Origin of the sequence: Streptomyces sp. NPDC051320, assembly GCF_040682175.1 — a bacterium.
In the GTDB taxonomy this organism is placed as follows: domain Bacteria; phylum Actinomycetota; class Actinomycetes; order Streptomycetales; family Streptomycetaceae; genus Streptomyces.
Genome location: NZ_JBFBAL010000010.1, coordinates 1 through 57,536, shown reverse-complemented (window position 1 = coordinate 57,536; position 57,536 = coordinate 1). Strand labels below are relative to the sequence as shown.

The following is a 57,536-nucleotide window of genomic DNA, read 5'->3' as shown; positions in this document are numbered from 1 at the left end:
CTTGCCGGTCTGGATGCAGAGCAGGGCGTCGTGCGCGGCCGCCTCGTGCGCGTAGGTGTAATGCGAGTCGTTGGTGACCAGCGGAGGGATGGCAAGCTTCCTGCCGATTTCCAGGAGGCCTTCGCGGACCCGGCGCTCGATCTCGATGCCGTGGTCCATCAGCTCCAGGAAGTACCTGCCCTCGCCGAATATGTCCTTGTAGTCCGATGCTGCCTGCACCGCCTCGTCGAACTGGCCGAGTCGCAGCCTGGTCTGCACCTCGCCGGAGGGGCAGCCGGTGGAGGCGATGAGGCCCTCGGACCACTGGGCGATGGTCTCCTTGTCCATCCGCGGCCACTTCGTGAGCCAGCCCTCGGCGTACGCGTCGGAGGAGAGCCGGAAGAGGTTGTGCAGACCGGTGTTGTCGGCGGCCCAGATCGTCTTGTGCGTGTAGGCGCCGGAACCGGACACGTCGTCGCGCTTCTGGTGCGGCTGGCCCCACTGAATCCTGCGCTTGTCGCGCCGGGACTCCGGGGCGACGTACGCCTCGATGCCGATGATCGGCGTCACGCCCGCCTTCTTCGCCTGATGGAAGAAGTCGTAAGCGCCGTGGAGATTGCCGTGGTCGGAGATCGCGAGGTGCGACATGCCCATCTCGTTGCAGGCCTCGAACATGTCCTTGAGCCGCGCGGCACCGTCCAGCAGCGAGTACTGGGTGTGGACGTGCAGGTGCGTGAACGGCGGCTCGGCCACGGTGGACCTCCGGACGATCTGCGTGGCGGGACGGGTCGGCGGGACAAATGCGATCAGTCTGGAATTCTACGTCGGTGGACCGACAGCCCAAGGGGCGTACGGGCACTCAGCGCCTTTCCCGTGCGTTGAGCAGTTCGGAACACCTGTCCCATTTGTCATGTACCAGGAGGCACCCCGCGATGTCGGTCCCGCAGCCCAGCGTCGAGCAGCGTGGCGAACAGATACTCGCCGTTTTCGGTACCGCCTTCGGCGAGCTGCTGGCCGCCGATCCGGCCGCTTTCCGGGTCAAGTTCCGGAAGATGGCCGCCTCGGCTTTCGCCTTCTACCGGGGCACGGCCTGTCTCTTCTACGAGGACCTGCGGGACACCGCGGACGGCGGTCCGTATCTGGACGAGCGCACCAGCAGGGTCTGGGTGCACGGGGATCTGCATGCCGAGAACTTCGGCACCTACATGGACGCCAACGGCCGGCTGATCTTCAACGTGAACGACTTCGACGAAGCTTTCGTGGGTCCCTTCACCTGGGACGTGCAGCGCTTCGCCGCCTCCTTGGCACTGATCGGCCACGCCAAGGCGCTGAGCGACTACCAGATCACCGAGCTGGTGGGCATCTACGCGGCCGCCTACCGCGAGCGCATCCACGTACTGGCCACCGGAGCCAAGGACGACGACGTACCACCGTTCATGCTGGGCACCGCCGACGGCGCGCTGCTCGGCGCGCTGCGCTCGGCCCGGTCCCGCACCCGCTTCTCGCTGCTCGACTCGATGACCGAGATACGGGACCACGAGCGGCGCTTCAGCTCCGACGGGGGCGCCGTCGAACTGGACGCCGCCACCCGCTACAAGATCCTCGCCGCCTTCGACGGCTACCTGGAGACGCTGCCCGAGTCCAGTCTGGGGCGCCCCGACTCCTACCGCGTCAAGGACGTCGTCGGCCGCCGGGGCATCGGCATCGGCTCGGCCGGGCTGCCGTCGTACAACATCCTGCTGGAAGGGCACAGCGACGCCCTTGAGAACGATGTGATCATCTACATGAAGCAGGCGCAGACACCGGCCGTCGCCCGGCACATCACCGACCCCGTGGTCCGGCAGTACTTCCAGCACGAGGGACACCGCACGGTGATCTCGCAGCGGGCGCTGCAGGCGGCCGCCGACCCGTGGCTGGGCTGGACGGAACTGGACGGGACCGGCCAGCTGGTGGCCGAGGTCTCGCCGTACGCGGTGGACCTGGACTGGGGGGACATCGACGACCCGGAGGACATCGCCGCGGTCGTGGCCGATCTCGGAAGGGCCACCGCGACCATGCACGCGGCGGCGGACGACGAGAGCGGGCACTCGCTGGTGCCGTTCTCCACCGAGCGGGCCATCGACGCTGCGATCGCGGCCGACGAGGCGGGATTCGCCAAACTGCTGGTCGATTTCGCGCACACCTACGGCGCGCGGGCCCGGGCCGACCATCAGATCTTCGTCGACTTGTTCCGCAATGGACGGATCCCCGGCCTGTGATCTCACCGGATCTCATGGGTCTTTAAGAGGCGTTTACCAAGACCCGTGGCACACTCGGGCGCGATGGACATATCCGGGACGCAGCTCAGAGCGGTTCGCGCGGCGCTTTTCACAGCGCTCGTCGTGACCCTCTCCGCTGCGTCCCATGTGCTGCTCTCCCAGGCCCCCCTGCCGCTGACCACGGTGGCCCTGCTGTCGGCCGGCGTCTTCGGTGTCGCCTTCGCGCTGGCCGGCCGGGAGCGCGGTTTCGGGGCGATAGCGACCGTACTGATTCCGCTGGAGCTCGCCGCCGACACGGTCTTCACGGCCGGCCAGCAGGTCTGTTACGGCCCGTCGGGCGGCCCGATCACCGGGGCGCTGCGCTCGGTCGGGGTGAACGTGCTCTGCGGCGGCGGCCACGACGTCGGTACCCCGCTGGCCTCCGTCGCCGGCCCCAGCAGGGCCGCGGCGACCGCCCTGTTCGACACCCCCGACCCGGCCCTGCCGTGGCTGCTGCTCGGCGCCCATATGACGGTCGGGCTGCTGGCCGCCTGCTGGCTGCGCAACGGCGAACGCGCACTGGCCGCGCTGCTGCGCTCGGTGGGTGCCTTCGCCTTCCGGCCGCTGCTGGTCGCCGTCGCGGTGGTCACCGCCCAGCCCGGCGCCGTACGCTGCGCGGCCCTTCCCGCACCCCGGCCGCGCACCTCGCGTGACCGGCTCCTGGTGCACTCCGTGGGACTGCGCGGACCGCCCCGCCCGGCTCTCTCCCTCGCCTGAGCAGGACAGTCCCGTACACCACACGTCTCCAACGGAGCGCATCACCATGAGTACACGCAACAGCCAGGCCAACAAGGCTGCCGCCCGCGAGCGGCTGCGCGCCGAGCGCGAGCGCCAGGCGAAGAAGGACAAGGTCCGCCGGCAGTTCATCGTCGCCGGATCGGTCGTCGTCGTGCTGGCGATAGCCGCCGGCGCCGGGTACGGCATCATGCAGGCGAACAAGCCGGGTCACTGGGACGCGGCGAAGGACGCCAAGGTCGTCGCCCCGAGGAACACCTCGGGCAGCGACGGAACCACGGTCACCATCGGCAAGGCGTCCGCCAAGAAGACCCTGCAGACGTACGAGGACCCGCGCTGCCCGATCTGCGCCAGCTTCGAGCAGGCGGTCGGGCCGACGGTCAAGAAGGACCTCGACGCCGGCAAATTCAAGATCCAGTACATCGGCGCCACGTTCATCGACGGCGACCAATTCTCGAAGGGCACCGTCGGCAGCCGCGGCGAGGGCTCCAAGAACGCGCTGAGCGCGCTGGGCGCCGCGCTGAACGTGAGCCCCGATGCCTTCATGGCCTACAAGACCGCGCTGTACTCCGCGAAGTGGCACCCGGACGAGACCACCGACAAGTTCAAGGACGACGCGTACCTCATCAAGGTCGCGCAGACCGTGCCGGCGCTGAAGGACAACGCGGCCTTCCAGAAGGCCGTGAAGAACGGCACCTACGACGCGTGGGCGGTGAAGATGTCCACGAAGTTCGACAAGAGCGGGGTGACCGGCACGCCGACCCTCAAGTTGGACGGCAAGAAGCTCACCCAGGCGGGCAGCGACAACGCTCCCCTGACGGTCACGGACTTCAACACCGCACTCGACGAGGCGCTCAAGGGCTGAGGGTCCGCAACCGAAAGGCTTCCGGGAACCTAAAGGCTGTCGAGGAAGCCGAGCGCGGTCTGCCAGGTCCGCTCGGCGGCCTCGGCGTCGTAGTCGGCCAGCTCGGGGTCGGTGTAGAGGTGGCCCGCGCCCGGATAGCGGTGCACTTCCACATCGGCCCCGATCCGCTGCATCCGCAGGTACCAGGCGGTCAGCCAGTCGTGCGACTCGAACGGATCGGGGTCGGCGACATGCAGCTGTACGGGCAGCTCGTCCACCGACGCCTCGTCGGCGATGTCCGAGGTGCCGTGCAGGAGCAGCAGCCCGCGGGCCTTCTCGTCGGCCAGGGCCACATTCTGCGCGAGTGAACCACCGAGCGAGAATCCCGCGTACACCAGCCCCTGGTCCGAGTGCGGGGCCGAGGCGGTGACGGCGCGCTTGAGCAGTTCCTCGGAACCGAGCTCCTCCTTAAACGCCATTCCCTCCTCGATGGTGGCGAAGGTCTTGCCGTCGAAAAGATCGGGCACACGCACCTGGTGGCCGGCTGCGCGGAGCCTCTCGGCTGCCGCGCCGACCGCGGGTCGCAATCCGTACGTCGAATGGAAAAGGATGATGTTCACGTGGCCATGCTGCCAGATACGTTCGGGGGCACGGAGAACGTACTGCGCCCCTTGATCGTTCTCGGTGGCTCGGTAGGGTTCACCCTGCTGGTGGGGTGGCTGGTCGACCGGATGCTCAGGCGGGCCGACGCGCGCCACCGTGAGACCCCGCTGTGGGGGATGCTGCGCCGCTGCGGGTTCCCGTTGCAGGTCATGCTCTGCGTGGCGCTGCTCCGCGGCTCGTACGATCAGCTGAGAATAGGGTGGCTGCAGGACCACCGGGTGGGGATCGGACGGCTGCTGACGCTGATCCTGATCGGTTCCGCCGCGTGGCTTTTGGTGCATATCGCCGCCGCCATCGTCAATTCGTCGTATGCCCGCTATGCCGCCTCCACCCGCGATCCGGCCCGGGTGCGCCGGGTGCGTACCCAGGTCACGCTCATCCAGCGGGTGGTGAGCGCGATCGTCGGCACGGTGGCTGTGGGCGCCATGCTGCTGACGTTCCCCGCGATGCGGACCGCGGGCACCTCGCTGCTCGCCTCCGCCGGGCTTCTCGGCATCGTCGCCGGTGTCGCCGCCCAGTCGACCCTCGGCAACCTGTTCGCCGGGCTGCAGATCGCCTTCGGCGACATGGTGCGGATCGGGGACACCGTGGTGGTGGACGGGGAGTGGGGCACGGTCGAGGAGATCACTCTGACCTTCCTCGCCGTCCGGACCTGGGACGAGCGCCGGATCACCATGCCGGTCTCCTACTTCACCAGCAAGCCCTTCGAGAACTGGTCGCGCGGTGGCGCGGAGATGACCGGGACCGTCTACCTCCAGCTGGACCACTCGGCGCCGGTTCCGCAGATGCGCGACAAGCTCCGCGACATTCTGCGTGAGTGCCCGGCCTGGGACGGCCGGAACTGGTCGCTGGCGGTCACAGACAGCACACCGAGCACCGTGGAGGTCCGTGCCGTGGTCACCGCGAAGAACGCGGACGACATCTGGACGGTGCGCTGCGCGGTGCGGGAGCAGTTGATCGCCTGGCTGTGCGACCGGCACCCCTACGCGCTGCCGCGGATCTCCACCGGACCCGCCGCCGAGCGGGTCGACCCCGGTCCGGACCTGTCCAAGCACAACGGCTCCATACGCACCGGCCGGGGCTGACGACAGCTTCCGATCGCCGCAAGGGGCGCAGTGCAGCCCTGATCAGCGCAGGCTGCGCACGTCCAGGTGGCGCAGCACCCGGTCGACGATCTCAGGATCGGAACCGGGCTCGTTCCGCGCGGAGAGCACCTCGTGGCGGGCGGCGGACATCATCTCGCGCTGGATCCGCTGTACGGACTTGAGCCGCTCGGCGCGCTTCAGGTACGCCTGGTGCCGTTCCTCGTCGACCATGTCGGGACTGATCCTGACGCCGATCTCGAACGCGCTGCGGGACATCCGTTCCAGGATGTCCTCGGGCAGTTCCTCGACCTCCTGGATGTCCTTGAGCCGGCGTCTGGCCGCCTTGGACGCCCGGATCGCCAGGCGCCGCTCGAGTTCGCGTTCGGCATCAGTGTCGGAGCGGACTCCGAGCCGCTTCACCAGCCAGGGCAGCGTGAGTCCCTGGAAGACCAGAGTGACCATAATCACGGCGAACGCGATGAAGATCATCTCACTGCGACCGGGAAACGGATCTCCGTTGTCCTTGGTCGTCGGAATGGCCAGTGCCAGTGCCACGGACGCCACCCCGCGCATTCCGGACCACCACATCACGACGGTCTCGCGCCAGCTGGTGGGGATGTCCTCCTGAAGGTTCAGCCGGTGCAGTCGCTTCGCCAGCCAGGTGGCGGGCAGCAGATAGAGCAGGCGTACACCGACGACCACCGCCACGATCACCCCGCCCCAGCCGATCATCCGGCCGAGATGGGCGGTGGCCGATCCGAAGATCACATGCAGTTCGAGGCCGATGAGTCCGAAGGCCACCCCGGTGACCAGGGTGTCGACAATGCTCCAGAACGCGTTGCCCTCGAGCCGGCCCCGCACGTCGTCGGCGTCGGCGGTGTGTTCGGCCAGGGACAGCGCCGTAACCAGGACGGCGAGCACACCCGAACCCAGCAGCTCCTCGGCGAGCACATAGGCGACGAACGGCACCATCAGCGTCAGCCCGATCTGCAGGGTGGTGTCGTCGAGCAGTCCCAGCAGTTTGTTGGTGAGCCAGCCGAGCACCAGACCGACCCCGACCGCCACCACCCCGGACAGCACCAGTTGGCCGGCCGCGACCGGCCAGGAGAACGTCCCGGTGACGGCTGCCGCGATCGCCACGTGGTAAAGCACAATGGCGGTCACGTCGTTGAACAGCCCTTCGCCCTCCAGAATGGAGACCAGACGCCTGGGCAGGCCGATGGAGCCCGCGACGGCGGTGGCCGCCACCGGGTCGGGCGGGGCCACCAGCGCGCCGAGCGCGACGGCCGCGGCGATCGGCAGCCCCGGCACGATCGCGCTCGCCACGGTGGCCACCGCCGCGGTCGTCACGAAGACCAGCGCCACGGCGAGCAGCAGGATCGGCCGGAAGTTCGCGGTGAACTGCCGCCAGGAGGTGCGCTGCACCGCGGCGTACAGCAGCGGCGGCAGCACCAGCGGAAGGATGAAATCCGAGGGGACCTGCACGTTCGGCACGAAGGGCAGCAGCGCCAGACCGATCCCGGCAATCGTCATCAGAACCGGCGCGGGCAGCCCGAGCCGCTCCCCGATCGGCACCGAGATCACCGCGCCGATCAACAGCGCGAGCAGCAGCGCCAGTTGGTCCACGGGACACCCTCCGAGCCGATCGAACACCTGGTGATCAGGGCCCAAGGGTGCCATGGCAGCGGCCGCGAATCGTTCAACGGGGCCCCCGGGCCGTGGTGCCGTCTCAGATGGTGCGGCGCATCGCCCGGTGCGGAATTCCGGCGTCCGGGAACTCGGGTCCGTACGCCTCGTACCCCAGACGTTCGTAGAAACCCAGTGCGTGGGTCTGCGCGTGCAGGTCCACCATGGTCAGCCCGCGTGTCCGCGCGGCGTCCTCGATCGCCCGGACCAGCGCGGCGCCGACGCCCCGGCCGCGGCCCGCGGCGGTGACGGCCAGTCTGCCGAGCGAGCCGACGGTTCCGGCACCGGGGTCCGCCGATACGTGCGTGGCGGGGGCCGGCAGGAGCAGCCGACCAGTGCCCATCGGTCCTTCCGGACCTTCGGCCAGCACGTGGACCGCGTCCGCGTCATGGGCGTCGTACTCGATGTCGGCGGGCACTCCCTGCTCGTCGACGAAGACCGCCTTGCGTACCGCGAAGCAGGCGGCGAGGCCGGCCGGGTCGGAAACGACCCGCACCTGCCGATCCGTGACCGGCATCACTCGCTTTCCGCTCTGATCGCGTCCAGCGCGTGCTGCAGATCGTCCGGGTACGCGCTCTCGAACTCCACCCAGCGGCCGTCCGACGGGTGCTCGAAGCTCAGCCGCATCGCGTGCAGCCACTGCCGTGTCAGCCCCAGCCGCTTGGCCATGGTGGGGTCGGCGCCGTAGGTGAGGTCGCCGACACAGGGGTGCCGGTGGGCGGACATGTGCACCCGGATCTGGTGGGTGCGCCCGGTCTCCAGCTTGATGTCGAGCAGCGAGGCCGCCCGGAACGCCTCGATCAGGTCGTAGTGGGTCACGGACGGCTTGCCGTCGGCCGTCACGGCCCACTTGTAGTCGTGTTGGGGGTGGCGCCCGATGGGGGCGTCGATCGTGCCGCTCATCGGGTCCGGGTGGCCCTGCACCAGGGCGTGATAGCGCTTGTCCACCGTGCGCTCCCGGAACTGCTGCTTGAGCAGGGTGTACGCACGCTCGGACTTGGCGACGACCATCAGCCCGGAAGTACCGACGTCCAGCCGGTGCACGATTCCCTGGCGCTCCGCCGCGCCCGAGGTGGAGATCCGGTATCCGGCGGCGGCGAGACCACCGATGACGGTGGTGCCGGTCCAGCCGGGGCTGGGGTGGGCGGCGACACCGACAGGTTTCACGATCACCACGATGTCGTCGTCGTCATGGACTATCTCCATGCCCTCCACGGGCTCGGCGACGATCTGCACCGGAGCGGCCGCCTGCGGCATCACGACCTCCAGCCAGGCACCGCCGTGCACCCGCTCCGACTTGCCGACCACCGACCCGTCGACCTGCACTTTTCCCGTAGCGGCAAGCTCGGCCGCCTTCGTACGGGAAAATCCGAACATGCGGGAGATGGCGGCGTCGACGCGCTCGCCCTCCAGGCCGTCGGGAACGGGCAGGGTGCGGATATCGGGAACTGTGCTCACTCGTCGAGTATGCCTTGCCCCCGGCGCCCGCCGGTCCGCGAGAGGCCGGACGCGTGCGTTCAGTCCCGGTGCAGCGTGCCGTCGGGGTCCAGTCCCCTGAAGGAGAGCAGCACGATCAGGACCCCGCCACAGCAGATCGCGGAGTCGGCGAGATTGAAGACGGAGAAGTGCGCGACGGAGATGAAGTCGACGACCGCGCCCTGGAAGGGGCTGGGTGAACGGAAGATCCGGTCCGTGAGATTGCCCAGTGCCCCGCCGAGCAGCAACCCGAGGGCGATGGCCCAGGGCACGCTGTAGAGCTTGCGGGCCAGCCGGGCGATCACGAAGATCACCACCGCTGCGATGCAGGTGAAGATCACCGTGAAGGCCGCGCCCACCCCGAAGGCGGCGCCCGGGTTACGGATCGCCTCGAACTTCAGGGCATCACCGATCACGCTGACCGGGGCGTGGTGCTCCAGTTTGGCGACCACGATGGTCTTGCTGACCAGGTCGAGCAGGTAGGCGAAGACCGCCACGGCGAAGAGCACTGGCAGCTTGCGCCTGCCCCGGGGCCGCTCCGCGTCCGCCGTACCGTCCGTGGCGGGCAGCTCCTCACTGGACGGCTGAGTCCCGGCCTGCCGAGTCCCGGCCGGCCGCTCCTCGGGGAACCGTTCCGGCCCCGTTCCGGCGGCCTCGGGGATGTCCGGCGTACCGATGATGCGCTCCGCCTCTGCCACGTGAGTCCCTCGCCCTAGTACCTGACTGAGAACGAGGGTACGACACACCGGTGCCGGAAACCCCTCAGCACCTGCCCGGGCATCTGCTCAGTACCTGCGCTCCTGCTTCTGCTTGCACTCCACACAGAGCGTGGCGCGCGGGAAGGCCTGCATGCGGGCCTTGCCGATGGGATTGCCGCAGTTCTCGCAGAGTCCGTAGGTGCCCGCGTCCAGTCGCTCCAGGGCACGCTCGGTCTGCTCGAGCATCTCGCGGGCGTTGGCGGCCAGCGCCAGCTCGCTCTCCCTGGTGATGTTCTTGGTGCCGGTGTCGGCCTGGTCGTCGCCCGCGCCGTCCCCGGGATCCCGCATCAGCCCGGCGAGCGCCGTCTCGGCCGAGGCGATCTCGGCTTCCAGCCGGGCATCCTCGCTCTGCAACCCGGCGCGCGCCTCGGCGACCTCCTCCGGGGTCCAGGGGTCCTCGCCGGGACGTACCGGCAGCTCACCCGGTGCCACCGGCACAGCAACCCCGGCTTTGGGGGGTGCCGGCGCGGCAGCACGCTTCCTGGCCGCCGTAGTACGGCCAGCAGTCTTCTTCGCAACCACCGTCTTGGCTCCCGTCTGTTCCGCGGCCTGAGCCGCCCCCTGGGCCGCGGCTGCGGCCTTCTTCGCCGACGCGCTGTGCGCCGGCGTCTTCTTCGCTGCCGCCTTCTTCGCCACCATGGCCGCGGCCCCTTCACATTGTGTGATCTTGCGCGCAAACCGTTCTGGGACGATAAGTCGACATGTGCTCGGCGGCAACCGGGCACGCCGCCCGTTCAGCCCCCTCACCGCCGCGACAAGGAAAGCCTCCATCCGTTGTGCCCAGCTCCCCGCCCGGTAATCCGCCACCACGAAGCGGCCCGGACCCGGGCAGAATCCGAGTGGCCATTCGGACCAAGGACCGGACCGGCGCGCCCGCGCGAAAAGCGGTGGGATGCCCAGCGCACCGGCCCGTACACTGGGCCCAGCGAAAGGCATGGATGGGACGAGTAGCGTCGCAGGCGGCCATGAGCGATCCGGGGACGGTGCGAGCCCGGAGGCAGGCACGACGTGAAGATCACCCCGGAGCTGTCGGAAGAAAGCCCAGCCGAACCAGCGGGCGAGTAGAACCGGCGTCGCGACCCCAATGAGGGGGCCACGGGTGCACGCCCGAGGCCAAGGAGGGTGGTACCGCGGGAGCGACTGGGCTCTCGTCCCTCCGACGGAGAGAGAAACGTCCGTTGGAGGAGTTCGCCCATGACACGGCCGCAGTACAGCCAAGTGCCCGCCCAGGTCGACCTGCCCGCGCTCGAGCACGCCGTGCTCGATTTCTGGCGCGAGGCGCAGGTCTTCTCGAAGAGTCTCGAGCAGTCCGAGGGGCGCCCCGAGTGGGTGTTCTACGAAGGTCCGCCCACGGCGAACGGCATGCCCGGCGCACACCACATCGAGGCCCGGGTCTTCAAGGACGTCTTCCCCCGTTTCCGCACGATGCAGGGCTACCACGTGCCCCGCAAGGCCGGCTGGGACTGCCACGGGCTGCCCGTCGAGCTCGCGGTGGAAAAGGAACTGGGCTTCAGCGGCAAACCGGAGATCGAGGCGTACGGCATCGCCGCGTTCAACGAAAAGTGCCGGGAGTCGGTGACCCGGCACACCGACGCCTTCGCCGAGCTGACGACCCGCATGGGTTACTGGATCGACCTCGACAACGCGTACCGCACGATGGACCCCGGCTACATGGAGAGCGTCTGGTGGTCGCTGAAGGAGATCTTCAACAAGGGCCTGCTGGTCCAGGACCACCGGGTCGCCCCCTGGTGCCCGCGCTGCGGCACCGGTCTGTCGGACCACGAGCTGGCCCAGGGCTACGAAACGGTCGTCGACCCGTCCGTCTTCGTACGCTTCCCGCTGACCAGTGGCCCGCTCGCGGGCGAGGCCGCGCTGCTGGTCTGGACGACCACCCCCTGGACCCTGGTCTCCAACACGGCGGTCGCCGCGCACCCCGACGTCACGTACGTGGTCGCGACCGACGGCCAGGAGAAGCTGGTCGTCGCCCAGCCGCTGGTCGAGAAGGCGCTGGGCGAGGGCTGGGAGCTCACGGGGCAGAGCTTCACCGGGGCGGAGATGGAGCGCTGGGCTTATCAGCGGCCGTTCACGCTGATCCCCTTTCCGAGCGTCAGCGAGGGAAACAACGAGCACAGCCCGGCCGAGGCGCACTACATCGTCAACGCCGACTACGTCACGACCGAGGACGGCACCGGTCTCGTCCACCAGTCCCCCGCCTTCGGTGAGGACGACCTCAAGGTGTGCCGCGCCTACGGGCTGCCCGTCGTCAATCCGGTACGGCCCGACGGCACGTTCGAGGAGGACGTGCCGCTGGTCGGCGGTCTCTTCTTCAAGAAGGCCGACGAAACCCTGGTCGCCGACCTCCAGGCGCGCGGCCTGCTCTTCCGCCACGTCCCCTACGAGCACAGCTACCCGCACTGCTGGCGCTGTCACACCGCGCTGCTCTACTACGCGCAGCCTTCCTGGTACATCAGGACCACCGCGGTCAAGGACGCGATGCTGCGGGAGAACGAGAAGACCAACTGGTTCCCGGACTCCGTCAAGCAGGGCCGGTTCGGCGACTGGCTGCACAACAACGTCGACTGGGCGCTCTCCCGCAACCGCTACTGGGGCACCCCCCTGCCGATCTGGCGCTGCGAACAGGACCACCTCACCGTGGTCGGGTCACGCGCCGAGCTGTCCGACCTCACCGGCACCGACCTGTCGGGGCTCGACCCGCACCGCCCGTACATCGACGAGGTCACCTTCGGCTGCCCGCAGTGCGCGCAGACCGCGACCCGGGTCCCCGAGGTCATCGACGCCTGGTACGACTCGGGCTCGATGCCTTTCGCCCAGTACGGCTACCCGTATCAGAACAAGGAGCTCTTCGAGCGGCGCTACCCGGCGCAGTTCATCTCGGAGGCGATCGACCAGACGCGTGGATGGTTCTACACCCTGATGGCGATCGGCACCCTGGTGTTCGACAAGTCGAGTTACGAGAACGTCGTCTGCCTCGGTCACATCCTCGCCGAGGACGGCCGGAAGATGTCCAAGCACCTGGGCAACACCCTCCAGCCGATCCCGCTCATGGACCAGCACGGCGCGGACGCGGTGCGCTGGTTCATGGCAGCCGGGGGTTCCCCGTGGGCGGCCCGCCGGGTCGGTCACGGCACGATCCAGGAGGTGGTCCGCAAGACCCTCCTGACCTACTGGAACACGGTGGCCTTCCAGGCCCTCTACGCCCGCACCTCCGGCTGGGCCCCGTCCACCGCCGACCCGGCGCCCGCCGACCGCACGGTGCTCGACCGCTGGCTGCTGAGCGAACTCAACGCCCTGGTGGACCAGGTCACGCAGGCGCTGGACGGGTTCGACACCCAGCGGGCGGGCAAGCTGCTCTCCGCCTTCGTCGACGATCTCTCCAACTGGTACGTGCGCCGCTCCCGCCGCCGCTTCTGGCACGGTGACGCCGCGGCGCTGCGCACGCTGCACGAGGTCATCGAGACGGTGACCCGGCTGATGGCGCCGATCACCCCGTTCATCACCGAGCGGGTCTGGCAGGACATGGTGGTACCGGTCACCGAGGACGCCCCGGAGTCGGTGCACCTCTCCAGCTGGCCGAAGGCCGACCTGACCATGATCGACCCGTCGCTCTCCCAGCAGATGGCGCTGGTGCGGCGATTGGTGGAGCTGGGCCGCGCCACCCGCGCCGAGTCCGGTGTGAAGACCCGCCAGCCGCTCTCCCGAGCGCTGGTGGCGGCGGCCGGCTTCGAAGCGCTGTCCCCGGAGCTACGGGCGCAGATCGCCGAGGAGCTGAACGTCTCCTCGCTGGCCTCGCTCTCGGAGGTGGGTGGCTCACTGGTCGACACCACGGCCAAGGCCAACTTCCGGGCGCTGGGCAGGCGTTTCGGCAAGGGCGTCCAAGCGGTGGCGAAGGCGGTGGCCGAGGCCGACGCGGCGGCCCTCTCGCTGGCCCTGCGCGAGGGCACCGCCACGGTGACGGTCGACGGCGAGTCCGTCACCCTCAGCCCCGAAGAGGTCATCATCACCGAAACCCCCCGCGAGGGCTGGTCGGTGGCGTCCGACTCGGGCGCCACGGTCGCCCTGGACCTGGAGATCACCGCGGAGCTGCGCCGGGCGGGGCTGGCCCGCGACGTGATCCGCCTCATCCAGGAGGCCCGGAAGAACAGCGGCCTGGACGTCGCGGACCGTATCGCGGTCCGCTGGTCCGCCAAGGACGCGACGGTCGCGGAAGCGCTCGGCGAGCACGCGGGGTTGATCGCGGACGAGGTGCTCGCGGTGGACTACGCGGAGGGCGAGGGCGACGCCACGTACGGGGCGGCCTTCGAGGACGAGGGCTTGTCCCTCGCGTTCCGGCTCCGCCGCACGAACGCCTAACCCGCACCGGGCGGGGCCCCCGGGGGCTCCGCCCCGGACCCCGCTCCTCAATCCCCCCGGACTCCGTCCGGGGGCCCCAGGAGGGGCTTGGTTTCGCCGGATCATGAGGGAATGGGCCGGCCCCTCGCCACCGGCTACGGCAAAAGGGCCGGGCCCCGGGGAAACCCCGGGGCCCGGCCCTCAGTCTGCCGACCGCGGTGCGCGCACGGCGCCCGCCGTCAGTTGTCGTCCTCGTCGATCAGGAAGCCCCGCATCGGCGAAGGTGCCTGCTGCATCGGCTGCGGCGCCTGCGGCCGCACCGGTGCCATCGGCTGCGTCATGGCCGGCGACATCTGCTGCTGACCACCGTATGACGGGGAGCCCATGGACGGCTGGCTGCCCATCGACGGGCTGCCCCCCATCGTGTGCTGGGTGTGGCCCATCGCGCCCGCTCCGGCCTGAGCCATCGAGGGCGACGGCGGCAGCGAAGCAGTCGCCGGGGTCCGCGGCGGGGCCAGCGAGTCGTCGGCCTGGGTCTCCAGCTGGCGCAGCTGGCTCTCCAGGTAGGACTTCAGACGCGTCCGGTACTCACGCTCGAAGCCACGCAGATCCTCGACCTTGCGCTCCAGTGTCGCGCGGGCGGACTCCAGCGAGCCCATCGCGACACGGTGCTTCTCCTGTGCGTCCCGCTCCAGCGCATCGGCCTTGGCTCGGGCATCGCGCTCCAGGCCTTCGGCGCGGCTGCGTGCCTCGCCGACGATCTTGTTGGCCTCGGAACGGGCCTCCGCGATCGCCTGGTCGGCGGTCTGCTGGGCGAGCGAGAGCACCCGGGCCGCACTGTCGCCGCCAGGACCCTGCTGCTGCATCTGCGGGGGACCGCCGTGGCCACCCATCGGACCGCCCATGGGGCCCTGGCCGAGCTGGCCCTGACCTCCCATGGGGCCCTGGAGCTGACCCTGGCCGCCCATGGGGCCCTGGCCCATCGGACCCTGGCCCATCGGACCCTGACCCATGGGGCCCTGGCCGAGCTGGCCCTGGCCGCCCATCGGCGCCTGGCCCATCGGGCCGGGACCGTGCTGGCCCTGCGGGCCGGGGCCGTGCTGTCCCTGGGGCCCCGGGCCGTGCTGGCCCTGGGGACCGTGACCGCCAGGTCCTGCCGGCAACTGCGGCTGGCCGCCCGGAAGCTGGGGCGGGCCCATCTGCGGCTGCTGCTGGACCTGCGGTGGACCGGATATGGCGGCGGGTACCGGGGCGTTCGGACCGCCACGGCCGTCCTGCTGCTCCGGCTTGCGCATGCCCTGCTGCTGATTCTGCGCGGCGGCACGGGTGGCAGCTGCCAGCTTGGCGCGCAGGTCCTCGTTCTCACGGAGCAGCCGGGTCAGTTCGGCTTCGACCTCGTCGAGGAAGGCGTCAACCTCGTCCTCGTCATAGCCTTCTCGCAGCCGGACAGTCGTGAACTGCTTGTTCCGCACGTCCTCGGGGGTCAGCGGCATCTCTTCTTCACCTCTACGTAGTCGTCGGCAGTCGGCAGGACCGAATCGTTCACACCCGGCTCACAATGGTGATCAGGATGTAGACGATGATCATCAGAACGAAGAAGGACAGGTCGAGTGCCACGCCCCCGAGACGCAGCGGCGGAATGAACCGCCGCAGAAGCTTGAGCGGTGGATCGGTGACAGTGTAGGTGGCCTCCAGAACGACCACCATCGCCTTACCAGGTTGCCATGAACGGGCGAACTGGAAGACGTAGTCCATGACAAGCCGGAAGATCAACACGATGAGGAAACACATCAGCGCGATGTAGATCACCTGCAATGCGATGCCCATCCAGCGCTTCCCTCTCCCCTGATGCTTTCGTCTTCCGGCCTCCCGGCCGGGGTAGTCCCGGTGTCTCGTCTCAGCTCTGGTTGAAGAAACCGCCCTCTGCGATACGGGCCTTGTCCTCCGCCGTGACATCGACGTTAGCAGGCGACAACAGGAACACCTTCTGCGTCACCCGTTCAATGCTGCCATGCAAACCGAAGACAAGTCCTGCCGCAAAGTCGACAAGTCGCTTCGCGTCCGTGTCGTCCATCTCCGTGAGGTTCATGATCACCGGAGTGCCCTCGCGGAAGTGTTCCCCGATGGTACGGGCCTCGTTGTAGGTCCGGGGGTGCAGTGTGGTGATGCGGTAGGGCTCCCGCTCGGACACAACCTTGGGCATGATCACCGGGGCGTTCTTCTCCATACTCGGGCGTTCAGGTGTGATAGACGCCACGGGGGCGATTCGGGCGGGACGTCCGCTTTCTGCCGGTAGCGCAACTGGCTCGCGCTGGGCGGGCGGTTGCACCACTCGTACCGGTTCGTCCTGCTGTGACTGATGTGAAGGCTGGTGCCGCCGCCGGTCCCGTTCGGGTTCCGGCTCGGGTTCGAACTCGTCGTCGGGGTCGAACCCCGGGCCGTCGTATCCATCGTCCTCCACGAGGCCGAGGTAGACCGCCATCTTGCGCATCGCGCCGGCCATTCTCTGAGTCCTCCGCTCTGTGGTGGATCGCCCTTGTGCCAATGTCGCAGCGTCACCAAGTGCCCACGATCCACTGGGTCTGCCCGCCAATCGGCGGAAATGACCATATTTTCTGCTGTGGTCCGACTTGCTTCGCGACGTTACCCGAGCCGGGGGCGCACGCCGAGTACCGCAGTGCCGACGCGGACATGTGTCGCACCCGCCGCCACCGCCTCTTCGAGGTCCGCACTCATCCCTGCTGACACCATGTTCGCAGCCGGATGGGCCACGCGCAGGCCGGATGAGATTTCCATCAGCCGCTCGAATGCCGCCTGTTGCCGTCCCGCGTACGGTCCGGCCAGCGGCGCGACGGTCATCAGTCCGTCGAGCCGCAGTCCTGGTGCGCCGGCCACCCGGTCGGCCAACTCCTCGACCCCGTCCGGCCCGACGCCGCCGCGCGCACCGCGCTCACCGGACTCCGCGTCGAGCGCTACCTGGATCAGGCAGCCGAGTTCGCGGTCCGCTCCGACCGCCGCTCCGGAGAGCGCTGTGACCAGTCGCGCTCGGTCGACCGACTGCACCGTATGCGCATAACCCGCCACGGAACGGGCTTTGTTCGTCTGCAACTGACCGACGAAATGCCAGTGAAGCGAAAGGTCCGCACAGGCCGCGGCCTTGGGGGCAGCATCCTGGTCCCGGTTCTCCGCGACATGACGCACCCCGAGATCGGACAGCAGCCGTACATCGCTCGCGGGGTAGGTCTTGGTGACCACGATCAGCGTCACGTCTGCCCGCTTGCGACCGGCCGCCGCACACGCGGATGCGATCCGTTCCTCCACCCGTGCCAGGTTTGCGGCGAGTTCGTGCTTACGGTCCGTCATGTCCTATCAGTCCAGCCAGACATATCCGGCGAGCCGCCCGGTGGTGCGGTCGCGACGATACGAGAAGTGGTCGAGCGATTCCAGCGTGCAGACCGGCGACTGCTGCCGGTCGGTGACTCCGAGCGTTTCGAGCTGCGCCATCACCCCGGCGGTGACGTCCACCGCAGGGGTGTGCCAGCTGGTCTCCGACCAGGCGCCGGGAACGCGCGCCGCCACCTCGGCCCGCATCGCCGCCGGGACTTCGTAGCAGCGCCCGCAGACCGCGGGTCCGGTCCGGGCGATGATCGCAGCCGGGTCGGCACCGAGACGCGTCATGGCGGCGATGGCTGCCGGGACGACACCGGCCACCAGTCCGGGGCGGCCGGCATGGACCGCGGCCGCCACCCCCGCTACGGGGTCGGCGAGCAGCACCGGGGTGCAGTCCGCGGTGAGTACGGCCAGCGGCACGCCCCGACGGGCGGTCACGATCGCGTCCACAGCGGGGACCGGCTGCTCACCGCCGGAACCGGTCGCGTCCCAGGGACCTTCGACCACTGCCACCTCGCGCCCGTGCACCTGGTTCATCCAGACGACCTGCGCGTGATCCAGACCGAGCGACCCAGCCGCGAGCGCCCTGTTGTCCCGCACGGAAGCGGGGTCATCGCCGACCGCGCCGCCGAGGTTGAGCTCTTCGTACGGAACGGCGCTCACCCCGCCCCACCTGTCGGTGAAGGCGAAGTGCGCGCCGCTCACTGCATCGTGCTGCGTTATCACTTCAGGAAGTCCGGATCACTTCAAGAAGTCCGGGACGTCCAGCTCTTCGGCCTGAGTGTCCTGGTACGGCCGGGCCGGCGGGATCTGCGGCGGGCCGGCCGGCGTCGCCGGGGCCTCGTCCCTCCGCTCCGCATCGGCCTGGATCGGGAGCTCGTCGCGCTGGGTCACCGCACCGAGGCCGCCGAGTGAACGCTGCGGCTCGCTCGACCTCACCGGGGTCGCTTCCTCGCGCTTGGCGGTGTTGCCGCCAATGACGTTCTCCCTGCGGGTCGGCGGCTGTCCGCCGTCGAAGCCCGCCGCGATGACCGTGACCCGCACCTCGTCACCGAGGGCGTCGTCGATGACGGCGCCGAAGATGATGTTGGCTTCGGGGTGAGCAGCCTCGCTCACGAGTTGCGCGGCCTCGTTGATCTCGAAGAGACCGAGGTCCGAACCACCCGAGATGGAGAGCAGCACACCGCGGGCGCCGTCGATGGACGCCTCGAGCAGCGGTGAGGAGATCGCCATTTCGGCGGCGGCCACCGCCCGGTCGTCGCCGCGGGCGGAGCCGATGCCCATGAGCGCCGATCCGGCCTCGGACATCACGGACTTGACGTCGGCGAAGTCGAGGTTGATCAGGCCGGGCGTGGTGATCAGGTCGGTGATGCCCTGGACACCGGACAGCAGTACCTGGTCCGCGGACTTGAACGCGTCCAGCACGCTGACCTGGCGGTCCGAGATGGACAGCAGCCGGTCGTTGGGGATGACGATGAGGGTGTCGACCTCTTCGCGGAGTTCGGCGATGCCGTCCTCCGCCTGGTTGGCGCGGCGCCTGCCCTCGAAGGTGAAGGGCCGGGTCACCACGCCGATGGTGAGTGCGCCCAGTGAACGGGCGATGTTGGCGACGACGGGTGCGCCACCGGTGCCGGTGCCGCCGCCTTCTCCTGCGGTGACGAAGACCATGTCGGCCCCCTTGAGGACCTCCTCGATCTCCTCACGGTGGTCCTCTGCCGCCTTGCGACCGACTACCGGGTTGGCTCCGGCCCCGAGGCCGCGGGTCAGTTCACGGCCGACGTCGAGCTTGACGTCGGCGTCGCTCATCAACAGGGCTTGTGCGTCAGTGTTGATCGCGATGAACTCGACGCCCTTGAGGCCGACCTCGATCATTCGGTTGATGGCATTGACACCACCGCCGCCGACACCGATGACCTTGATGACTGCGAGGTAGTTCTGCGGTGCTGCCACGTCGAAGGCCTCTCGCCTCGAGTTACGTGTCGCCGCTTCGCGGTTTGTCGCGTCGCGACGACGGATGCCGATGGGACGGTCCGAACGCCGACCCGAACCCTAACGGTGAAGTTCAGGGTTACCAGTGTGTCTGCTCCTTGGACTCTCCGAACAGGACACTAAGTCGACAAGCGGCGCACGTTCAACGAACACGCCGAACCTCCCGTTTTTCTTTTCACCCTATGTGATCAGCCGTTGCGCTGCCCAACCAGGGTGCTGGCCAGCGAGTATGTGCGTCAACTCCCTGACACGGCAGGGGCGGTGGGAGCGCTCACGTCGAAGTGCTCGGCCCGGGGAGCGGCTTTCATCAGCGCGCTGAGCGCGCGGGCCTTCGCCGCGCCGAACTCACTGCTTCCCCAAACCACCGTGCGACCGCCCGTCAGCCGCAGGGAGATTGAGTCATATGAACGGACTTGGACGAGGAGGGTGTCATCGGCCACCGCGGACGGAAGCTCCCCGGCCACCTTCACCGCTTCCAGACGTAGCCCGTCTACGCCGAAACGACGCAGGCTCGGCGACTGTTCAGGGGTCAATTCCAGTACCGGAACCCGTTGGGGAGCACTCTCCACGGTGGCGAAACGGACTCCCTTCGCGTCCACTTCGGTGAACTTACCGCCCGACTTCATGAGCAGCACCGGCTTTCGCTCGGTCACTTTCAGGTTGATGCCGTGCGGCCATGAACGGGTGACATCCACCGAGTCGATACGCGGCAATTTCTTCCGAAGACGGTCAGCGATCGCCGCCGTATCGACAGAAATCAGCGGTGCGCCGACCGGTACGGCCGCAACCGACTCCACCTGGTCCCGGGTCAGCACATGCTCCCCCGAGGTCCGCACCCGCTCCAGGCGCAGCCAGGAGGAGCCGTAGAGCAGCCAGACGCCGCCGCCGGTCAGAGCGAGCAGCACGGCGACCACCAGGATCAGCAGCCGCCCTCTGCGGGTCGACCGGCCCGGGCGCCGGGGTTGCGAGGAGCGAGCACGGCCGGAGCCGGCCGATGGCTTGCGTTCGCCGCGCTGGGCGGTCGTCGGTCCGGCCACACTCGCTCCTTAGGGGTCACGCCCGGGTCCTGTCCTAGCGGCGCGCGGCAATCGCCTCGTACACCATGCCGACGAGCAGGTCGTCGGCGTCCCTGCGGCCGAACTCGGCTGCTGCGCGGGACATCTCGAAGAGCCGGTGCGGATCGGCGAGTACCGGCAGGACGTTGCCCTGGACCCACTCGGGGGTCAGCTGGGCGTCGTCCACCAGCAGGCCACCGCCCGCGTTCACCACCGGCTGGGCGTTGAGCCGCTGTTCGCCGTTGCCGATGGGCAACGGGACGTAAGCGGCGGGCAGCCCGACGGCGGAGAGTTCGGCGACGGTCATCGCGCCGGCCCGGCAGAGCATCATGTCGGCCGCGGCGTACGCGAGGTCCATCCGGTCCACATACGGTACCGGGATGTACGGCGGCATTCCGGGCATGTTGTCGACACGCGGCAGTTCGTTCTTGGGTCCGACCACGTGCAGGACCTGGATCCCCGAGCGCTGGAGCACCGGAGCGGCCTGCTGGACCACTTCGTTGAGCCTGCGGGCGCCCTGCGAGCCACCGGAGACCAGCAGGGTCGGCAGATTGGGGTCGAGGCCGAACGCGGCACGCGCCTCGGGACGGACCCTGGCCCGGTCGAGGGTGGCGATGGTGCGGCGCAGCGGAATGCCGATGTAGCGGGCGCCGCGGAGTTTGCTGTCCGGCGTGGAGACCGCCACGGCGGCCGCGTACCGCGAGCCGATCTTGTTGGCAAGGCCGGGACGTGCGTTGGCCTCGTGCACGATGATCGGCACTCCGAGGCGCTTGGCCGCCAGGTAGCCGGGCAGCGCCACGTAGCCGCCGAAGCCGACCACGCAGTCTGCCTTGGTCCGCTCCAGGATCTGTTCGGCCGCCTTGATGGTTCCGCGCAGCCGCCCGGGAACGGTGATCAGCTCCGGGGTGGGCCTGCGGGGCAGAGGGACGGCGGGGATGAGCCCCAACTCGTAACCCCGCTCGGGCACCAGACGCGTCTCAAGGCCGCGTTCCGTGCCGAGGGCCGTGATACCCACGGTCGGGTCCTGCCTGCGCAGGGCATCCGCGAGGGCGAGCGCAGGCTCGATATGGCCGGCGGTCCCCCCACCGGCGAGTACGACATGCACCGAAATTCACCGCTCTCCGGACGGACGCTTCTTGACGCGCCGTCTCATCGACTTCCATCTCACCCGGGGCCTCCGCAGGGCCAGAGCCGTCTTCGCTGCGGGGTCCTGCCGCGCGAAGGCGATCAGCAGCCCCACCGCGAACATGGTCGGCAGCAGCGCCGAACCCCCGTAGGAGAACAGCGGGAGCGGGACACCGGCGATCGGCAGCAGACCGAGCACCGCACCGATATTGATCACGGCTTGCGCCGTGATCCAGGTGGTCACACCTCCCGCTGCGTACCTCACGAAGGGGTCCTCCGTGCGTCCGGCCACGCGGATACCCGCATAGCCTAGAGCCGCGAAGAGGGCGAGTACCGACAGCGTCCCGGCGAGACCCAGTTCCTCACCGGTGACGGCGAAGATGAAGTCGGTGTGCGGCTCCGGTAGTTGGCCCCATTTTTCCACACTTGCGCCGAGGCCGGATCCGAACCATCCACCGGAGGCCAGGGCGTAGATTCCGTGCACCGCCTGCCAGCACTGGTCCTGCGGTCCGGGGTCACTGGCTCCGATGCAGGCCAGTCGGCCCATCCGGTTCGGGCTGGTCTTGATGAGCAGGAAAATCATCACTGCCGCGATACCGAGCACACCGGCGAACATCCGGGTGGGCGCTCCCGCCAGCCACAGCAGTCCGAACAGGATCGCGGTCAGAATGATCGCGGTGCCCATGTCGCCACCGAGCATGATCAGGCCGAGCAGGATGAAAGTCACAGGAACGAGCGGGACCAGCATGTGTTTCCACTGGGTCAGCAGCTTCTTGTCCTGTTTACGCGCGAGCAGGTCGGCGCCCCAGAGGATCAGGGCGAGTTTGCCGAACTCGCTCGGCTGGAGCATGAAGGGACCGCCCAGCGAGATCCAGTTCTGGTTGCCGTTGACCGCCTGCCCTATCCCCGGCACCTGGACCAGCACCATCAGGAAGATGGTCCCGGCGAGGAGCGGGTAGGCGAAGGCCCGGTGCAGCTTCACCGGCATCCGGGTGGCGACGAACAGCAGAATCCCGCCGAGGAACGCGGCGAACAGCTGTTTGCGGAAGAAGTACGACCCCGGCTCGGAGATTTCCAGCGCCTTGATCATCGATGCGGAGTAGACCATGACGAGGCCGAGCACGGTGATCAGGACGCCGGAGCCGGTGATGAGGTAGTAGGCGGTCAGCGGCCGGTCCCAGGCGCTGCGCGCCTGCTCGAACGTCCTGCGCAGTCCGGCGATGCCACGCCCGGCGCGTTGGGGCGCCGGGCTGCGTCCCGAGGCGGCGGGACGACGTGCCGTCCCGGTGCCACCACGCCCGTTGCTGTCCCTGACCGGCATGTCCCTGTCCCCTCCACTCGTGCCCGGCTCTGCCGGGTCCCGGCGCGGGGCCTCGCAGCCGCTCAGTCGGTCTCGGCAGCCAACTCGCGTACCGCGTCGGCGAATGCCTCGCCGCGCTTGTTGTAGTTGGCGAACATGTCCATCGAGGCACAGGCCGGGGCCAGCAGGACGGTGTCCCCGGGCCGGGCGAGACGTGCCGCTTCCCGGACCGCCGCCGACATCGCCCCAGTGTCGGTCCGGTCGAGGTCGACCACCGGGACTTCCGGCGCGTGTCGCGCGAGGGCTTCGGCGATCAGGGCCCGCTCGGCGCCGATCAGTACGACTCCCCGCAGCCGCTTCGCCGCACCGATAACGAGATCATCGAACCGCGCACCCTTGGCAAGGCCTCCCGCAATCCAGACAATCGGATCGTATGCGGCCAGCGAGGCTTCGGCAGCATGGGTGTTGGTGGCCTTGGAGTCGTCGATGAACGTGACGCCCGCTACCTCGTCGACGTGCTCGATCCGGTGCGCGTCGGGACGGAAATCACGCAGTCCGTCGCGGACCGCGGCGGGCTCGACGCCGAAGCCGCGCGCCAGGGCGGCAGCGGCCAGGGCGTTGGCGATGTTGTGCGGAGCGGCCACAGGGGGGCGCGAAGCGCCGGCCGGGGAAGGGTGGCGGGCGGGGGGCCGGCCGATGTCGGTGACCTCGGCCAGTTCCTGGGCCTGCTTGTGGCGGTCCGCCACGAACGCACGGTCCACCAGGATGCCGTCCACGACACCGAGCTGGGACGGCCCGGGGGCGCCGAGGGTGAAGCCGATGGCACGGCAGCCCTCCTCGACGTCGGCTGCACGGACCAGTTCCTCGGTGGCCGGGTCGGCCACGTTGTAGACGCACGCGACGCTGTTGCCTTCGTACACACGGCCCTTGTCGGCCGCGTACGCCGCCAGGGAGCCGTGCCAGTCGAGGTGGTCGGGCGCGATGTTGAGCACCGCCGCGGAGTGCACCCGCAGGCTGGGCGCCCAGTGCAGTTGGTAGCTCGAGAGCTCCACCGCCAGTACGTCGTACGGCTCGTCACCGAGTACCGCGTCGAGCAGTGAGACGCCGATGTTGCCGACCGCCGCGGTACGCAGACCGGCCGCCCGCAGGATCGACGCGAGCATCCGGACCGTGGTGGTCTTGCCGTTGGTGCCGGTGACCGCGAGCCAGGGGGCCGGCTTCCTGCCGTTCAGGTCGCGCAGCTGCCAGGCCAGTTCGACATCGCCCCACACCGGGACGCCCGCGGCGGCCGCGGCACGGAAGAGTGGTTTGTCGGGCCGCCAGCCCGGTGCGGTGACGACCAGTTCGGTGCCCTCCGGCAGCAGAGTGGCGTCGCCGAGGCGCACCGTGACGCCCAGCGCCTCGAGTTCGGCGGCCTGTGCCCGGGAGCGTGCGTCGTCGCCCTCGTTGACGACGGTGACCACCGCGCCGAGCCCGTGCAGGACCCGCGCCGCCGGCAGCCCGGAGACGCCCAGCCCCGCGACGGTGACCCGCTTGTCCTGCCACGTCACTTGTCGGCCGCCCAGCCCGCGTAGAAGAGGCCGAGGCCGACGATCACACACATGCCCTGGATGATCCAGAAGCGGACCACCACAAGGACTTCGGACCACCCCTTGAGTTCGAAGTGGTGTTGCAGCGGTGCCATCTTGAAGACCCGCTTGCGCGTCATCTTGAAGGAGCCGACCTGGATCACCACGGACAGGGTGATCAGCACGAAGAGGCCGCCGAGGATGGCCATCAGGAACTCCGTACGGGAGCAGATGGCCAGACCCGCGAGGGCGCCGCCGAGGGCGAGCGATCCGGTGTCGCCCATGAAGATCTTGGCCGGTGAGGTGTTCCACCACAGGAAGCCGAAGCAGGCGCCCATCAGGGCCGAGGCGACGACCGCCAGGTCCAGCGGGTCTCTCACCTCGAAGCAGGCACTGGGGTTGGTCAGGGTCGCCGCGTTCGCGCAGGACTCCTGGAACTGCCAGACGCCGATGAAGGTGTAGGCGCCGAAGACCATCACCGAGGCGCCGGTGGCCAGACCGTCGAGGCCGTCGGTGAGGTTCACGCCGTTCGACATCGCCAGGATCATGAAAAGAGCCCAGACGACGAAGATCACCGGGCCGAGCGTCCAGCCGAAGTCCGTGACGAACGACAGCTTGGTGGAGGCCGGAGCGTTGCCGTGGATGTCCTTGAACTGCATGGCCAGCACGGCGAAGGCGATGCCGACGATCAGCTGGCCGGCCATCTTCGCCTTCGCCCGCAGACCCAGCGAACGCTGTTTTACGATCTTGATGTAGTCGTCGAGGAACCCGACCAGACCCATCCCCGTCATCAGGAACAGCACCAGCACCCCGGAGAACGTCAGCGGGGCGCCGGTGATCGCCTTGGTGGCGAAGTACGCGATGATCGTGGCCAGGATGAAGGCGATCCCACCCATGGTCGGGGTGCCGCGCTTGCCGTGGTGGCCGCGTGGTCCGTCGTCCCGGATGAACTGTCCGTAACCCTTGTGGGCCAGCAGCTTGATCAGCAGTGGCGTGCCGACCAGGGTCAGGAAGAGTCCGATGACTCCCGAGAAGAGAATCTGCTTCATCGGGCGGCGACCTCGCCCTCGGTGCCGGTCCCGGTGCCACAGTCGAGCAGCGCGTCCGCGACCTGCTCCAACCCCACCGACCTGGACGCCTTCACCAGCACGACGTCTCCCTCCCGCAGTTCCCTGCGCAACAGGTCGACGGCCGCCTCTGCGTCGGACACGTGCACCGACTCCTCACCCCACGAACCCTCGTTATAGGCGCCCAGCTGCAGCCAGGACGCTTCCCTGCCCCCGACTGCCACGAGCTTGCTCACGTTGAGCCGGACGGCAAGCCGCCCGACCGCGTCGTGCTCGGCGAACGACTCGTCACCGAGCTCGGCCATCTGGCCGAGCACCGCCCACGTGCGTCCCCCTCGGGCCCGTGAGGCTTCGCCCATCGCGGCCAGTGCACGCAGCGCGGCTCGCATGGATTCAGGGTTCGCGTTGTAGGCGTCGTTGACGACCGTCACGCCGTCCGGACGCTCGGTGACCTCCATGCGCCAGCGGGACAGCGTGCCCGCTTCGGAGAGCGCCAGTGCGATCTCGTCCACGGACATGCCCTGCTCATGCGCGACGGCGGCTGCGGCGAGCGCGTTCGACACGTGGTGCTCACCGTACAGGCGCAAGGTCACATCGCTGCACCCGGTGGGTGTGCGCAGCGTGAAAGCGGGCTGTCCGGTAGCTGTGAGTCGGACATTCTCGGCGCGCACGTCCGCTTCGTCCGACTCTCCGAAGAGCAGCACCCGCGCCTTGGTGCGTGACGTCATCGCGCGTACCAGCGGATCGTCGGCGTTGAGCACGGCGACACCGGACTCCGGGAGCGACTCGACCATTTCGCCCTTGGCCTGGGCGATCTGCTCGCGGCCGCCGAACTCCCCGATGTGCGCGGTCCCGACATTCAGTACGAGTCCGGTCTTCGGCGGTACGAGTTCGGTGAGGTAACGGATGTCGCCGATGTACCGTGCGCCCATTTCGAGCACCAGGTACCGGGTGTCCCGCTCCGCGCGCAGTGCGGTGAGCGGCAGACCGATCTCGTTGTTGAGGTTGCCCGCCGGGTAGACCGTCGGGCCCTTGCGCTGCAGGAGTTGGGCGATCAGGTCCTTGGTGGACGTCTTGCCGGCCGAGCCGGTGAGGGCGACGACTTCGGTGCCGAGACGCTCGACGACGCTACGGGCCAGTGCGCCGAGGGCGACGGTGACGTCATCCACCACGATCGCGGGGGCGCCGATCCGGCGGGTGGCGAGCACGGCCACCGCGCCCGCGGCCACCGCACGCTGTGCGAAGTCGTGGCCGTCGGCGTGTTCACCGGCGAAGGCGACGAAGAGGCCGCCCGGCTGCACGGCACGGGAGTCGGTGACGACCGGGCCGGTGACCTGGACGGCGGGATCCGGTATGTCGTACGTATGCCCGCCGACGATTTCGGCGATCTCGGCGAGGGAGAGGGTGATCACTTGGTCATCCCTGACTGTTGTTCTCGATGGCCGCGCGCTCGATGGCCGCGCGCAGAACCTGGCGGTCGTCGAAGGGGCGTACCACTCCGGCGATGTCCTGACCCTGCTCATGGCCCTTGCCGGCGACCAGCACGGTGTCGCCGGGCCGGGCCCTGGCCACGGCTGCCCGGATGGCGCCGGCCCGGTCGGAGTCGATCAGGACGTCGCCGCGCTCGTGCACCGGCACCTCGGCGGCGCCCGCGACCATGGTGGCGAGGATCGCGAGCGGGTCCTCGGAGCGGGGGTTGTCGGAGGTCAGGACGGCGGTGTCGGCGAGCCGCGCGGCGGCCGCTCCCATCGGGCCCCGTTTGGTCCGGTCCCGGTCACCGCCGCAGCCGAGGACGATGTGCAGCCTGCCCTCGGTGACCTTGCGCAGGGCACGCAGCACCGATTCGACGGCGTCGGTCTTGTGCGCGTAGTCGACGACGGCCAGATACGGCTGGCCCGCGTCCACCCGTTCCAGGCGGCCGGGTACGCCGGGTACGGCGGCGATACCGTCGGCGGCGGTCTGCGGGTCGACCCCGGCGACGGCGAGGGTGACGATCGCGGCCAGGGTGTTGGCGACGTTGAAGGGTCCGGGCAGCGGTGAGGTGGCCGCGATGCGCTCGCCCTTGGGGCCGACCACGGTGAACGTGCTGGTGAAGCGCAAGACGTCGACGTTCTCGGCCCGCCAGTCGGCGTCCGGGTGTCCCTCCGCGGAGAAGGTGGTCACCGGCACGGTGGCCTGGTCGACGAGCCTGCGCCCGTACTCGTCGTCGAGGTTGACGACCGCGAGCCTGCTGCGCTCCGGGGTGAACAGCCGCGCCTTCGCCTGGAAGTAGTCCTCCATGTCGGAGTGGAATTCCATGTGCTCGGGGCTGAGGTTGCTGAAGACGGCGACGTCGAAGACACAACCGTCGACCCGGCCGAGCACCAGGGCGTGGCTGGACACCTCCATGGCGACCGAGTCGACGCCGCGTTCGCGCATCACCGCGAAGAGCGCCTGGAGGTCGGTGGCTTCGGGGGTGGTGCGCTCGGACTTGATGCGTTCGTCACCGATCCGCATCTCCACCGTGCCGATGAGACCGCTGAGATGCCCCGCGGCCCGGATACCGCCCTCGACCAGATAGGCGGTGGTGGTTTTGCCCGAGGTGCCGGTGATGCCGATCTGGAGCAGCTCGCGGCCGGGATGGCCGTAGATCTCGGCGGCCAGTTCGCCCATCAGGGACCGGGGGTCGTCGGCGGTGAGCACCGGCAGGCCGGTCGCCGCGGCGCGTTCGGTGCCGGTCGGGTCGGTCAGTACGGCGGCGGCTCCGAGGCCGGCCGCCTGCACGACGAAGTCGGCGCCGTGGAAGCGGGCGCCGGGCAGGGCCGCGTACAGGTCTCCGGGGCGGACCGCCCTGGAGTCGTGGGTGATGCCGGTGACCTCACCGGCGCCCGGGGACGCGATACCCAGTTGTCGTGCCAGTTCCGCCAAGGCGGTCGGCCGTACCTCGGCCGGACGGGGCGCTCCGGGGTAGGTCACAGAGGCGTCCTTCTGGGTGGTTTGGGACTGATCAGCTTGTGGCACGGCGGTGAGCGTACCGGGCTCACCGGGCTTGTCGCGAAGTGAGGGGTGCGGAGCGTTTCGGTTCCCCGGGTCGCTGGTGATGGTCGTCACTGATGGTTCCTGGATGACTCGTGGTGGCCCCTCGCGGGGCCACTCGAAGGATCACTGTTCGGGATCGAAGGTGACCGGCAGGGGGGCGGCCTTCTTGCCGGTCGGCGGCACCTGGAGCGACTTGAGGGCGAACTCCATGACCTTCTTGTAGATGGGGCCGCAGATCGAGCCGCCGAAGTAGGGCCCGCTCGTCGGGTTCTGGATGGCGCAGTAGACCGTGACCCGCGGGTTGTCGGCCGGCGCGAAGCCCGCGAACGAGGCGGTGTAACCGCGGTAGCGACCCGTTCTGGGATCCACCCGGTTGGCCGTCCCGGTCTTGCCCGCGACCCGGTAGCCAGGGATACGGGCGGAGACTCCGGTGCCTTCCTCGTCGCCGACCACGGACTCCAGCATGCGGGAGACCGTCTTCGCCGTCTTCTCGCTCACCACCCGGGTCCTGCTGGGCTCGGGCGCGGGGTCGAAACGGCCGTCGGGGCCCTTGGTGCCGCGGATCAGGGAGGGTTCGACCCGGACGCCGCCGTTGCCGATCGTGGAGTAGATCGACGCGGCCTGCAGGGCGTTGAGCGAGAGGCCCTGGCCGAACGGGATGGTGTACTGCTGGGAGGTCGACCAGTCCTGCGGCTTGGCGAGAATGCCGGGGGTCTCACCGGGGAAGCCGACGCCGCTGGGGCGCCCGATACCGAATTTGCGCAGGTACGAGTAGAGGACCTTGTTGGCCTCCGGCTGGGTCTTCCCCAGCTGTCCGGCGGCCAGGATCGTGCCGATGTTGCTGGACTTGGCCAGTACGCCGTTGAGCGTCAGGGACCAGGTGTCGTGGTCGATGTCGTCGTGGAACAGCCGGTCACCGCGGTGCAGCCGGTTGGGTACGGTCACGTGGGTAGCGGGGGTGGCCACCCCCTCCTCGATGACGGCGGACATCGACATGACCTTGCTGGTGGAACCCGGTTCGAAGGCGTCCTGGAGCGCGGCGTTGCCCAGGTCGGCCGGGTTCGCGTGGCGGAGGTCGTTGGGGTCGAAGCCGGGGGCATCGGCCATGGCGAGGACCTCGCCGGTCCTGGTGTCCTGCACCACCACGTAGCCGCGGTCGGCCTTGGACTTCTTCACCTGGGCCGAGATGGCGCTCTGCGCGGCCCACTGGATGTCCCGGTCCAGGGTGAGCTGGACGTCCGAACCCGCGACGGCGGGGACCTCGCTCCGGCCCGCGGTGGGCACCTGACGGCCGCCGGACTGGGCGTAGGTGATCTTGCCGTTCCGGCCGGCCAACTCCTTGTTCAGGGAGGACTCGAGGCCGCCCGCACCCTTGCCCGCGGCATTGACCCAGCCGAGTACCCCGGCGGCGAGGTCGCCGTTCGGGTACACCCGTTTGGTGGTCGGCTCGTGGAAGACCCCGGCCAGCACGTTGGCGCCCTTCTTGGCGCTGGCCTTCTGCAGCAGCACGCTCTGCAGGTCCTTGATCTGGTTCCAGACCTGGGGGGTCTGCCTGCGCGCCAGCAGCACGTAGCGGGTCCGGGGGGTGGCGAGCTTCTTGGCGAGGGTGTCGGCGTCCACGCCGAGGATCGGTGCGAGGAGCGCGCCCGCCTGTTGGGGGGCGTCCGCCACGTGGGTCTGCTTCCGGGTGAACATCGTGGGGTCGGCGGTGATGTCGTAGGCATCGACACTGGCGGCGAGCGCGACACCGCTGCGGTCGGTGATCTCACCGCGGTCCGCGGTCAGTGTGTGGCTGAGATAGCGGTTCTTGTCCGCCTTGGTCGCGTAGGCGCTCGCGTCGACGGCCTGCACCTGGAGCAGCCGTACGACGAAGATCCCCATCACCACGGTCAGACAGAGGCTGATGAGCCGCAGCCTCGGGCGCGGGCTGCCGAGTCGCAGCGTCCGGGTGCTCCTTCTCGGCGGGGCCGGCCGGCGTCGCACCGGGCGCGCCGGTGCTGCCGGCCTCGCCGAGCGCGCGGGGACCGGTACTCGGCGGCGCGGTGGTTCCTTGGACGGCACTGCGTCACCTGCCGGGGGTCGGGGTGGGCTCTGTTGTCGGATCGGCCGGGGCGGGCGATGCGGGGGTCGCCGACGCGCCGTTCGCAGCCGCCCCCTGCGGGGTCACGGGCGGGTCGGCGCCGGGCGTCACGTCCGGTGTCCCGGCCGGTGTTTCGGTCGGTGTCCCGGGCGCGGTGTTGGGCAGGCTCGCGTCCGGTGTCGCGGCGGGTTCGGACGCCGGTACGAACGCCCGGGCGGGCTCCGCGGTGACCTCTGCGGGGACGCCCCGGACCGTACCGTCCGGATTGAGGAAGACCGGACCACCGCCCGGCACCATGCCGAGTTCACCGGCGCGTTTCGCCAGGGCGCCGGGCGCCGAGCGGTCGTCGACATCCCGCTGCAGCGCCTGCTCCTCGTCGGTGAGCTCGGTGTTCCGCTTCTCGTACTTGCTCAGCTGGAAGGACCCCGCGTTGAGCGCGGAGTTCAGCATCAGCAGGCCGATCAGACCGCCACCGAGCAGCAGCACGACCAGGAGGACGAAAGGTGTCCGGGCCGCTCTGCTCGGTCGGGCGGGCAGCAGCCTGGCCAGCCGGGCGGCGCGGCCTTTCAGCTCACTGGCCGGTTTGCTCACGGGGCCTCCTCGCGAATCCGCTGCGCACCCCGCAGCCGTGCGGGGGCCGCACGCCGGTTCTCCGCGACCTCCTCCTCCGTCGGGAGTTCCGCGCCGCGGGTGAGCAGCTTCAGCCGTGGCTGGTAGCGCTCGGGCACGACCGGCAGGCCGGCCGGCGCCGTGTTGGCGGCCCCGGCGGCGAAGACCTGCTTGACCAGGCGGTCCTCGAGCGAGTGGTACGAGAGGACGGCGATACGGCCGCCCACCGCCAGCGAGGCCACCGCGGCGGGGATCGCCCGCTCCAGCACGGTGAGCTCGCCGTTGACCTCGATCCGCAGCGCCTGGAAGGTGCGTTTGGCCGGGTTTCCGCCGGTCCGCTTGGCGGCCTGCGGCAGGGAGTCACGGATCAGCTCGACCAGCCGGGCGCTGTTGGTGAAGGGCTCCTTCTCTCGCTCCCGCACCACGGCCGACACAATGCGCTTGGCCTGCTTCTCCTCGCCGTACGCCCGGAGGATCCGGACGAGTTCGCCGGGCGGATAGGTGTTGAGCACCTCGGCGGCGCCGACACCGGTCGTCTGGTCCATGCGCATGTCGAGCGGAGCATCCTGCGCGTACGCGAACCCGCGGTCCGCCTCGTCCAGTTGCATCGAGGAGACACCGAGGTCGAAGAGGACTCCCTGGACCCGCGGGATCGCCAGGCGGTCGAGGACGTCGGGCAGTTCGTCGTAGACCGCGTGCACCAGCGTGACCCGGTCGCCGAAGCGTGCCAGCCGCTCACCGGAGAGCCGCAGCGCCTCCTTGTCCCGGTCGAGCGCGACAAGCCGGGCCGCGGGGAAGGTGGAAAGCAGTGCCTCGCTGTGACCGCCGAGGCCGAGGGTGCAGTCGACGACGACCGCGCCGGGCTGGGCGAGCGCCGGGGCCAACAGGTCCAGGCATCGCTGGAGCATCACCGGGACATGTCGGGACTGGCTCATGCGCCCTCTCAGTTACGGCGCGATCGCACGTACTGCCGGGTCCCCGCCCGCTCGGAAGGGGACGGTCCACCGGCGCCGGAAGGGGCGTCGGCCGGCCGACGAGCGGGAGAGGGCCGAGCCGTACGTACACCGCGCATGCGGGGGTGTGCGAAGCGTGGCGGACTACGTCCATGAGCACGGCATGTCCACGAGCACGACATGAATGCGACATGCAGGCCACACGGACTGCGCGGGGACGCATCGCCGCGCCTCCCACTCCGCGTCACTTTAGTCCACCGATCCCGCCGGTCAATCAACCGCCCAGCGCGCCGCCGGACCGGCTTTTCACTCGGACTGATTACCGGATGACAGTCTGTGGTTTAGCTCACAGCAACCACGGATGGGGGTAATTTTTCGGCCCCCGGGCGGGACTGATCGATCAGCGCCGGTTACCGTCATAAACATGTCGACTCCTGCGCACCGCTCCGCAGAGCCCGCCCCGTCGCAGCCGCACCTCGCCGTCAATGACGGCGGTACGGTCACCGACCGACTGGTTGAGGCCAATCAACGCTATGCCGACAAGTTCGACGACGCCGGCCGGGATGCCCGTCCGGCCCTGCGCGTCGCCTTGGTCACCTGTATGGACGCCCGCCTGGATCTGCAGGCCGCCCTCGGTCTCGAGGTCGGTGACTGCCATACGCTCCGCAACGCGGGCGGGGTGGTGACCGACGACGTCATCCGTTCACTCACCGTCAGCCAGCGCGCCCTCGGCACGCGTAGCGTCGTCCTCATCCACCACACCAGCTGCGGCCAGCAGACGATCACCGAGGACTTCCGGCAGCAACTGGAGGCAGAGGTCGGCCAGAAGCCGGCCTGGGCCGTGGAGTCCTTCAGCGACGCGGACCAGGACGTGCGCCAGTCGATGCAGCGGGTCAGGACCTCTCCGTTCCTGCTGCACACCGACGATGTCCGCGGCTTTGTCCTCGACGTGCAGACGGGACTGCTGCGGGAGATCGACGCGGCCGTCTGAGGCCCGGCCGGCCGGGACCGCGCCCTCCGGGACCCTCATCCGAGCAGTCGGAGCGGCGCAAAAAACACGGCAAGCCGCGACATATCCCGTCCACTTGTCCACAGTCGAGTGACACGAAGCGGTAACGGCAACCAGAATGCAGGGGTGACACCTCGTCCGGTCCACCGGGCGGGGCGTCCGCTGTTCGGGGTGGGCCGGGGCCGTGTGTCATGCCCCCGGCCCGTTATGTGGGGTATCCCGTGCTCCGCAAGAGCTGGAATGGGCCGAGGAGGGCCGGGTGACGACCTATGACGATCGAGCGAGCCATGGGGGTGCCCCCGCGCGAGCGAATCCGAGCGTGGGGGACGATCTGACCACCACAGCGGAGCGGATCCGCCGGTCGGTGGAGGGTGTGATCGAGGGCAAGCCCGAGGTCGTACGGCTTTCGCTGACCGTGCTGCTCGCCGAGGGTCACCTGCTCATCGAAGATGTTCCCGGCGTGGGCAAGACCATGCTGGCCAAGGCGCTGGCACGCTCCATCGACTGCTCGGTACGACGCATCCAGTTCACGCCCGACCTGTTGCCCTCGGACATCACCGGCGTGTCGATCTTCGACCAGCAGCGCCGCGACTTCGAGTTCAAACCGGGCGCGATCTTCGCGCAGATCGTGATCGGCGACGAGATCAACCGCGCGTCGCCGAAGACCCAGTCGGCGCTGCTCGAATCGATGGAGGAGCGCCAGGTCACCATCGACGGGCAGACCTATGAACTGCCCAGCCCCTTCATGGTGGTGGCCACCCAGAACCCGGTGGAGATGGAGGGCACCTACCCGCTGCCCGAAGCCCAGCGGGACCGGTTCATGGCGCGGGTCTCCATCGGCTATCCCAGCCCCGAGGCCGAGCTGCAGATGCTCGACGTGCACGGCGGGGTCTCCCCGCTGGACGACCTGCAGCCGGTGGCGCACGCCCACGAGATCGTGAAACTGATCGACGCGGTCCGCTCGGTCCATGTCGCCGACCCCGTCCGGCGCTACGCGGTCGAGCTGGTCTCGGCCACCCGTCACCACCCCGACCTCAGACTCGGCGCCTCACCGCGCGCGACCCTGCACCTGCTGCGCGCCGCGAAAGCCTCGGCGGCGCTGAGCGGGCGCGAGTACGCCCTGCCCGACGATGTGCAGGCGCTGGCCGTCGCGGTGCTGGCGCACCGGCTGCTGCCCACCGCGCAGGCCCAGCTGAACCGGCGTACCGCCGAGCAGGTCGTCCAGGACATCCTGCAGCGCACCGCGGTGCCCGCCGCCCAGGCGGCCACCGACGGCGGCTACCCGGCCACTCGGCAGTCCCCGCCGCCGGGTACCCCGGCGTACCGGCAGCAGCAGCCGGGCACCCGGCGGCTGTGATGGCCGCCGGCGGCGGGTCCCCGCACGCGGTCGAGGAGGAGCAGGCCGGTCTGCGGACCGCACTGTCCGGGCTGACCACACGCGGGCGTTCGTTCCTCGCCGCCGGTATCGCTGCCGCGGTGTGCGCGTATGCCCTGGGGCAGCCGGACCTGCTGAGGGTCGGCCTGCTGCTCGCCGTGCTGCCGCCGGCGTGCGCGATGGTGCTCCATCGGACGCGCTACCGGGTGGCCGGCAGCAGGCGGCTCTCCCCGGCCCGGGTACCGGCGGGCTCCGAGGCCCGGGTCCATCTGCGGATGGACAACGTCTCGCGACTGCCCACCGGCCTGCTGATGCTCCAGGACCGGGTGCCGTACGTACTCGGGCCGCGGCCCCGGTTCGTGCTGGACCGGGTGGAGGCGGGCGGGCGGCGTGAGGTGTCCTACCGGGTCCGGTCCGACCTGCGCGGGCGCTACCCGCTGGGTCCGCTCCAGCTCCGGCTGGCCGATCCGTTCGGGATGTGCGAACTGACCCGGTCCTTCAGCACCCAGGACACCTTGACCGTCGTCCCCAGGACCGAGCCGCTGCCGCCGGTGCGGCTGACCGGTGCGGCCTCGGGGCACGGCGACGGGCGGCAGCGGTCGCCGGCGCTGGCCGGCGAGGACGATGTGATACCGCGCGGCTACCGGCACGGCGACGACCTGCGCCGGGTGCACTGGCGCTCGACCGCGCGGTACGGCGAGCTCATGGTGCGCCGCGAGGAGCAGCCGCAGCGGGCCCGCTGCACGGTGCTGCTCGACACCCGGGGCGGCGCCTACCAGGGGGCGGGCCCCGACTCGGCCTTCGAGTGGGCCGTCTCGGGAGCGGCGTCCGCGCTGGTCCATGTGCTCGAGCGGGGCTTCTCGGTGCGACTGCTCACGGACACCGGCAGTTCGGTGCCGGCCGACAGCTCGGGGGGGTTCGCCGGGGCGACCCAGGAGTCCGCGGACTCGGCCGGCCTGATGATGGAGACGCTGGCCGTCCTGGAGCACTCCGACGAGGAAGGGCTCTCGCGTGCGTACGACGTGCTGCGCGGCGGGAACGAAGGCCTGCTGATCGCCTTCTTCGGCGACCTGGACGACGAGCAGGCCGCGGTGGCGGCCCGTATGCGGCAGCGCAGCGGCGTGGCCGTCGCCTTCGTGCTGAACAGCGAGGCATGGGCGCAGAGCGGCGCGATGGACCGTGCCGGGCACCGGCTGCAGCTGCTGCGGGACGCGGGCTGGACCGCGCTGGAGGCCCGGCCGGGTGTGCCGCTGGCCGAGCTGTGGCGCCGGGCGGGCCAGGAGCGCACCGCGACGGCGTCCGCCGTGTGGCACGGCGGCACCGGCTCCACCGTCGCCGGGGCCTCGGGGGGATGGTCATGAGCGGCCGCACGAGACTGGCGCTGTGCGCCTTCACCGCGACGATGCTGGCGGCCGCGGCCCTGCTGCCGCTGGTCGACCCGGTGTCCTGGATCGTGCAGGCGGCTGTGCTGCTGGCGATCCAGAGCGGGGTCGGGGCACTCGCCCGGCGGGTACCGCTGGCACGGCCGCTGACGGTACTGGCCCAGGTGGTGACGGCATTCCTGCTGCTCACCATGGTCTTCGCCCGAAGCTCGGCCATCGTCGGTATCCTGCCGGACGCCGATGTCATCGTGCGCTTCGGGCAGTTGCTGCGGCAGGGCACCGAGGACGTCGGGCAGTACGCCATACCGGCCCCGGCGACCGCGAGTCTGCGACTGATGCTGATCGGCGGGGTGCTGCTGATCGGCCTGCTGGTGGACGCGCTCGCCGTGACCTTCCGCAGCGCGGCCCCTGCCGGGCTGCCGCTGTTGGCGCTCTACTCCGTCGCGGCCGGCATCGCGCGCAGCAGCGCGGCCTGGCTCTGGTTCGTTCTGGCCGCATCGGGTTATCTGCTGCTTCTCCTCGCCGAGAGCAGGGACCGGCTCTCGCAGTGGGGACGGGTCTTCGGTGGTGCGCCACGGGCCGGCGGCCGGAACGCCTCCGGGTTCGAGGTCGGCGGCACTCCGAGGGCCACGGTCCGCACCGGCCGGCGCATCGGCGCGGTCGCGCTGGGCTTCGCCCTGGTTGTCCCCGCGGCGCTGCCTGCCCTGGACACCGGGCTGCTCGGGAGTACGGGGGCGGGCACCGGCACCGGTGGTGGCGGCACCATCTCGGCGGTGAACCCACTGGTCTCGCTGCAGAACAGCCTCACCCAGTCGGACGACCGTGAGGTGATGCGGTATCGCACCAACGCGACCGCCACCGACGGCCTCTACCTGCGGATCGTCTCGCTCGACCAGTTCGACGGCACCGCGTGGAAGTCGTCGGAGCGGCGGATCGAGGACGTGCCGGCCGAACTGCCTCAGCCGCCGGGGCTGAGCCCCGACGTCGACCGGACCGAGATCCGCACCAACATCTCGGCCGCCGGATGGTACGCCCAGAACTGGCTGCCGATGCCCTATCCGGCCACGAAGGTGAGCATCAAGGGACGGTGGCGCTTCGAGCCGGCCGGGCGGACGCTGGTGGGCGACCGCGGACAGACCACCCGCGGTGCGCAGTACGGCGTGAACAGTCTGCTGGTGCAGCCGACCGCGGCTCAACTGGCCGCGGCCCCGGCTCCCCCGGAGAACCTGCAGAACGAATACACGAAGGTGCCGGGCTCGCTGCCCGATGTGGTGAAGTCGACCGCGGAGCAGGTGACGGCCGGCGCGGCGAACGACTACGAGCGCGCGGTCAAGTTGCAGGACTGGTTCGCTTCGGACGGCGGCTTCACCTATGACACCCAGGTGGAGTCGGGTACCGGATCCGCTGCGATCGCCCGCTTCCTGAAGCAGAGGCAGGGCTTCTGCGTCCACTTCGCCTTCACCATGGCGGCGATGGCCAGGACGCTGCATATCCCGGCCCGGGTGGCGGTCGGCTTCACCCCGGGCACCATGCAGCAGGACGGCACCATGTCGGTGGGGCTGCGCGATGCGCATGCCTGGCCCGAGCTCTACTTCGCAGGTGTGGGCTGGACGCGTTTCGAGCCCACCCCGACACGTGGGTCGGTGCCCACGTACACCCAGGCCGACACGTCGCCCGACAGTCCGACGACTCCGGCGCAGCCGGAGGGCACCGCGTCGGCCGCGCCGGTCACGACGCCGTCGGCGACGGCGGACTGCCCGCCGGAGCTGCGCAAGCTGAACGACTGCGGGGGTGGCGCGCAGCGGAACGGTGGCGCCGTCGCCGCCCCGGCCTCATCGCCGGCCCCGGCGATCGCCGCGGCTGCGGTGGCGGCCCTGCTGGTCCTGCTGCTGGTGCTGCCGCTGCTGTGGCGGGTCAGGGTCCGGGCGCGGCGGCTGGGATCCGGGGGGCGTACTCCGACGGACGGCGCCCATCGGACGCTGGCAGCGTGGCGTGAGATCACCGACTCGGCGTGGGACTACGGCATCGAGCCCGATGCCTCCCGGACCCCGCGGAAGGCGGCGGAACGGATCGTACGGATCGGTTCGCTGACCGGGTCGGCCGCCGATGCGGTGCACCGGACGGCGGGTGCCGTCGAGCGGGTGCTGTACGCGCCGGAGCCCGGCGAGCCGAGCAGCCTCGCCGAGGATGTTCACCGGGTCCGTGCAGGCCTGCGGGCCGGTGCGGGGAGGGTCGTGCGGATCCGGGCGGTGATCGCTCCGCGTTCGGCCGTTCGGGTGCGGTGGGGGCTGTCCCGGCGCTGGAACGCGGCCGCGGACCGGCTGAAGGGGTGCCTCGCGGGGCTGGACCGCCGGTGGTCGGCTCTGCGGCGGCCGTCGCGGCAGGGCGGCTGAGCAATCGGCGGCCGCCCGGCGCGAGTTCGGGCCGGCCACGGCTTGCCGTCGGGAAACGGGTGAGGGGCGACCGCCTCGAAGGCGGTCGCCCCTCACCCGTACGTTCAGCCGGTTGTCATCCTGCTGGGCCGCTGAACCGTGGAGGCTGTGAGCTGTGGGGCTCAGCGCCCTTGTTCGTCGCCGTCGCGGCGGCGCTGCCACCGTGCTTCGATCCGGTTCATCATCGAGCGATGTTTCCTGGGCTGCCTCGCCGCCACCTGTCCGGTGGCCTGTTGCTGCTCACCGGGCTTCGGCGCTTTCCGCCACCCGGTGATCGCGAGCACTGCGCAGCCGAGCATGACGAGGAACCCCACCACGCTGACCCAGATCTGCTGGGCGACCATTCCCGCCATGAGGAGCGCGATACCCACCAGAAAGCCAGCGACCGCCTGGTAAACCCGTCGCCGGGTGTACGTACGCAGCCCGCTTCCCTCGAGCGCTGTCGCGAACTTGGGATCTTCGGCGTACAGCGCTCGCTCCATCTGCTCGAGCATGCGCTGCTCGTGCTCCGAGAGCGGCACGGAGTCCTCCTACTCGTCGGTCGCGGGGGGCGACCGTGATGCGGCCCTTTCAGAATAGGCAGGGAATCGCCCCCGTGAAACCCGCCCTCTACGCCAATTCACCATCCGGGCCGCCACGCGGAACAGCTACCGAGGCGCGCATGCCCCGACGGCCGAACCGTCATGCCGGATGGTTACCCCGATCATACGGGGACTAGCCCCCGATCGGGGGGCCAGTAGCCCAGTACGTACGTCACTGCGTTGCTGATCAGCCCTGCTTCTCGCCCAGCACGTGCAGCTGGGTGGCGACCGCGTGGAAAGCGGGCAGCTCCGCGGCCGCCGCCTCGAGCTGCAGCAGCGCGTCGAGGGCACCGGGCTCCGTGTCGACCAGCGCGCCCGGTACGAGGTCGGCGAAGACCCGCACGCCGTGCACCGCACCGACATCCACACCGGCCGCCGCGACCAGCCCGGTGAGCTGTTCCGCGGTGAACCGCCGGGGCACCGGGTCGCCTTCGCCCCAGCGTCCTGCCGGGTCGGTCAGTGCCTGTCGTGCTTCGGCGAAGTGCCCGGCCAGCGCCCTGGCCAGCACGGCTCCGCCGAGGCCGGCCGCGAGAAGACTGAGCGCACCGGACGGGCGGAGCGCGTCGACCGCGTTCCTGACTCCCTCGGCGGGGTCCTCGACGTATTCGAGCACCCCGTGACAGAGCACCGCGTCGTATCCCGCGCGCTGCACGACGTCGAAGAGTCCGAGCACATCGCCCTGCACGCCGCGCACCTGATCGGCGACGCCTGCCTCTGCGGCCCTGCGCTCCAGACCGAAGAGCGCGTTGGGGCTGGGGTCGACCACGGTGACCCGGTGGCCCAGGCGAGCGACGGGCACCGCGAAGTTACCGGTGCCGCCCCCGGTGTCGAGAACGTCCAGGGTGTCCCGTCCGGTCGCCTTGACCCGGCGCTCGAGGGCGTCCTTGAGTACGTCCCACACCACGGCGGTTCGAAGGGAGGCGCGGGGGCGCAGCTGGTCCGGCACGGCGGTTGACTCCTCGGCGCGGGGCCACCGCCCACGGTGCGACGCGGGCAGCGGCTGAGACACGTGAACAGGGACGTGCCTCCCACCTTATTGCCTCCCGGACCGCCGCCGGTCACCCCGCGTGAGCCGTTGCCCCGGTCACCCCGCCTTCGGGTGCTCCGCCCTGGGTTGCGGAAGCACCGGCTGGAGCACGAGCAGCCGCTCGACGAGGCGCAGGAACATGGCCGCGTCCCGCAGCAGGTCGTCGGCGTCCCGGTGGCCGGCCGCGCCCGGTATGCCGGCCTCTGCCCTGGCCCTGCGGCGGGCCCCGGAAGCGAAGAGCGCGCTCCACTCGGCGAGCTCCGGGGCGATCTCGGTGAGGACTTCCCAGGCGCTGCGGATGCGCTGTCTGCGGCGCGGCACGGTGTCGGGGCAGCCACGGACGGCGAGCACCGCGGCGGCGGTCCGCAGCGCCGCGAGGTGGGCCGTGGCATAGCGTTCGTTCGGCGTCTCCAGAACGGCTGCCTCGTCGAGCCCGGTACGGGCCTGAGCGAGCAGATCCAGCGCTGCGGGCGGAGCGGTGGTGCGGCGCAGGACGGGGTGGATGTCGCCCGCCGAGCCGCTGGACGTGGGGGCAGGGGCGGTGACACGGTGCCGGCGCGCGGCTGAGGCGTTCGAGCTGGCCATGACGAACCTCCTGTCGTGATGTGACGGCGCGGTGGCCGTATGTGTCCACTGTGCGACACACCACTGACAATCGGCGCTGACCTGCGCTTTTGCGGAGCGGACCGACGAAAACGGACCGACGGAAATGAAAGGGCGAAACCGAAGAGGAGCAAACGAAGACGAGCCGTCCCGGCAGGCCATGGCGTGCTGGGCCTGCCGGAACGGCGCGTACTCCGTACTCCCCCGGTGTACTCCCCCGTACATCCCCGTACTGGGCAGGAGAGCCCGCCGTTCCGCAGCCCCGTGTCGGCGGTACCGGCGGTGCGCCCCTTCCGTGTCCCACACTCTGCCGTCCGTGCAGGTGGCGGCCCATCCGCGCAATTACTCATCTCGCCCGGTGAGTACGGGTACTCAGAGACCGGCGCTGTCCGTCCACACCGATAAAGTGCCTGTCATGGCACAGATTGCGGTGATCGGAGCCGGCACCGGCGCCCTGGCGGCTGCCGCCCGACTGGCCGCGGCGGGCCACCGGGTGACGGTGTTCGAACGCTCGTCGACGTACGGCGGAGCGGTGGGCCGGTTCGAGCGGGACGGGTTCGCCTTCGACACCGGGCCGGGACTCCTCCATCTTCCCGCCGTCCACCGCGACTTGTTCGTCAAGACGGGCCGTGAGCCGCTGGAACAGTGCGTCGAGCTGGTCCAGGTGGACCCCGCGAGCCGCCATCTCTTCGCCGACGGCACGGACGTGCTGTTGCCGAACGCCTCGCGCGCCGGGGTGGTCGATGCGCTGGAAGCCGCGCTGGGCGGCGGCGCCGGGCCGCGTTGGGGCGCGTTCCTGGACCGCGCACGGGACACCTGGGACCGGACCAGGCGCCCGCTCCTGGAGGAACCGCTCCCGGCGGACACCGCGCCGCTGAGCCGCGACCCGTACCCGGCGCTCCGGACCGGGCTGCTGCGGCGCACCGCGACCACGCTCGGCGAGGTGGCCGGCCGGGAGCTGCGTGACGCGCGGCTGGCGGCACTGCTGGGGAGCTACGCGCTGTCCTACGGTTTCGACCCGGTGAACGCGCCGGCATCGGCGGCCGTACTGCCCTACATGGAGCAGACCTTCGGGAGTTGGTACGTACGCGGCGGGATGCGCGCGCTGGCCGACGCCATGTACCGGCGGTGCCTGGCGCGGAAGGTCGAGTTCGTGTTCTCCGCCGAGGTGATCGCGGTGCGGGAGAAGGACGGCATGGCGTGCGGCGTCGAGCTGGCCGACGGACGGCGGATCGACGCGGAACAGGTGATCGCGGGCGCGCCGGTTCCCGCGGTTCCGCTCCCGCATCGCAGGACGGACACCGGTACCGGACGGGTCGTGGTGTGTCTTGCGCTGCGTGGCGGTCGGCCGGACGGTGCGGTGCACCGCACCGTCGTCCACCGCGCGGACCGCGATCTGCCGATGGTGACGGTGCTGCGCCCGGATGATCCGGCGCTGGTCCCCGACCGGGACCACGAGTCGGTCACGCTGACGGTCACGGTGCCGGTGGCGGACTGGACCGGCGTGGCCGCCTCCCGGGCCGCGGGGCCGGCGGAGGTCTTCGCCGACCGCGTCGTGGCGGCGGCCGAGGCGGCCCTGCCCGGACTGGGCGGGCGGACGCTGTGGCGGGAGGTGCGGACCCCGGCCGACACCCTGCGGGAGACCGGCAGCGCCACGGTGCCCGGCCCGGCTCTGGCCGGTGCGGGCGGAGAACTGCTGCCGGTCCCCAATCGGTCGTCGCTGCCCGGCCTGTTCCTGGTGGGCGGCTGGGCGCACCCGGGAGGCGGGTTCGCCCACGCCGGGATGTCCGGTGCGCTGGCCGCCGGGCTGATCGTGGAGGGCGACGGCTTCCGCGGCTCCCAGTGAACTCGCGCGTCGCGCGGCGTCAGTAGCGGTACTGCTGCTCGCTGTAGCCGTTGTCGTACCCGGGAGTGCCGCCGTTGGGCTGCGGCTCGTACGCGGGCTGTTCGGGCGTGCCGTACGGCGGCTGTTCGGTCTCCCGCTGCTGCGGGACCCACACCCCGCCGGGCGGGGTGTCGGTGGTGTACTGCCCGGCGTACGGGTCGGCGTACTGCTGCTGGCCGCCGTAGGAGGCGTCGTACTGTCCTGAGCCGACGTACGGGTCCGAGTAGGGGGCGTACTGCTGCTGTCCGTTGCCGTAGTCGTACTGCCCGGTGTTCTGCTGCTGGTTCTGGTCGTAGCCGTTGGTGTCGTAGGCGCCGTACTGCGCGGCCGTGCCGTAGGCGGTGTCGCTGTATATCCCGTACTGGCCGGTGTCGTCCGGCATGGGCTGCGGGGCGTAGACGGCGGTGGAGTCCGATGCCATGGCGCCGGCCGGCTCGTAGGCGGGCCGGTCGTAGGCGTTCGGGTCGTAGGCGTTCGGGTCGTAGGCGCTGGAGTCAAAACCGTTCGCGTCGAAGCCGTTGCCGTCGGAGTTGTTCGGCTCGTAGCCGCCCTGGCTGTACGCCGGCTGCTCGTACTCGCCCGGCTGGGGGCCGGGTTGCTCGTAGGCGCTCTCGCCCTGTCCGGCGCCCGCGCCGGGCGATGTCTCCTCGTCCGGTGCGCCGGAACCGTATGCGAGATCCGTCACCTCCAGGACCGGCTCCCTGGCCGCGCCCTCGGTGGCGCGCTTGCGCCGTCGGCTCGCCCCCGGCGAGCCGCCCAGGGCCCAGCCCGTCGAGAAGCCGCGCCGGAAGGACAGCGTCACGTAGGTCTGGCCGACCGCGAAGGCGAGAGCGCCCGCCACGATCACCGGCACCGAGTGCAGCAGCACCCCGGCGACCACACCGAGGAAGCCGGTGAAGGCGAGCATGCGCCAGCGGAGCCGCGCCTTGTACTGCAGCAGCACCTCGCCCAGCAACCACAGCGCGACGAACCCGAAGCCGACATAGAGGACCGTCCAGCCCATGTACGCCCCTCTCGTACGGCCGCCGCCCTGGGGGTGGGAGCGGGTGTGGCCGGTCAGGACTGCTTGTGCAGCCCAAGGTTCTCGAAGATCTCGAGGGTCGCCGTGGAGTTGTTCAGCGTGATGAAGTGCATCCCCGGGACACCCTCGGAGAGCAGACTCGCACAGAACTCCGTAGCGAACTCGATGCCAATGGAGCGTACAGCGACCGGGTCGTCCTTGACCGCGAGGATCCGTTCTTTCAGCTCCGGCGGGAACTGCGCGGTGCTCAGCTGCGGAAGCCTCTCGAGCATTTTGACACTGGTGACGGGCATGACTTCGGGGATGATCGGGGTGTCGCAGCCGGCTGCGGCCACCCGGTCACGCATCCGCAGGTAGTTCGCCGGGTCGAAGAACATCTGGGTGATGGCGAAATCGGCACCGGCCCGGCACTTGTCGACGAAGTGCCGGATGTCGCTGTCCCAGTCGTCCGAGCGAGGGTGCATCTCCGGGAAGGCGGCGACGCCCACGCAGAAGTCACCGGACTCCCTGATCAGCCGGACCAGGTCGGCGGCATAGGTCACGCCTTCCGGATGCTTGATCCACTCACCCATCGGGTCGCCGGGCGGATCTCCTCGGACGGCGAGGATGTTACGGATCCCGGCGTCGGCGTACTGGCCGATGATGTTGCGCAGTTCGGCGACGGAATGATCGACCGCGGTGAGATGTGCGACCGGGGTGAGGGTGGTGTTCGAGGTGATCTGCTCGGTGGCCCGCACCGTGCCGGCCCGCGACGAGCCGCCGGCGCCGTAGGTCACCGAGACGAAACTGGGCGCCACCGCCTCGACCCGGCGCAGCGCGTTCCAGAGGTTGCGCTCGCCCTTCTCGGTTTTGGGCGCCCAGAACTCGAACGAGTACGACGTCTTGCCGGTCGCGAGCATGTCGCGCACGGTCCGTGCGTGATCGGTTCTGGTGGACGAAGTGCCGAGGGCCATACGGGCAGGTTAGTCAGGGCTTGCCACTCCCCCAACCAAGCCGGGGTTATTTGGCCGAATTGCCGGTTACTTGTCCACCCCTCGGACACTCTCGGACGGTCCCGCGTCACTCCGCTCGCGGATCCGCTTCGCGAGATCGGCGGAGGCTGCCGCCGGGTCGTCGGCCTGGGTTATCGCCCGGACGACCACCACCCGGCGTGCGCCCGCGTCCAGCACCTCGTCGAGGTTGCCCGCGTCGATCCCGCCGATCGCGAACCAGGGGCGCTCGGTGGTGAGCGCTGCCGCGTACCGCACCAGGTCGAGCCCGGGGGCGTGCCGGCCCGGCTTGGTCGGGGTCGGCCAGCAAGGACCGGTACAGAAGTAGTCCACGCCCACCTCGGCGGCTGCGGCGTCCACCTCGGACCGGGCGTGCGTGGAGCGGCCGATCAGCACGTCCTGGCCCAGCAACCGGCGGGCCGCCGGGACCGGGAGGTCGCCCTGGCCGAGGTGGAGTACGTCGGAGGCGATGGCGTGCGCGACATCGGCGCGGTCGTTCACCGCGAGCAGGGCGCCGTGCCTGCGGCAGGCGTCGGCGAAGACCTCGAGGTGTTCCAGTTCCTCGGCGGCTTCCATGCCCTTGTCACGCAACTGGACGATGTCCACGCCGTATGCCAGGACGGCGTCGAGGAACTCCGGGAGATCGCCCTGCCGCTTACGGGCGTCCGTGCACAGGTACAGCCGGGCATCGGACAGCGGTGCTGGTGCGGTGGACATCGGATGTTCCCCCCGGTCGTTGGTGCGAGCGTGCGGTGGTGCGGTGGTGCGTGCTGATCGGTGCATGCGGTGCACGGCGCCGGAGCGCCGGCGTCGTGCACCGCGAGGCGTTCGGACTGTGCTCAGAGGGCGAGCGCCTGAGCCCGGCGCTTCACCTCCGTCCCGCGATTCTCACTCAGTGCCTGCGCGGGGGTGCCCGGCAGGGTCTCGTCCGGAGTGAAGAGCCACTCGAGCATCTCTTCGTCGCTGTAGCCGTCGTCCCGCAGCAGGGTCAGCGTGCCGGACAGGCCCTTGACCACCTTGTTGCCGTCGATGAAGGCGGCAGGCACCTGGAGCACGCGGTTCTCACCCCGGCGCACGGCGATCAGCTGGCCCTCCTTGACCAGCTGACGGACACGCGTCACCTCGACACCGAGCATTTCGGCGATGTCGGGCAGGTGCAGCCAGGCGGGGACGAGAGCATCGATGTTTGCGTCAATCTCGGTCACGGCACCCAGCCTGCCATCCCGCACCGACAATCAGCACCCCGGACTACGGCGTTCAGCCCCCGGCCGGCCGTACCGACGCCTTCAGCGCAATGCCCGGATCGGCCACCCGCACCGGATCCAGCGGCGCCCCCGACTCGATCAGCCTGCGTCCCTGAGCCAGGTCCCTGGGCCGTCCCACGGCGAGCAGCGCGACCAGCCGCCCCTCACGCAGCCAGCAGACCGACCAGGCGGGAGCCGCGGAAGCACCCTCGCTCGCGCCGGGGAGTGAGTCCGGGGACGGGTCGCCACGCCGGATCAGGGTGTCGGCGGCCGGGTGGTGGCCCGCGTACTGGACGAAGCGGCCGAACTGCTCCGACCAGAAGTACGGCACCGGGTCGTAGGCCGGCGGCGCCTCGCCGACGATGTCGGCGGCCACCGTACGGGGGCCCTGAAGAGCGTTGTCCCAGTGGTGGATCAGCAGTCGCTCACCGTATCGGCGGGACGGGAAGGAGGCGCAGTCACCGACCGCGTACACCCCCGGCAGCGTGCTGCGCAGCCACGCATCGGCGGTGACCGAGCCGTCGGCGCCGAGTTCGATTCCGGAGCCGGTCAGCCAGCCGGTGGCCGGCCGCGCGCCGATACCGACGAGCACGGCCCCGGCGGTCAGCCTGCGCCCGGACTCCAGCACCACGGCGCCGGGCTCGATACGGGACACCCGGGCGTGCGTGAGCAGTTCGGCGCCACTGTCCGCGTACCAGTCGGCCATGGGCGCCGCGATTCCGGCGGGCAGCGCTCCGGCCAGGGGCTGCCCGGCCGCCTCGACGACGGTCACCGCGCAGCCGGCTTCGCGGGCGGCCGTCGCGAACTCCGCGCCGATCCAGCCCGCCCCGACGACCACCACGTCGTGCCGGGCGGCCAGGACCGCCCGCAGCCGGGTCGCATCGTCGAGGGTGCGCAGCAGATGGACGTCGGGGACGTTCTCGCTGCCGGGCAGGGTGACCGGGCGGGCGCCGGTGGCGACGACCAGGACGTCGTAGGGCACCGGGCCCTGCGTGGTGTCGAGTCGGTGGTCCGATGCCCGCAGCCCGGTCACCTCGCGCCCCAGCAGCAGGGTCACACCGAGTGCGTCGAAGTCCACGTCGAAGGCGGATCCGTCGGCCTTGCCGAGCAGCACGGCCTTGGACAGCGGCGGCCTGTCGTACGGCTGGTGCGGTTCGTCGCCGACCAGCGTGACAGCGCCGGTGAAGCCCTGGTCCCGCAGCGCGACCGCGGTCTGCACTCCGGCCATGCCCGCGCCGACGATGACGACGTGCCTCTGCTCACTCACCCGTTACCTCACTCACCCGTTGCTTCAGTCAGCCGTTGCTTCAGTCAGCCGAACACCGTCAGGACCGCGGCCCAGCGTCGGCCCCCTCGGTCCGGCCGGCACCGGGGGGCGGCCGGTCTTACTGCCGACGGAAACCTGGGGTTAGGCTGGCCAAGCTAAACCACTCGCGGGAGTCCGGGCGCACCGGGCTGAGAGGGAGGCTGCGACGGCCTCCGACCGTACGAACCTGATCCGGGTCATGCCGGCGAAGGGAGGGGCTGGACGCCCATGCACGCGGACAGAGCTCATGCAGACACGGTTCCGGACGTACTGCCGGACGTACTGATCGTCGGCGGCGGGATCATCGGTCTCGTCACCGCCTGGCGCTCGGCGCAGCGCGGGCTGCGCACCACTGTCGTCGATCCGGCACCGGGCGGCGGAGCGGCGCAGGTCGCCGCCGGCATGCTGGCCGCCGTCACCGAACTGCACTACGGCGAGCAGGTCCTGCTCGGCCTCAATCTGGAGTCCGCCCGCCGTTATCCGGCGTTCACCGCCGAGTTGGCGGAGGCTTCCGGCCAGGACCTCGGTTATCGCACCTGCGGCACGCTCGCCGTCGCGCTCGACGCCGACGATCGTGCGCACCTGCGTGAACTGCACGCCCTGCAGCAGCGCTCGGGGCTGGCCTCCGAGTGGCTCACCGGCCGCGAATGCCGGCGTCTGGAGCCGATGCTGGCGCCCGGTGTGCGCGGCGGTCTGAGGGTGGACGGCGACCACCAGATCGACCCGCGGCGGCTCGCGGCAGCCCTGGTCACGGCGTGCGAGCGGACCGGGGTGGATTTCCGGCGCGACCGCGTTTCCGAACTGACCCTGAGCGGGGGCCGGGCCACCGGGGTCGTGCTGGCGGCCGGCGGCGCGCTCGGCGCCGGCCAGGTGGTGCTGGCGGCGGGCAGCCTCAGCGGGAAGCTCGCCGGGGTACCGGACGACGTGCTGCCGCCCGTCCGCCCGGTGAAGGGCCAGGTGTTGCGGCTCACGGTGCCGAAGGCTTTCGCGCCCTTCCTCAGCCGTACGGTCCGCGCGGTGGTGCGCGGCAGCCACGTCTATCTCGTACCGCGGGAGAACGGCGAACTCGTCGTCGGCGCCACCAGCGAGGAGCTCGGCTGGGACACCACGGTCACCGCGGGCGGCGTGTACGAACTGCTGCGCGACGCGCATGAACTGGTCCCCGGCATCACCGAACTACCACTCACCGAGACCCGGGCAGGTCTGCGCCCGGCGTCCCCCGACAACGCCCCGTTGCTCGGCCCGACGGCGCTGCCCGGACTCCACCTGGCCACCGGCCACTACCGCAACGGCGTGTTGCTGACCCCGGTGACCGGCGATGTGATGGCCGAGTTCCTCACCACCGGCGAACTCCCCGCCGCGGCCGCCCCCTTCACGCCACGGCGTTTCTCACCCGCACGGCAGGAGCAGCCCGTATGACCGCCCCGAACGGTTGCGTATCGGTCTCCGTGAACGGTGCCGCGCAACGCGTCGCACCGGGCACCACCCTCGATCTGCTGGTCGCCACCGTGACCCGGGCACCGGCCGGAGTGGCCGCCGCGCTCAACGAGGCCGTGGTGCCGCGTGGCCAGTGGCCCAGCACCCCGCTCGGTGACGGCGACCGCGTCGAAATCCTCACCGCAGTCCAAGGAGGCTGACCCCGATATGGCAGACGATCTCCTGTCCATCGCCGACTGCACGTTCTCGTCCCGCCTGATCATGGGCACCGGTGGTGCGCCGAGTCTCGAGGTACTGGAGCGCTCGCTGATCGCATCGGGCACCGAACTGACCACGGTCGCGATGCGCCGCCTCGACCCCACCGTCCAGGGCTCGGTCCTCTCCGTGCTGGAAAAGCTCTCCGTCCGGGTGCTGCCGAACACGGCGGGCTGTTTCACGGCGGGTGAGGCGGTGCTGACCGCGCGGCTCGCCCGCGAGGCGCTGTCCACCGACTGGATCAAGCTGGAGGTGATCGCGGACGAGCACACCCTGCTGCCGGACCCGGTCGAACTGCTCGACGCCGCCGAGACGCTGGTGGACGACGGCTTCACGGTCCTCCCGTACACCAACGACGACCCGGTGCTCGCCCGTCGGCTGGAGGACGTCGGCTGCGCGGCGGTCATGCCGCTCGGCTCCCCCATCGGCTCCGGCCTCGGCATCCGCAACCCGCACAACTTCCAGCTGATCGTGGAACAGGCACGCGTACCGGTCATCCTCGACGCGGGCGCCGGCACGGCCTCGGATGCGGCCCTGGCGATGGAGCTGGGCTGCGCCGCGGTGATGCTGGCCTCCGCGGTGACCCGGGCGCAGGAGCCCGAACTGATGGCCGAGGCGATGCGCCGGGGGGTGGAGGCGGGAAGGCTGGCGTATCGGGCCGGGCGGATTCCTCGGCGGCACTTCGCCCGTGCTTCCTCGCCGGGTGAGGGGCGGGCCGCGCTGGATCCGGAGCGGCCGGCGTTCTGAGGCCGGGCTCCGGGAGCCGCGCTGTCACAGCTCGGCTTCAGTCCCGCTCCAGCCTCCCGGCCATCCGAACCCTGTCACCCCCAGCTCGTACACTCGCTTCGTGGACACGACCCTCAAGGACCCCCTCGTCGGGCAGCTGCTGGACGGCCGCTACCGCGTGGAGGCACGTATCGCCGTCGGTGGCATGGCCACGGTCTACCGGGCCGTGGACACCCGGCTGGACCGGGTGCTCGCGCTCAAGGTGATGCACCCCGCACTGGCCGTGGACGCCACCTTCGTGGAGCGTTTCATCCGGGAGGCCAAGTCCGTCGCGCGGCTCGACCATCCCAATGTGGTCGGCATGTTCGATCAGGGCGCGGACGGCGCGTATGTGTATCTCGCGATGGAGTATGTCGCCGGGTGCACCCTCCGCGACGTGCTGCGCGAGCGCGGCGCGCTCCGGCCCCGGGCGGCTCTGGACATCCTGGAGCCGGTGCTGGCCGCGCTCGGCGCCGCGCACCGGGCCGGGTTCGTGCACCGCGACATGAAGCCGGAGAACGTGCTGATCGGGGACGACGGCCGGGTCAAGGTCGCCGATTTCGGCCTGGTGCGGGCCGTCGGCACCGAGACCAGCAGCACCGGGACGATTCTGGGCACCGTCTCCTATCTCGCCCCGGAGCAGATCGAGCACGGCACGAGCGACACCCGTTCCGACGTCTACGCCTGCGGCGTGGTGCTGTACGAGATGCTGACGGGCGCCAAGCCGCACTCCGGCGAGACCCCGGCGCAGGTCCTCTACCAGCACCTCAATGACGGTGTGCCCGCGCCGTCCGCGGTGGTGCCCGGGCTGGCCGGCGCGCTGGACGAGTTGGTGGCGAGCGCCACCGCCCGCACCCCCGACGCGCGGCCGCACGACGCGGTCGCGCTGCTCCGCCAGGCCCGGGAGAGCCGGGCAGCACTCAGCGACCGGCAGCTCGACGCGGTGCCGCCGCAGGCACGGGACGGCGAGGCCGGGGAGCGGCCCGCGAACGGCTCCGAGGACCGTACGAACGTGATCCCGCGTGTCCTGCCCGCCGCGGGCGTCAACCGTACGAGCAGGCTGGAGATGCCCGCGCCGCCGGAGCCGCAGCGGACGCCCGTACGGCGCAAGCGGCGGGCGGGCCGCGGGCTGATCGCCTCGGTCGTCGCCGTGCTGCTGGTTCTCGGGGTGGGGGCCGGGGTCTGGTACATCAACTCCGGGCAGTTCACCCGGGTGCCTTCGCTGCTCGGGCAGACGGAGAAGACGGCGACGTCACGGCTCACGTCCGCCGGCCTCGAGGCGAACAACACCAAGCACGCATACAGCGACACCTACGAGCGCGGCACGGTCATGGACAGCGATCCCGCGTCGGGCGCCCGGATCCGCGACCACGACGCGGTGACGCTGGTGGTGTCCCGCGGCCCCGAGATGGTGAAGGTTCCGGACGTCGCGGGCGAGCCGCCGGCCGAAGCGAAGCGTGATCTGGCGAAGGCGGGGCTGGACGCCGGCATGGTGACCAGGGAGTTCAGCGAAGACATCGACCGCGGCGGGGTCATCCGGACGGACCCGGCCACCGGCACGGAGCGTCATGCGGGTTCCGCGGTCGCCCTGGTCGTCTCCAAGGGCGCCCCGGTGGACGTGCCGGACGTGACCGGGGAGTCCGTGGACGAGGCCACCGCTGACCTGCAGCAGCTGCACCTGAAGGTCAGGGTCGCGACGGAGCAGATCAACTCCGGGCAGGACCCGGGCGATGTCGCCAAGCAGTCGCCGGCGGACGGTGCGCGGGCAGCGGAGGGCGACACGGTCACGCTGACGGTCTCGAAGGGGCCCCGGATGATCGACGTGCCCGATGTGACGGGCGACAACGTGGACGATGCGAAGAAGACGCTGACCGACAAGGGCTTCAAGGTCCATGTCAAACGTCCGTTCCTGTCCTTCAGCGACACGGTCGAGAGCCAGTCCGTGGAAGGCGGCGACCAGGCTCCCGAGGGCGGCACCATCACCCTCACGACCAAGGGGCTCTGAAGGGCGTGCGCAATCCCATCGGCGGCCACATCCCGGTCGCCGGCGGCCTCGCCAGGACCGGGCTGCCCTATGCCCGCGAGCTCGGCGCGGAAGCCGTGCAGGTCTTCGTGGCCAATCCGCGCGGCTGGGCGCTGCCGGCCGGCAACGCGGCGCAGGACGAGCGGTTCCGCGAGGAATGCGCGGCCGAGTCGATCGTGGCCTACGTGCACGCGCCGTATCTGATCAACTTCGGCTCGCACACCGAGGCGACCGTCCAGCAGTCGGTGGCCTCGCTGCGGCATTCGCTGCGCCGCGGCCGGGACATAGGCGCGCTGGGCGTGGTGGTGCACACCGGTTCGGCGACCGGAGGCCGTCCGCGCGCGGAGGCGCTGGCGCAGGTCCGTGAGCGGATGCTGCCGCTGCTCGACGGGCTCACCCATGACGACGACCCGTTTCTGCTCCTGGAGTCGACCGCGGGCCAGGGCGCCTCCCTGTGCTCGCGCACCTGGGACTTCGGCCCGTACTTCGAGGCGCTCGACGCGCACCCCCGGCTGGGCGTCTGCCTCGACACCTGTCACATCTTCGCGGCGGGCCACGATCTGGCCGGACCCGGCGGGATGAACCGGACGCTGGACCTGCTGGTGGGCACGGTCGGCGAAGGCCGGTTGAAGCTGATCCATGCCAACGACTCCAAGGAAGCGGCGGGCGCGCACCGGGACCGCCACGAGAACATCGGTTCCGGTCGTATCGGGGAGGAGCCCTTCCGGGAGCTGCTCACGCACCCGGCGACCGAGGGCGTACCGCTGGTGATCGAGACGCCGGGCGGCAAGGAAGGGCACAACGCGGACGTCAAGCGTCTGAAGGCGCTCCGCCCCTGATTCCGCAGGCGGGCACGGAAGCAGGTCAGAGCTCCGGGCCGTCGCCGGGCTCCTCCTGGTACGAGTAGCGCTGCTCCTGCCAGGGGTCGCCGAGGTTGTGGTAGCCCCGCTCCTCCCAGAAGCCGCGCCGGTCCGCGGTCATGTACTCGATGCCGCGAACCCACTTGGGGCCCTTCCAGGCGTACAGATGCGGCACGACGAGGCGCAGCGGGAAGCCGTGCTCGGCGGTGAGCAGCTCACCGGCCTTGTGGGTGGCGAAGAGCGCGCGTTCGTCGGTGAAGTCGGCGAGCCGCAGATTGGCGCTGTAGCCGTACTCCGCCCAGACCATGACATGGGTGACGTGGGGTGCGGGTGGCGCGAGCTCGACGAGGGTACGGGCCTGCACCCCACCCCATTCGGCCCCGAGCATGGAGAATTTCGTGACACAGTGCAGGTCGGCGATCACCGTGGAGAACGGCAGCGCCGAGAACTCCTCGTGGTTCCAGCAGTGCTTGTCCCCGTCCGCGGTGGCGCCGAAGACCCGGAACTCCCAGCGGTCGGGCTTGAACTTGGGGACCGGCCCGTAGTGGGTGACCGGCCAGCCGCGCTGCAGCCGCTGCCCCGGTGGAAGCTCCGACTGTGCCGCTCCCTGCTGTTCCCGGCTTTCCGGCTGACCCATGACTCCATGGTGACAGACCGCGCAGGGTGGTCATGACCAGGCAGGCGCCGATTCGGGCAACTCATACTAAGCCTGTACTTACTGGACGCTCTTCCGAGGCGGTGCGAGGATGCCCGGAACCAGCCCGGACCCACGCCTGGAAGGAGCCTCTGCGATGCAGGGCGACCCCGAGGTCATCGAGTTTCTCAACGAGCAGTTGACCGCCGAGCTCACGGCGATCAACCAGTACTTCCTGCACGCGAAGATGCAGGAGAACTTCGGCTGGACCAAGCTGGCGAAGTACACCCGGGCCGAGTCGTTCGACGAGATGAAGCACGCGGAGATCCTCACCGACCGGATCCTGTTCCTGGAGGGCCTGCCGAACTACCAGCGGCTCTTCCACGTCCGGGTGGGTCAGACCGTCACCGAGATGTTCCAGGCGGACCGGCAGGTCGAGGCGGAGGCCGTCGATCGCCTCAAGCGGGGCATCGAGGTCATGCGGAACAAGGGCGACATCACGTCCGCGAACATCTTCGAGTCGATCCTGGCCGACGAGGAGCACCACATCGACTACCTCGACACCCAGCTGGAGCTGGTGGAGAAGCTCGGCGAGCCGCTCTACATCGCCCAGCTGATCGAGCAGCCGGACAGCTGACCGGCGGCAGCCGGCGGGCGGCGGATGACGCCGCTCACGCCGCTTCGGGGAGCGGCGGCGCCGCGGTGACCTCCGACGCCAGGGCGGGCATCCCCTGGTCGAGCAGCTCGCGGCGGGGGCAGTTGCCCCGGCCGAGGAGCGCCTGGATGCTGCGTACGCAACCGCCGCAGTCCGTGCCCGCCTTGCAGGCCGACGCGATCTGGCGGGGCGTGCAGGCGCCCGCGTCCGCGTGTTCCCTGACCTGCTGCTCGGTCACTCCGAAGCATGAGCAGACAAACACGCGGTTTCACCTCCCGGGCGGGATCGGCTGACGGTCGCCGTCCCGATGTCTCGGTGAGGCTAACCTAACCTTACCTGCCCGGTCGAGCGGCGCAAAAGGGCCGCGGAGTCCGGATCGATGTGATCCGCGCCCCACGGCCCGTGCTCCGCTCGCCGCGGTCCGGCCCTACTGGTCGCGGTACATCTCCGCCACCAGGAACGCCAGGTCGAGCGACTGGCTGCGGTTGAGCCGCGGGTCGCAGGCCGTCTCGTAGCGCTGGTGCAGATCGTCGACGAAGATCTCGTCGCCGCCGCCGACGCATTCGGTGACGTCGTCACCGGTCAGCTCGACGTGGATGCCACCGGGGTGCGTACCGAGGCTCTTGTGGACCTCGAAGAAACCCTTGACCTCGTCGAGCACATCGTCGAAGCGGCGCGTCTTGTGGCCGGAGGCGGCCTCGAAGGTGTTGCCGTGCATCGGGTCGGTCACCCAGACGACCTGGGCGCCGGACGCGGTGACCTTCTCCACGAGGTTCGGCAGCCTGTCGCGGACCTTGTCGGCGCCCATCCGGACGATGAACGTCAGCCGTCCGGGCTCGCGGTCCGGGTCGAGCCGCTCGATGTAGCTGAGCGCCTCCTCCGGGGTGGTCGTCGGGCCGAGCTTCACACCGACCGGGTTGCGGACCTGCGCGGCGAACTCGATGTGCGCGTGGTCGAGCTGCCGGGTGCGCTCGCCGACCCAGACCATGTGGCCGGAGGTGTCGTAGAGCTTGCCGGTGCGTGAGTCGGTACGGGTCAGCGCGGACTCGTAGTCGAGGAGCAGCGCCTCGTGCGAGGCGTAGAACTCGACCGCGCGGAACTCCGCGGGATCGGTACCGCAGGCCTTCATGAAGTTGAGGGCGCTGTCGATCTCGCGGGCGAGCTGTTCGTAACGCTGCCCGGAGGGCGACGACTTCACGAAGTCCTGGTTCCAGGCGTGCACCTGGCGCAGGTCGGCGTAGCCACCGGTGGTGAAGGCACGGACCAGGTTCAGCGTCGACGCGGAGGCGTGGTACATCCGCTTCAGCCGCTCCGGGTCGGGGACCCGGGACTTCTCGTCGAAGTCGAAACCGTTGACCGAGTCGCCGCGGTAGGTGGGCAGGGTCACGCCGTCGCGGGTCTCGGTGTCCTTCGAGCGCGGCTTGGAGTACTGACCGGCGATCCGGCCGACCTTGACGACCGGTACCGAGGCGGCATAGGTGAGCACGGCGCTCATCTGGAGAAGAGTCTTCAGCTTCGCCCTGATGTGCTCGGCGGACACCGCGTCGAAGGCCTCGGCGCAGTCGCCACCCTGCAGGAGGAACGCCTCGCCCCTGGCCACGGCGCCCAGCCGGTCGCGCAGCTGGTCGCACTCGCCCGCGAAGACGAGCGGCGGATAGGTGCGGAGGTCCCCGATGGCATCGCGCAGGGCCTCGGCATCCGGGTACTGGGGCTGCTGCGCCGCGGGAAGGTCTCGCCAGGTGTTCACGTTCACGGTCACCCGCACAACATTACGGCCTTGCCCGGTACGTACGGCCCTCCGCCCATCCATTGAGACGCCTCCCCGGAGCACGGTCGATCGGCTAGAGTGCTGCACATGTTCGCGACGACGACTCGAAACTGGTGGTGGACCGCTCATCCGGCGGCCCACTGACATCGCGCGCACAGACGAAGCGAAGGCCGCCCGAGGGGCGGCCTTCCGTGTTTTCACCGGCCGTTCCTCTCCACCCGCCCCGGGCCTCCCGGGGAACCCGGAAGGAACACCATCGATGCTTGTCAGCGGACTGCTGAACGACCACCGCCCCTTCGCACTGCTGCGCCGGCGCACCCCCGGACACGACCACGACACCGTCGAACTGCTGATCGGTGAGGTGCGGGAGGTGGAGCGGCTCGCGGACATCCCGGCCGACGGCGACCGGCCCGTTCTCGCTCTGGTGCCCTTCCGGCAGATCAGGGAGCGCGGCTTCGATGTGCGCGACGACGGCACTCCGCTGGCCGTGCTGGTCGCCGACGAAACGTACGAGCTGCCGCTCTCCGAAGCGCTCGCCACCCTGCCGGACCACTCCGTACGGGTCGAGGACGGCGCGTTCGACGTCACCGACGACGCCTACGAGGACATCGTGCGGCGGGTCGTCGAGGACGAGATCGGGCGGGGCGAAGGGGCCAACTTCGTCATCCGCCGCACCTACACCGGCTCGGTGCCGGGCTTCGGCCGGGCGGACGCGCTGGCCCTCTTCCGGCGGCTGCTCGCCGGTGAGCGGGGCGCGTACTGGACCTTCGTGGTGCACACCGGGGAGCGCACCCTGGTCGGCGCCAGTCCGGAGGTGCATGTCCGGATGTCCGGCGGAACGGTGGTGATGAACCCCATCAGCGGCACCTTCCGCTATCCGTCCGAGGGACCGACCGCCGAGGCGCTGCTGGACTTCCTCGGTGACCGCAAGGAGACCGAGGAACTCTCCATGGTGGTCGACGAGGAGCTCAAGATGATGTGCACCGTCGGCGACATGGGCGGGGTCGTCGTCGGGCCGCGGCTCAAGGAGATGGCCCATCTCGCCCACACCGAGTACGAGTTGCGGGGACGCAGTTCGCTGGATGTGCGCGAGGTGCTGAAGGAGACGATGTTCGCGGCGACCGTCACCGGGTCGCCGGTGCAGAACGCCTGCCGGGTGATCGAGCGGCACGAGGTGGGCGGGCGCGGTTACTACGCGGGGGCGCTGGCGTTGATCGGGCGGGACGCCGGCGGCGCCCGGACGCTGGATTCGCCGATTCTGATCCGTACCGCCGACATCGCGGCCGACGGCGGGCTGCGGGTGCCGGTCGGGGCGACGCTGGTACGCCACTCGGACCCGGCGAGCGAGGTCGCCGAGACCCATGCCAAGGCGGCCGGGGTGCTCGCGGCACTCGGCGTGCGGCCCGGCCCTCCCCGGGCGGCCGCCGCGGCCCCCCGGCTCAGTGACGACCCGCGGGTGCAGGCCGCGCTTGAGTCCCGGCGCGGCGATCTGGCGCCCTTCTGGCTACGGATGCGGGACGGTGCGCCGGCCGCGCACGGTGCCGTGCTGTCGGGAAGCGCGCTGGTGGTGGACGCCGAGGACACCTTCACCTCGATGCTCGCCCATCTGCTGCGGGCCTCCGGCCTGGACGTGACGGTACGGCGTTACGACGAGCCCGGTCTGCGGTCCGTGGTCCGCGCCCACCGGGGCCCGGTGGTGCTCGGACCCGGGCCCGGCGACCCCCGGGACGCGGCGGACCCCAAGATGAGCTTTCTGCGCGGCCTCACCGCCGAGCTGCTCCGCGAGCACCGGCACGGGCTGCTCGGAGTCTGCCTGGGCCACGAGCTGCTCGCCGCCGAACTGGGCCTGGACATCGTCCGGAAGGAGGTCCCCTACCAGGGCGCCCAGGAGCGGATCGACTTCTTCGGCAGGACGGAGACCGTCGGCTTCTACAACTCGTACACCGCCCGGTGCGACGACCGCGTGGCGGCCGAGCTGGCGATGCACCGCATGGAGGTGAGCCGCGACGCGGTGAGCGGCGAGGTGCACGCGGTGCGGGGGCCGGGGTTCGCCGGGGTGCAGTTCCACCCCGAGTCGGTGCTGACGCTGGACGGTCCGGGGGTGCTGGCGGGGGTGCTCGCCGGGGTGCGGGTGTAGGCAGCGGCGGGGTCCGGGGCGTAGCCATGGTCAACGCCGTTCAGGTCGGCCTGCGTTACATCGAGGCCTGGCTGCGCGGCATGGGCGCGGTCGCCATCTTCAACCTGATGGAGGACGCCGC

At 70.2% G+C, this 57,536-nt stretch carries 52 protein-coding genes, 1 pseudogene and 1 riboswitch (1 of these 54 running past the window's edge); of the genes and pseudogenes, 19 read left to right on the top strand and 34 right to left on the bottom strand.

Translation table 11 applies throughout. From position 1 onward, the window contains the following. Positions 1-732, bottom strand: the 5' end (the start) of a protein-coding gene (dnaE, locus tag AB0M87_RS22270; protein ID WP_365855529.1) for a DNA polymerase III subunit alpha. The gene continues 2,805 nt to the left of window position 1, outside the view; 732 of the gene's 3,537 nt are visible here — the first part of the coding sequence; it begins with the start codon at positions 730-732; the stop codon falls past the left edge of the window. A 179-nt stretch (positions 733-911) separates the two neighbouring features. Between dnaE and AB0M87_RS22265 the strand changes: the two genes are divergently transcribed. The 3 genes from AB0M87_RS22265 to AB0M87_RS22255 all read left to right on the top strand — a co-directional run bounded on the left by AB0M87_RS22265 (position 912) and on the right by AB0M87_RS22255 (position 3,876). Beyond that, positions 912-2,237, top strand: coding sequence for a DUF2252 domain-containing protein (locus AB0M87_RS22265; RefSeq protein WP_365855527.1), 1,326 nt, complete (start codon positions 912-914; stop codon positions 2,235-2,237). Positions 2,238-2,300: 63 nt separating this feature from the next. After that, positions 2,301-2,993, top strand: a complete 693-nt coding sequence (locus AB0M87_RS22260) for a hypothetical protein (protein WP_365855525.1) — start codon at positions 2,301-2,303, stop codon at positions 2,991-2,993. Between the two features lie 46 nt (positions 2,994-3,039). After that, positions 3,040-3,876, top strand: coding sequence for a thioredoxin domain-containing protein (locus AB0M87_RS22255; protein ID WP_365855523.1), 837 nt, complete (start codon positions 3,040-3,042; stop codon positions 3,874-3,876). Between the two features lie 29 nt (positions 3,877-3,905). On the opposite strand, the gene AB0M87_RS22250 is transcribed toward AB0M87_RS22255, so the two are convergent. After that, positions 3,906-4,475 carry a dienelactone hydrolase family protein gene (locus AB0M87_RS22250; protein WP_365855521.1) on the bottom strand — a complete coding sequence of 190 codons (570 nt, stop codon included), beginning with the start codon at positions 4,473-4,475 and terminating at the stop codon, positions 3,906-3,908. A 6-nt stretch (positions 4,476-4,481) separates the two neighbouring features. On the opposite strand from AB0M87_RS22250, the gene AB0M87_RS22245 reads away from it, so the two are divergent. Further along, a complete protein-coding gene (locus tag AB0M87_RS22245) occupies positions 4,482-5,603 on the top strand; it encodes a mechanosensitive ion channel domain-containing protein (RefSeq protein WP_365855928.1) in 1,122 nt (373 codons plus the stop codon). 42 nt (positions 5,604-5,645) lie between these two features. On the opposite strand, the gene AB0M87_RS22240 is transcribed toward AB0M87_RS22245, so the two are convergent. The 5 genes from AB0M87_RS22240 to AB0M87_RS22220 form a co-directional block, all read right to left on the bottom strand. Beyond that, on the bottom strand, positions 5,646-7,229 hold the full coding sequence (locus tag AB0M87_RS22240; RefSeq protein WP_365855519.1) for a Na+/H+ antiporter: 1,584 nt from the start codon (positions 7,227-7,229) through the stop codon (positions 5,646-5,648). A 103-nt stretch (positions 7,230-7,332) separates the two neighbouring features. Next, a complete protein-coding gene (locus AB0M87_RS22235) occupies positions 7,333-7,806 on the bottom strand; it encodes a GNAT family N-acetyltransferase (RefSeq protein WP_365855517.1) in 474 nt (157 codons plus the stop codon). Beyond that, on the bottom strand, positions 7,806-8,747 hold the full coding sequence (locus tag AB0M87_RS22230) for an RluA family pseudouridine synthase (RefSeq protein WP_365855515.1): 942 nt from the start codon (positions 8,745-8,747) through the stop codon (positions 7,806-7,808). Before AB0M87_RS22230 ends, AB0M87_RS22235 begins: the two co-directional genes overlap by 1 nt. Positions 8,748-8,806: 59 nt before the next feature. Further along, positions 8,807-9,463: a signal peptidase II gene (lspA, locus tag AB0M87_RS22225; RefSeq protein WP_365855513.1), complete on the bottom strand. Its 657-nt coding sequence runs from the start codon at positions 9,461-9,463 to the stop codon at positions 8,807-8,809. Between the two features lie 87 nt (positions 9,464-9,550). Next, positions 9,551-10,189, bottom strand: a complete 639-nt coding sequence (locus tag AB0M87_RS22220) for a TraR/DksA family transcriptional regulator (protein ID WP_365855926.1) — start codon at positions 10,187-10,189, stop codon at positions 9,551-9,553. Positions 10,190-10,717: 528 nt separating this feature from the next. Between AB0M87_RS22220 and ileS the strand changes: the two genes are divergently transcribed. Then, positions 10,718-13,894 (top strand): isoleucine--tRNA ligase, encoded by a 3,177-nt coding sequence (gene ileS, locus AB0M87_RS22215; protein WP_365855511.1) that lies wholly within the window; start codon positions 10,718-10,720, stop codon positions 13,892-13,894. A 218-nt stretch (positions 13,895-14,112) separates the two neighbouring features. Here the strand turns inward: ileS and AB0M87_RS22210 are convergent, their stop codons facing one another. The 16 genes from AB0M87_RS22210 to rsmH form a co-directional block, all read right to left on the bottom strand. Then, positions 14,113-15,366, bottom strand: a complete 1,254-nt coding sequence (locus AB0M87_RS22210; protein WP_365855509.1) for a DivIVA domain-containing protein — start codon at positions 15,364-15,366, stop codon at positions 14,113-14,115. 49 nt (positions 15,367-15,415) lie between these two features. After that, positions 15,416-15,700, bottom strand: coding sequence for a YggT family protein (locus AB0M87_RS22205; RefSeq protein WP_365855507.1), 285 nt, complete (start codon positions 15,698-15,700; stop codon positions 15,416-15,418). Between the two features lie 70 nt (positions 15,701-15,770). Beyond that, a complete protein-coding gene (gene sepF, locus AB0M87_RS22200) occupies positions 15,771-16,376 on the bottom strand; it encodes a cell division protein SepF (RefSeq protein WP_365855505.1) in 606 nt (201 codons plus the stop codon). Positions 16,377-16,516: 140 nt separating this feature from the next. Further along, entirely contained in the window at positions 16,517-17,236 is a 720-nt protein-coding gene (locus tag AB0M87_RS22195; protein WP_365855503.1) for a YggS family pyridoxal phosphate-dependent enzyme, read from the bottom strand. A 6-nt stretch (positions 17,237-17,242) separates the two neighbouring features. Further along, the gene (gene pgeF, locus AB0M87_RS22190) at positions 17,243-17,989 is read right to left on the bottom strand and encodes a peptidoglycan editing factor PgeF (RefSeq protein ID WP_365855501.1); all 747 of its coding nucleotides are present in this window, start codon (positions 17,987-17,989) and stop codon (positions 17,243-17,245) included. A 15-nt stretch (positions 17,990-18,004) separates the two neighbouring features. Continuing rightward, the gene (gene ftsZ / locus AB0M87_RS22185; RefSeq protein WP_365855499.1) at positions 18,005-19,213 is read right to left on the bottom strand and encodes a cell division protein FtsZ; all 1,209 of its coding nucleotides are present in this window, start codon (positions 19,211-19,213) and stop codon (positions 18,005-18,007) included. Between the two features lie 275 nt (positions 19,214-19,488). Continuing rightward, positions 19,489-20,289: an FtsQ-type POTRA domain-containing protein gene (locus AB0M87_RS22180; RefSeq protein WP_365855497.1), complete on the bottom strand. Its 801-nt coding sequence runs from the start codon at positions 20,287-20,289 to the stop codon at positions 19,489-19,491. Positions 20,290-20,323: 34 nt separating this feature from the next. Further along, on the bottom strand, positions 20,324-21,412 hold the full coding sequence (gene murG / locus AB0M87_RS22175) for an undecaprenyldiphospho-muramoylpentapeptide beta-N-acetylglucosaminyltransferase (RefSeq protein ID WP_365855495.1): 1,089 nt from the start codon (positions 21,410-21,412) through the stop codon (positions 20,324-20,326). 6 nt (positions 21,413-21,418) lie between these two features. After that, positions 21,419-22,753 carry a putative lipid II flippase FtsW gene (gene ftsW / locus AB0M87_RS22170; RefSeq protein WP_365855493.1) on the bottom strand — a complete coding sequence of 445 codons (1,335 nt, stop codon included), beginning with the start codon at positions 22,751-22,753 and terminating at the stop codon, positions 21,419-21,421. A 62-nt stretch (positions 22,754-22,815) separates the two neighbouring features. Then, the gene (gene murD, locus AB0M87_RS22165) at positions 22,816-24,282 is read right to left on the bottom strand and encodes a UDP-N-acetylmuramoyl-L-alanine--D-glutamate ligase (protein ID WP_365855491.1); all 1,467 of its coding nucleotides are present in this window, start codon (positions 24,280-24,282) and stop codon (positions 22,816-22,818) included. Further along, positions 24,279-25,349 (bottom strand): phospho-N-acetylmuramoyl-pentapeptide-transferase, encoded by a 1,071-nt coding sequence (gene mraY / locus AB0M87_RS22160; RefSeq protein ID WP_365855489.1) that lies wholly within the window; start codon positions 25,347-25,349, stop codon positions 24,279-24,281. The genes murD and mraY overlap by 4 nt, the downstream gene beginning before the upstream one ends. Next, positions 25,346-26,779 (bottom strand): UDP-N-acetylmuramoyl-tripeptide--D-alanyl-D-alanine ligase, encoded by a 1,434-nt coding sequence (murF, locus tag AB0M87_RS22155; protein WP_365855487.1) that lies wholly within the window; start codon positions 26,777-26,779, stop codon positions 25,346-25,348. Before murF ends, mraY begins: the two co-directional genes overlap by 4 nt. A 4-nt stretch (positions 26,780-26,783) precedes the next feature. Next, entirely contained in the window at positions 26,784-28,457 is a 1,674-nt protein-coding gene (locus AB0M87_RS22150; RefSeq protein WP_365855485.1) for a UDP-N-acetylmuramoyl-L-alanyl-D-glutamate--2,6-diaminopimelate ligase, read from the bottom strand. 51 nt (positions 28,458-28,508) lie between these two features. Next, complete coding sequence (locus tag AB0M87_RS22145) at positions 28,509-30,446, bottom strand: penicillin-binding protein 2 (RefSeq protein ID WP_365855483.1); 1,938 nt, start codon at positions 30,444-30,446, stop codon at positions 28,509-28,511. Between the two features lie 4 nt (positions 30,447-30,450). Continuing rightward, on the bottom strand, positions 30,451-31,056 hold the full coding sequence (locus AB0M87_RS22140) for a hypothetical protein (protein WP_365855481.1): 606 nt from the start codon (positions 31,054-31,056) through the stop codon (positions 30,451-30,453). Beyond that, positions 31,053-32,009, bottom strand: a complete 957-nt coding sequence (rsmH, locus tag AB0M87_RS22135; protein WP_365855479.1) for a 16S rRNA (cytosine(1402)-N(4))-methyltransferase RsmH — start codon at positions 32,007-32,009, stop codon at positions 31,053-31,055. Before rsmH ends, AB0M87_RS22140 begins: the two co-directional genes overlap by 4 nt. Before the next feature lie 442 nt (positions 32,010-32,451). On the opposite strand from rsmH, the gene AB0M87_RS22130 reads away from it, so the two are divergent. The 4 genes from AB0M87_RS22130 (at position 32,452) to AB0M87_RS22115 (ending at position 38,186) form a co-directional block, all read left to right on the top strand. Next, positions 32,452-33,018, top strand: coding sequence for a carbonic anhydrase (locus AB0M87_RS22130; RefSeq protein ID WP_365855477.1), 567 nt, complete (start codon positions 32,452-32,454; stop codon positions 33,016-33,018). Positions 33,019-33,355: 337 nt separating this feature from the next. Further along, positions 33,356-34,393, top strand: a complete 1,038-nt coding sequence (locus AB0M87_RS22125; RefSeq protein ID WP_365855475.1) for a MoxR family ATPase — start codon at positions 33,356-33,358, stop codon at positions 34,391-34,393. Then, positions 34,393-35,772 (top strand): DUF58 domain-containing protein, encoded by a 1,380-nt coding sequence (locus tag AB0M87_RS22120; RefSeq protein WP_365855473.1) that lies wholly within the window; start codon positions 34,393-34,395, stop codon positions 35,770-35,772. The genes AB0M87_RS22125 and AB0M87_RS22120 overlap by 1 nt, the downstream gene beginning before the upstream one ends. After that, the gene (locus AB0M87_RS22115; RefSeq protein WP_365855471.1) at positions 35,769-38,186 is read left to right on the top strand and encodes a DUF3488 and transglutaminase-like domain-containing protein; all 2,418 of its coding nucleotides are present in this window, start codon (positions 35,769-35,771) and stop codon (positions 38,184-38,186) included. The genes AB0M87_RS22120 and AB0M87_RS22115 overlap by 4 nt, the downstream gene beginning before the upstream one ends. Positions 38,187-38,347: 161 nt before the next feature. Here AB0M87_RS22115 and AB0M87_RS22110 read toward each other — a convergent pair whose 3' ends face one another. The 3 genes from AB0M87_RS22110 to AB0M87_RS22100 all read right to left on the bottom strand — a co-directional run bounded on the left by AB0M87_RS22110 (position 38,348) and on the right by AB0M87_RS22100 (position 40,418). Next, entirely contained in the window at positions 38,348-38,746 is a 399-nt protein-coding gene (locus tag AB0M87_RS22110; RefSeq protein ID WP_365855469.1) for a DUF3040 domain-containing protein, read from the bottom strand. A 247-nt stretch (positions 38,747-38,993) separates the two neighbouring features. After that, entirely contained in the window at positions 38,994-39,752 is a 759-nt protein-coding gene (locus AB0M87_RS22105) for a methyltransferase (protein WP_365855467.1), read from the bottom strand. A 138-nt stretch (positions 39,753-39,890) separates the two neighbouring features. Beyond that, a complete protein-coding gene (locus AB0M87_RS22100; RefSeq protein WP_365855465.1) occupies positions 39,891-40,418 on the bottom strand; it encodes an SAV_6107 family HEPN domain-containing protein in 528 nt (175 codons plus the stop codon). A gap of 433 nt (positions 40,419-40,851) precedes the next feature. Between AB0M87_RS22100 and AB0M87_RS22095 the strand changes: the two genes are divergently transcribed. Beyond that, positions 40,852-42,282 carry an NAD(P)/FAD-dependent oxidoreductase gene (locus AB0M87_RS22095; RefSeq protein ID WP_365855463.1) on the top strand — a complete coding sequence of 477 codons (1,431 nt, stop codon included), beginning with the start codon at positions 40,852-40,854 and terminating at the stop codon, positions 42,280-42,282. Positions 42,283-42,301: 19 nt separating this feature from the next. Here AB0M87_RS22095 and AB0M87_RS22090 read toward each other — a convergent pair whose 3' ends face one another. The 5 genes from AB0M87_RS22090 to AB0M87_RS22070 all read right to left on the bottom strand — a co-directional run bounded on the left by AB0M87_RS22090 (position 42,302) and on the right by AB0M87_RS22070 (position 46,803). Beyond that, positions 42,302-43,324 carry a hypothetical protein gene (locus tag AB0M87_RS22090; RefSeq protein WP_365855461.1) on the bottom strand — a complete coding sequence of 341 codons (1,023 nt, stop codon included), beginning with the start codon at positions 43,322-43,324 and terminating at the stop codon, positions 42,302-42,304. Positions 43,325-43,377: 53 nt separating this feature from the next. Next, on the bottom strand, positions 43,378-44,295 hold the full coding sequence (gene metF, locus AB0M87_RS22085) for a methylenetetrahydrofolate reductase [NAD(P)H] (RefSeq protein ID WP_365855459.1): 918 nt from the start codon (positions 44,293-44,295) through the stop codon (positions 43,378-43,380). Between the two features lie 66 nt (positions 44,296-44,361). Beyond that, positions 44,362-45,048, bottom strand: a complete 687-nt coding sequence (gene thiE / locus AB0M87_RS22080; RefSeq protein WP_365855457.1) for a thiamine phosphate synthase — start codon at positions 45,046-45,048, stop codon at positions 44,362-44,364. Positions 45,049-45,170: 122 nt separating this feature from the next. Further along, positions 45,171-45,536 (bottom strand): Rv2175c family DNA-binding protein, encoded by a 366-nt coding sequence (locus AB0M87_RS22075; RefSeq protein WP_365855455.1) that lies wholly within the window; start codon positions 45,534-45,536, stop codon positions 45,171-45,173. A gap of 52 nt (positions 45,537-45,588) precedes the next feature. Then, positions 45,589-46,803 (bottom strand): FAD-dependent oxidoreductase, encoded by a 1,215-nt coding sequence (locus AB0M87_RS22070; RefSeq protein ID WP_365855924.1) that lies wholly within the window; start codon positions 46,801-46,803, stop codon positions 45,589-45,591. 195 nt (positions 46,804-46,998) lie between these two features. After that, positions 46,999-47,112, top strand: a riboswitch (TPP riboswitch). On the opposite strand from AB0M87_RS22070, the gene thiO reads away from it, so the two are divergent. The 5 genes from thiO to AB0M87_RS22045 all read left to right on the top strand — a co-directional run bounded on the left by thiO (position 47,110) and on the right by AB0M87_RS22045 (position 52,200). Then, a complete protein-coding gene (gene thiO, locus AB0M87_RS22065; RefSeq protein WP_365855453.1) occupies positions 47,110-48,300 on the top strand; it encodes a glycine oxidase ThiO in 1,191 nt (396 codons plus the stop codon). Its footprint overlaps the riboswitch before it by 3 nt. Next, a complete protein-coding gene (thiS, locus tag AB0M87_RS22060; protein ID WP_365855451.1) occupies positions 48,297-48,518 on the top strand; it encodes a sulfur carrier protein ThiS in 222 nt (73 codons plus the stop codon). Before thiO ends, thiS begins: the two co-directional genes overlap by 4 nt. A 7-nt stretch (positions 48,519-48,525) precedes the next feature. Then, a complete protein-coding gene (locus tag AB0M87_RS22055; RefSeq protein WP_365855449.1) occupies positions 48,526-49,320 on the top strand; it encodes a thiazole synthase in 795 nt (264 codons plus the stop codon). A gap of 100 nt (positions 49,321-49,420) precedes the next feature. Next, on the top strand, positions 49,421-51,343 hold the full coding sequence (gene pknB / locus AB0M87_RS22050) for a Stk1 family PASTA domain-containing Ser/Thr kinase (RefSeq protein ID WP_365855447.1): 1,923 nt from the start codon (positions 49,421-49,423) through the stop codon (positions 51,341-51,343). Positions 51,344-51,348: 5 nt separating this feature from the next. Then, the gene (locus AB0M87_RS22045) at positions 51,349-52,200 is read left to right on the top strand and encodes a deoxyribonuclease IV (protein ID WP_365855445.1); all 852 of its coding nucleotides are present in this window, start codon (positions 51,349-51,351) and stop codon (positions 52,198-52,200) included. A 25-nt stretch (positions 52,201-52,225) separates the two neighbouring features. On the opposite strand, the gene AB0M87_RS22040 is transcribed toward AB0M87_RS22045, so the two are convergent. Then, positions 52,226-52,858, bottom strand: coding sequence for a sulfite oxidase-like oxidoreductase (locus AB0M87_RS22040; RefSeq protein WP_365855443.1), 633 nt, complete (start codon positions 52,856-52,858; stop codon positions 52,226-52,228). A 154-nt stretch (positions 52,859-53,012) separates the two neighbouring features. Between AB0M87_RS22040 and bfr the strand changes: the two genes are divergently transcribed. Beyond that, on the top strand, positions 53,013-53,492 hold the full coding sequence (gene bfr / locus AB0M87_RS22035; RefSeq protein WP_365855441.1) for a bacterioferritin: 480 nt from the start codon (positions 53,013-53,015) through the stop codon (positions 53,490-53,492). Positions 53,493-53,526: 34 nt separating this feature from the next. Here bfr and AB0M87_RS22030 read toward each other — a convergent pair whose 3' ends face one another. Next, positions 53,527-53,748, bottom strand: a complete 222-nt coding sequence (locus AB0M87_RS22030) for a (2Fe-2S)-binding protein (protein ID WP_365855440.1) — start codon at positions 53,746-53,748, stop codon at positions 53,527-53,529. Between the two features lie 189 nt (positions 53,749-53,937). Next, on the bottom strand, positions 53,938-55,269 hold the full coding sequence (locus AB0M87_RS22025; RefSeq protein ID WP_365855439.1) for a class II 3-deoxy-7-phosphoheptulonate synthase: 1,332 nt from the start codon (positions 55,267-55,269) through the stop codon (positions 53,938-53,940). Between the two features lie 96 nt (positions 55,270-55,365). On the opposite strand from AB0M87_RS22025, the gene AB0M87_RS22020 reads away from it, so the two are divergent. The 3 genes and pseudogenes from AB0M87_RS22020 to AB0M87_RS22010 all read left to right on the top strand — a co-directional run. Continuing rightward, complete coding sequence (locus AB0M87_RS22020) at positions 55,366-55,422, top strand: trp operon leader peptide (RefSeq protein WP_353961846.1); 57 nt, start codon at positions 55,366-55,368, stop codon at positions 55,420-55,422. Positions 55,423-55,537: 115 nt separating this feature from the next. After that, positions 55,538-57,415 carry an anthranilate synthase family protein gene (locus tag AB0M87_RS22015; protein WP_365855437.1) on the top strand — a complete coding sequence of 626 codons (1,878 nt, stop codon included), beginning with the start codon at positions 55,538-55,540 and terminating at the stop codon, positions 57,413-57,415. 26 nt (positions 57,416-57,441) lie between these two features. Continuing rightward, a pseudogene (locus tag AB0M87_RS22010) lies at positions 57,442-57,536 on the top strand (hypothetical protein); the annotation flags it as partial.

Coding starts and splice junctions, on each gene's coding strand:
- AB0M87_RS22265 (WP_365855527.1), top strand. CDS start 912: ATGTCGGTCCCGCAGCCCAGCGTCGAGCAGCGTGGCGAACAGATACTC.
- AB0M87_RS22260 (WP_365855525.1), top strand. CDS start 2,301: ATGGACATATCCGGGACGCAGCTCAGAGCGGTTCGCGCGGCGCTTTTC.
- AB0M87_RS22255 (WP_365855523.1), top strand. CDS start 3,040: ATGAGTACACGCAACAGCCAGGCCAACAAGGCTGCCGCCCGCGAGCGG.
- AB0M87_RS22245 (WP_365855928.1), top strand. CDS start 4,482: ATGCTGCCAGATACGTTCGGGGGCACGGAGAACGTACTGCGCCCCTTG.
- AB0M87_RS22235 (WP_365855517.1), bottom strand. CDS start 7,806: ATGCCGGTCACGGATCGGCAGGTGCGGGTCGTTTCCGACCCGGCCGGC.
- ileS (WP_365855511.1), top strand. CDS start 10,718: ATGACACGGCCGCAGTACAGCCAAGTGCCCGCCCAGGTCGACCTGCCC.
- AB0M87_RS22210 (WP_365855509.1), bottom strand. CDS start 15,366: ATGCCGCTGACCCCCGAGGACGTGCGGAACAAGCAGTTCACGACTGTC.
- AB0M87_RS22205 (WP_365855507.1), bottom strand. CDS start 15,700: ATGGGCATCGCATTGCAGGTGATCTACATCGCGCTGATGTGTTTCCTC.
- sepF (WP_365855505.1), bottom strand. CDS start 16,376: ATGGCCGGCGCGATGCGCAAGATGGCGGTCTACCTCGGCCTCGTGGAG.
- AB0M87_RS22195 (WP_365855503.1), bottom strand. CDS start 17,236: ATGACGGACCGTAAGCACGAACTCGCCGCAAACCTGGCACGGGTGGAG.
- ftsW (WP_365855493.1), bottom strand. CDS start 22,753: ATGCCGGTCAGGGACAGCAACGGGCGTGGTGGCACCGGGACGGCACGT.
- mraY (WP_365855489.1), bottom strand. CDS start 25,349: ATGAAGCAGATTCTCTTCTCGGGAGTCATCGGACTCTTCCTGACCCTG.
- rsmH (WP_365855479.1), bottom strand. CDS start 32,009: ATGAGCCAGTCCCGACATGTCCCGGTGATGCTCCAGCGATGCCTGGAC.
- AB0M87_RS22130 (WP_365855477.1), top strand. CDS start 32,452: ATGTCGACTCCTGCGCACCGCTCCGCAGAGCCCGCCCCGTCGCAGCCG.
- AB0M87_RS22120 (WP_365855473.1), top strand. CDS start 34,393: ATGGCCGCCGGCGGCGGGTCCCCGCACGCGGTCGAGGAGGAGCAGGCC.
- AB0M87_RS22115 (WP_365855471.1), top strand. CDS start 35,769: ATGAGCGGCCGCACGAGACTGGCGCTGTGCGCCTTCACCGCGACGATG.
- AB0M87_RS22100 (WP_365855465.1), bottom strand. CDS start 40,418: ATGGCCAGCTCGAACGCCTCAGCCGCGCGCCGGCACCGTGTCACCGCC.
- AB0M87_RS22095 (WP_365855463.1), top strand. CDS start 40,852: ATGGCACAGATTGCGGTGATCGGAGCCGGCACCGGCGCCCTGGCGGCT.
- AB0M87_RS22090 (WP_365855461.1), bottom strand. CDS start 43,324: ATGGGCTGGACGGTCCTCTATGTCGGCTTCGGGTTCGTCGCGCTGTGG.
- metF (WP_365855459.1), bottom strand. CDS start 44,295: ATGGCCCTCGGCACTTCGTCCACCAGAACCGATCACGCACGGACCGTG.
- thiE (WP_365855457.1), bottom strand. CDS start 45,048: ATGTCCACCGCACCAGCACCGCTGTCCGATGCCCGGCTGTACCTGTGC.
- AB0M87_RS22070 (WP_365855924.1), bottom strand. CDS start 46,803: ATGGCCGGAGTGCAGACCGCGGTCGCGCTGCGGGACCAGGGCTTCACC.
- thiO (WP_365855453.1), top strand. CDS start 47,110: ATGCACGCGGACAGAGCTCATGCAGACACGGTTCCGGACGTACTGCCG.
- thiS (WP_365855451.1), top strand. CDS start 48,297: ATGACCGCCCCGAACGGTTGCGTATCGGTCTCCGTGAACGGTGCCGCG.
- AB0M87_RS22055 (WP_365855449.1), top strand. CDS start 48,526: ATGGCAGACGATCTCCTGTCCATCGCCGACTGCACGTTCTCGTCCCGC.
- AB0M87_RS22040 (WP_365855443.1), bottom strand. CDS start 52,858: ATGGGTCAGCCGGAAAGCCGGGAACAGCAGGGAGCGGCACAGTCGGAG.
- bfr (WP_365855441.1), top strand. CDS start 53,013: ATGCAGGGCGACCCCGAGGTCATCGAGTTTCTCAACGAGCAGTTGACC.
- AB0M87_RS22015 (WP_365855437.1), top strand. CDS start 55,538: ATGCTTGTCAGCGGACTGCTGAACGACCACCGCCCCTTCGCACTGCTG.